42 protein-coding genes are annotated in these 57,671 nt (G+C 70.1%); 19 read left to right on the top strand and 23 right to left on the bottom strand.

The window, feature by feature from the left end:
- The first annotated feature begins 219 nt into the window (after positions 1-219).
- The 8 genes from WG209_RS23755 to WG209_RS23720 all read left to right on the top strand — a co-directional run bounded on the left by WG209_RS23755 (position 220) and on the right by WG209_RS23720 (position 11,383).
- On the top strand, positions 220-2,046 hold the full coding sequence (locus WG209_RS23755; protein WP_337177592.1) for a phospho-sugar mutase: 1,827 nt from the start codon (positions 220-222) through the stop codon (positions 2,044-2,046).
- 60 nt (positions 2,047-2,106) lie between these two features.
- Positions 2,107-3,435 carry an excinuclease ABC subunit UvrC gene (locus WG209_RS23750; RefSeq protein ID WP_337177591.1) on the top strand — a complete coding sequence of 443 codons (1,329 nt, stop codon included), beginning with the start codon at positions 2,107-2,109 and terminating at the stop codon, positions 3,433-3,435.
- A gap of 27 nt (positions 3,436-3,462) precedes the next feature.
- Positions 3,463-4,005: an RNA 2'-phosphotransferase gene (locus WG209_RS23745; RefSeq protein ID WP_337177590.1), complete on the top strand. Its 543-nt coding sequence runs from the start codon at positions 3,463-3,465 to the stop codon at positions 4,003-4,005.
- A 157-nt stretch (positions 4,006-4,162) separates the two neighbouring features.
- The gene (locus tag WG209_RS23740; protein ID WP_337177589.1) at positions 4,163-5,158 is read left to right on the top strand and encodes an NADPH:quinone reductase; all 996 of its coding nucleotides are present in this window, start codon (positions 4,163-4,165) and stop codon (positions 5,156-5,158) included.
- A 55-nt stretch (positions 5,159-5,213) separates the two neighbouring features.
- The gene (locus tag WG209_RS23735; RefSeq protein ID WP_337177588.1) at positions 5,214-6,164 is read left to right on the top strand and encodes a glucosamine-6-phosphate isomerase; all 951 of its coding nucleotides are present in this window, start codon (positions 5,214-5,216) and stop codon (positions 6,162-6,164) included.
- A 144-nt stretch (positions 6,165-6,308) separates the two neighbouring features.
- Complete coding sequence (gene xylA, locus WG209_RS23730; RefSeq protein WP_337177587.1) at positions 6,309-7,622, top strand: xylose isomerase; 1,314 nt, start codon at positions 6,309-6,311, stop codon at positions 7,620-7,622.
- A gap of 365 nt (positions 7,623-7,987) precedes the next feature.
- A complete protein-coding gene (locus tag WG209_RS23725) occupies positions 7,988-8,905 on the top strand; it encodes an outer membrane lipoprotein-sorting protein (protein WP_337177586.1) in 918 nt (305 codons plus the stop codon).
- Between the two features lie 240 nt (positions 8,906-9,145).
- Positions 9,146-11,383 carry an NfeD family protein gene (locus tag WG209_RS23720; RefSeq protein WP_337177585.1) on the top strand — a complete coding sequence of 746 codons (2,238 nt, stop codon included), beginning with the start codon at positions 9,146-9,148 and terminating at the stop codon, positions 11,381-11,383.
- Between the two features lie 10 nt (positions 11,384-11,393).
- Here WG209_RS23720 and WG209_RS23715 read toward each other — a convergent pair whose 3' ends face one another.
- The 3 genes from WG209_RS23715 to WG209_RS23705 form a co-directional block, all read right to left on the bottom strand.
- Positions 11,394-12,422, bottom strand: coding sequence for a hypothetical protein (locus WG209_RS23715; RefSeq protein ID WP_337177584.1), 1,029 nt, complete (start codon positions 12,420-12,422; stop codon positions 11,394-11,396).
- A 215-nt stretch (positions 12,423-12,637) separates the two neighbouring features.
- Positions 12,638-13,705: a formylglycine-generating enzyme family protein gene (locus tag WG209_RS23710; protein ID WP_337177583.1), complete on the bottom strand. Its 1,068-nt coding sequence runs from the start codon at positions 13,703-13,705 to the stop codon at positions 12,638-12,640.
- A gap of 916 nt (positions 13,706-14,621) precedes the next feature.
- Positions 14,622-16,448: a M2 family metallopeptidase gene (locus WG209_RS23705; RefSeq protein WP_337177582.1), complete on the bottom strand. Its 1,827-nt coding sequence runs from the start codon at positions 16,446-16,448 to the stop codon at positions 14,622-14,624.
- 465 nt (positions 16,449-16,913) lie between these two features.
- Here WG209_RS23705 and WG209_RS23700 point away from each other — a divergent pair, with 465 nt between their 5' ends.
- From WG209_RS23700 to WG209_RS23690, 3 genes are read left to right on the top strand one after another with little or no spacing between them, the layout of a single operon-like run.
- Positions 16,914-18,458, top strand: a complete 1,545-nt coding sequence (locus WG209_RS23700) for a GTP-binding protein (protein ID WP_337177581.1) — start codon at positions 16,914-16,916, stop codon at positions 18,456-18,458.
- A 16-nt stretch (positions 18,459-18,474) separates the two neighbouring features.
- On the top strand, positions 18,475-19,926 hold the full coding sequence (locus WG209_RS23695; protein WP_337177580.1) for a DUF697 domain-containing protein: 1,452 nt from the start codon (positions 18,475-18,477) through the stop codon (positions 19,924-19,926).
- Positions 19,923-20,360 carry a hypothetical protein gene (locus tag WG209_RS23690; RefSeq protein WP_337177579.1) on the top strand — a complete coding sequence of 146 codons (438 nt, stop codon included), beginning with the start codon at positions 19,923-19,925 and terminating at the stop codon, positions 20,358-20,360. The genes WG209_RS23695 and WG209_RS23690 overlap by 4 nt, the downstream gene beginning before the upstream one ends.
- 15 nt (positions 20,361-20,375) lie before the next feature.
- Here WG209_RS23690 and WG209_RS23685 read toward each other — a convergent pair whose 3' ends face one another.
- The 9 genes from WG209_RS23685 to WG209_RS23645 form a co-directional block, all read right to left on the bottom strand.
- A complete protein-coding gene (locus WG209_RS23685; RefSeq protein WP_337177578.1) occupies positions 20,376-20,768 on the bottom strand; it encodes a response regulator in 393 nt (130 codons plus the stop codon).
- A gap of 204 nt (positions 20,769-20,972) precedes the next feature.
- Positions 20,973-22,301 carry a DUF1571 domain-containing protein gene (locus WG209_RS23680; RefSeq protein ID WP_337177577.1) on the bottom strand — a complete coding sequence of 443 codons (1,329 nt, stop codon included), beginning with the start codon at positions 22,299-22,301 and terminating at the stop codon, positions 20,973-20,975.
- Positions 22,302-22,487: 186 nt separating this feature from the next.
- Positions 22,488-24,191: a GH3 auxin-responsive promoter family protein gene (locus WG209_RS23675; RefSeq protein ID WP_337177576.1), complete on the bottom strand. Its 1,704-nt coding sequence runs from the start codon at positions 24,189-24,191 to the stop codon at positions 22,488-22,490.
- A gap of 21 nt (positions 24,192-24,212) precedes the next feature.
- Complete coding sequence (locus WG209_RS23670; protein WP_337177575.1) at positions 24,213-25,298, bottom strand: alpha/beta fold hydrolase; 1,086 nt, start codon at positions 25,296-25,298, stop codon at positions 24,213-24,215.
- 97 nt (positions 25,299-25,395) lie between these two features.
- A complete protein-coding gene (fabF, locus tag WG209_RS23665) occupies positions 25,396-26,679 on the bottom strand; it encodes a beta-ketoacyl-ACP synthase II (protein ID WP_337177574.1) in 1,284 nt (427 codons plus the stop codon).
- 74 nt (positions 26,680-26,753) lie between these two features.
- Positions 26,754-28,076: a beta-ketoacyl-[acyl-carrier-protein] synthase family protein gene (locus WG209_RS23660; protein ID WP_337177573.1), complete on the bottom strand. Its 1,323-nt coding sequence runs from the start codon at positions 28,074-28,076 to the stop codon at positions 26,754-26,756.
- Positions 28,077-28,229: 153 nt separating this feature from the next.
- Entirely contained in the window at positions 28,230-28,781 is a 552-nt protein-coding gene (locus tag WG209_RS23655; RefSeq protein WP_337177572.1) for a 3-hydroxyacyl-ACP dehydratase FabZ family protein, read from the bottom strand.
- Between the two features lie 143 nt (positions 28,782-28,924).
- Positions 28,925-29,311: an acyl carrier protein gene (locus tag WG209_RS23650; RefSeq protein WP_337177571.1), complete on the bottom strand. Its 387-nt coding sequence runs from the start codon at positions 29,309-29,311 to the stop codon at positions 28,925-28,927.
- A 369-nt stretch (positions 29,312-29,680) separates the two neighbouring features.
- Entirely contained in the window at positions 29,681-30,208 is a 528-nt protein-coding gene (locus WG209_RS23645; RefSeq protein WP_337177570.1) for a 3-hydroxyacyl-ACP dehydratase FabZ family protein, read from the bottom strand.
- Positions 30,209-30,541: 333 nt separating this feature from the next.
- Here WG209_RS23645 and WG209_RS23640 point away from each other — a divergent pair, with 333 nt between their 5' ends.
- On the top strand, positions 30,542-32,629 hold the full coding sequence (locus tag WG209_RS23640; protein WP_337177569.1) for a hypothetical protein: 2,088 nt from the start codon (positions 30,542-30,544) through the stop codon (positions 32,627-32,629).
- 7 nt (positions 32,630-32,636) lie between these two features.
- On the opposite strand, the gene WG209_RS23635 is transcribed toward WG209_RS23640, so the two are convergent.
- Entirely contained in the window at positions 32,637-33,830 is a 1,194-nt protein-coding gene (locus WG209_RS23635; RefSeq protein ID WP_337177568.1) for a M20/M25/M40 family metallo-hydrolase, read from the bottom strand.
- 106 nt (positions 33,831-33,936) lie between these two features.
- Here WG209_RS23635 and WG209_RS23630 point away from each other — a divergent pair, with 106 nt between their 5' ends.
- Positions 33,937-34,269: a hypothetical protein gene (locus WG209_RS23630; protein ID WP_337177567.1), complete on the top strand. Its 333-nt coding sequence runs from the start codon at positions 33,937-33,939 to the stop codon at positions 34,267-34,269.
- 138 nt (positions 34,270-34,407) lie between these two features.
- Here WG209_RS23630 and WG209_RS23625 read toward each other — a convergent pair whose 3' ends face one another.
- From WG209_RS23625 to WG209_RS23615, 3 genes are all read right to left on the bottom strand, one after another.
- A complete protein-coding gene (locus tag WG209_RS23625; RefSeq protein ID WP_337177594.1) occupies positions 34,408-35,547 on the bottom strand; it encodes a M20 family metallopeptidase in 1,140 nt (379 codons plus the stop codon).
- A 118-nt stretch (positions 35,548-35,665) separates the two neighbouring features.
- A complete protein-coding gene (gene efp / locus WG209_RS23620; protein ID WP_337177566.1) occupies positions 35,666-36,229 on the bottom strand; it encodes an elongation factor P in 564 nt (187 codons plus the stop codon).
- 179 nt (positions 36,230-36,408) lie between these two features.
- Positions 36,409-37,071 (bottom strand): DUF1080 domain-containing protein, encoded by a 663-nt coding sequence (locus WG209_RS23615; protein ID WP_337177565.1) that lies wholly within the window; start codon positions 37,069-37,071, stop codon positions 36,409-36,411.
- A gap of 577 nt (positions 37,072-37,648) precedes the next feature.
- Here WG209_RS23615 and WG209_RS23610 point away from each other — a divergent pair.
- Entirely contained in the window at positions 37,649-38,800 is a 1,152-nt protein-coding gene (locus tag WG209_RS23610) for a right-handed parallel beta-helix repeat-containing protein (protein WP_337177564.1), read from the top strand.
- Positions 38,801-39,342: 542 nt separating this feature from the next.
- Here WG209_RS23610 and WG209_RS23605 read toward each other — a convergent pair.
- Positions 39,343-40,641, bottom strand: a complete 1,299-nt coding sequence (locus WG209_RS23605; protein ID WP_337177563.1) for a hypothetical protein — start codon at positions 40,639-40,641, stop codon at positions 39,343-39,345.
- A 90-nt stretch (positions 40,642-40,731) separates the two neighbouring features.
- Between WG209_RS23605 and WG209_RS23600 the strand changes: the two genes are divergently transcribed.
- Positions 40,732-42,330 carry a hypothetical protein gene (locus WG209_RS23600; RefSeq protein ID WP_337177562.1) on the top strand — a complete coding sequence of 533 codons (1,599 nt, stop codon included), beginning with the start codon at positions 40,732-40,734 and terminating at the stop codon, positions 42,328-42,330.
- A gap of 1 nt (position 42,331) precedes the next feature.
- Here the strand turns inward: WG209_RS23600 and WG209_RS23595 are convergent, their stop codons facing one another.
- The 4 genes from WG209_RS23595 to WG209_RS23580 form a co-directional block, all read right to left on the bottom strand.
- The gene (locus WG209_RS23595; RefSeq protein ID WP_337177561.1) at positions 42,332-43,606 is read right to left on the bottom strand and encodes a hypothetical protein; all 1,275 of its coding nucleotides are present in this window, start codon (positions 43,604-43,606) and stop codon (positions 42,332-42,334) included.
- Positions 43,607-43,696: 90 nt separating this feature from the next.
- Entirely contained in the window at positions 43,697-44,953 is a 1,257-nt protein-coding gene (locus tag WG209_RS23590) for a lactonase family protein (protein WP_337177560.1), read from the bottom strand.
- A 102-nt stretch (positions 44,954-45,055) separates the two neighbouring features.
- Positions 45,056-46,525, bottom strand: coding sequence for a hypothetical protein (locus WG209_RS23585; RefSeq protein ID WP_337177559.1), 1,470 nt, complete (start codon positions 46,523-46,525; stop codon positions 45,056-45,058).
- 128 nt (positions 46,526-46,653) lie between these two features.
- Positions 46,654-47,988, bottom strand: coding sequence for a glucuronate isomerase (locus WG209_RS23580; RefSeq protein WP_337177558.1), 1,335 nt, complete (start codon positions 47,986-47,988; stop codon positions 46,654-46,656).
- Positions 47,989-48,120: 132 nt separating this feature from the next.
- Here WG209_RS23580 and WG209_RS23575 point away from each other — a divergent pair, with 132 nt between their 5' ends.
- Together WG209_RS23575 and WG209_RS23570 are read left to right on the top strand one after the other, a co-directional pair.
- Positions 48,121-48,864, top strand: coding sequence for a phosphopantothenoylcysteine decarboxylase (locus WG209_RS23575; RefSeq protein WP_337177557.1), 744 nt, complete (start codon positions 48,121-48,123; stop codon positions 48,862-48,864).
- 115 nt (positions 48,865-48,979) lie between these two features.
- Positions 48,980-51,517 carry an EAL domain-containing protein gene (locus WG209_RS23570; RefSeq protein WP_337177556.1) on the top strand — a complete coding sequence of 846 codons (2,538 nt, stop codon included), beginning with the start codon at positions 48,980-48,982 and terminating at the stop codon, positions 51,515-51,517.
- A 12-nt stretch (positions 51,518-51,529) separates the two neighbouring features.
- Here WG209_RS23570 and WG209_RS23565 read toward each other — a convergent pair whose 3' ends face one another.
- Positions 51,530-54,160, bottom strand: a complete 2,631-nt coding sequence (locus WG209_RS23565) for an amino acid permease (protein ID WP_337177555.1) — start codon at positions 54,158-54,160, stop codon at positions 51,530-51,532.
- A 245-nt stretch (positions 54,161-54,405) separates the two neighbouring features.
- Here WG209_RS23565 and WG209_RS23560 point away from each other — a divergent pair, with 245 nt between their 5' ends.
- A complete protein-coding gene (locus tag WG209_RS23560) occupies positions 54,406-54,927 on the top strand; it encodes a heme-binding protein (protein ID WP_337177554.1) in 522 nt (173 codons plus the stop codon).
- 71 nt (positions 54,928-54,998) lie between these two features.
- Here the strand turns inward: WG209_RS23560 and WG209_RS23555 are convergent, their stop codons facing one another.
- Positions 54,999-56,396, bottom strand: coding sequence for a mercuric reductase (locus WG209_RS23555; RefSeq protein WP_337177553.1), 1,398 nt, complete (start codon positions 56,394-56,396; stop codon positions 54,999-55,001).
- Positions 56,397-56,479: 83 nt separating this feature from the next.
- Between WG209_RS23555 and WG209_RS23550 the strand changes: the two genes are divergently transcribed.
- Complete coding sequence (locus tag WG209_RS23550) at positions 56,480-57,457, top strand: HEAT repeat domain-containing protein (RefSeq protein WP_337177552.1); 978 nt, start codon at positions 56,480-56,482, stop codon at positions 57,455-57,457.
- Positions 57,458-57,671: the final 214 nt, after the last annotated feature.

Genomic DNA, 57,671 nt, shown 5'->3' with positions numbered 1-57,671 from the left:
GAGGAAATTACAAATCGGCCGTTCTTACAAGGCCCCGGGGAAACGCTTTCCGACCTAAATTCGGGCTCAAGTTGGGACTTGCGCCGACCGACGGGTTGCCCCGAGCCGGCCCCGGGCGCGCCGTTCGCTTGTCCGCGCTGGGGCTTGCGAGTTAGCCTTGGGGACGTCCCGCCGGGCGCGCTCGCGCCCCGGGGACCGCCCTTGCTGGAGTTCGCCGAGATGATGACCGTGGACGCCGCGCTTGCCGGGATCGAGAAGGCCGTGAAGGGGGGCGAGCTGTCGGAGCCGGCCGCGGCGGGGATCCGTCGCTGGCTGTCCGAGGGGCCGTTCGCCCGGTACCGCGAGACGCTCCTCGCCGAGATCGAGGCCGGCCGCTGGAAGTCGCTCGACGACGCCTTCTACGCCGTCCTGGAGTTCGGCACCGGCGGGCGTCGCGGCATCATGTACCCCGTGGGCACCAACGTCCTGAACGAGCGGACCATGGCCGAGAGCGCCCGCGGCCTGGCCGACTACGTCGCCGCGAAGAAGGGCCCCGGCGCCCCGCTCGCCTGCGTCATCGCCCGCGACACCCGCCACAACTCCCCCGAGTTCGCCGCCCTCTGCGCCCGCGTCCTGGCCGCGGCGGGGTTCAAGGTGTACCTGTTCCCCGAGGCCCGCTCCACCCCCCTGCTCTCCTTCGCCGTGCGCCACCTGGGATGCGACGCCGGGATCATGATCACGGCCTCGCACAACCCGCCGTCCGACAACGGCTTCAAGTGCTACAACAACGTCGGCGGCCAGGTGATCCCCCCGGACGACTCCGGGATCATCGCCCGCGTCACCGCCGCCTCCGACCGCGACATCCCGGAGAAGCCGCTGGAGGAAGGCCTGGCCGACGGCTCCATCGTCCACGTCGGCGAGGAGGTCGACCGGGCCTACATCGCGGCGGTCGTCGGCGAGTCGGTCAGCCACGCCCGGGGGATCTCCATCGTCTACACCCCCCTGCACGGCGTCGGCGAGACCTCGGTCGCCGCGGCGCTCGCCGCCGACGGCTTCGCGGACGTCAACATCCTGGCCTCCCAGCGGACCCAGGACGGCGACTTCCCCAACGTCCCCGGCCACGTCTCGAACCCCGAGAACCCCGCCACGTTGCAGGCCGCGATCGACGAGGCCCGCAAGACGGGGGCCGACCTGGTCCTCGCCAGCGACCCGGACGCCGATCGCATCGGCGTCGGCCTGCCGGCCACCGGCGACACCGCCGGCGAGTGGATCACGCTGGACGGCAACCAGATCGGCGTGCTGCTCTCCGCGTTCGTGATGAAGCAGTACGCGGACCTCGGCCGGCTCCGGCCCGACCACTACATCGTGACCACTCTGGTCTCCACGACCATGGGCAGGGCGTTGGCCCTGCGCGAGGGCATCCGCGCCGAGGACGACCTGCTCGTCGGCTTCAAGTGGATCGCCGAGCGCGTCGACCGCGAAGGGCCGGCCGGCTTCCTGTTCGGCTTCGAGGAGTCCTACGGCTACCTCAAGGGGACCTACGCCCGCGACAAGGACGCCGCCGTCGCCGCCATGCTCTTCGCCGAGCTGGCCGCCACCTGCAAGGACCGCAAGCAGACCGTCGTCGAGTACCTGGACGATCTCTACATCGACGTCGGACATCACGCCGAGCGCCTCATCAACAAGACCTACAAGGGGCGCGAGGGGCTGGAGAAGATGCGGTCCATCATGAAGGCGTTCCGCGAGACGCCGCCGATGACCGTCGCCGGGCTGGCCGTCACCCAGGTCCACGACTACCGGACCCACGAGATCCGCGACGTGAAGGGCGTCGAACGCCCCACCCTGCTCCCCGAGCCCTCCGGCGACCTGCTGATCTTCCACACCGAGCGCGAGGGGGTCCGCTTCGCCGCCCGGCCGTCGGGGACGGAGCCCAAGATCAAGTTCTATCTCTTCGCCCGCTCGACCGTGGACGGGCCCGACGCCCTCCCCGCCGCCAAGGCCCAGACGAAGGCGATGCTTGACCAAATGACCACCGACATCGAAAAATATCTCGACGACGTGGCCTGATCCGACCACCTCCCCGCGCGGGCGGGCGGTCCGGGTCGGGCTCACGGTCGCGGAGGCCCCATGTCCGACACCAAGACCCACCCCGACCGATCCCCCGCCGAGAAGGTCCGCGACTTCCCCAACACGCCCGGCGTGTACCTGATGAAGGACGCGCACGGGCGCGTGATCTACATCGGCAAGGCCAAGAATCTCCGCGCCCGCGCCGGTTCGTACTTCCACAAGGCCGCCGAGACCGACAAGCGCATCGTCAACTGGATCGGCGAGGTGGCGGACATCGACCACCTCCCGGCCGACAGCGAGGTCGACGCCCTCCTGATGGAGGCGCGGCTCATCAAGGACATCCAGCCCCGCCACAACCGCGACCTGAAGGACGACAAGTCCTTCCCGTATCTCCAGATCACGGTCGGCGACGACTTCCCCCGCGTCAACTTCACCCGGACGCCGCTGGATTCCGGCGTGAAGCTCTACGGCCCGTTCCCCCGGGCCAAGAGCCTGCGCGGGGCGATCCAGGTGCTGCAACGCATCTTCAAGTTCCGCACCTGCTCCCTGGAGATCGAGGAGGACGACCCCCGCTGGCGCTGGTTCCGCCCCTGCCTGCTGGCGTCGATCGGCCAGTGCACCGCCCCGTGCAACCTGCGGATCGACCGCGAGACCTACCGCCGCGACATCCATCGACTGCGGCTGTTCCTCGACGGAAAGAAGGACGTGCTCCTCAAGGAGATGGCCGAGGAGATGCGCGAGGCGTCCCGCGAACTCCAGTTCGAGAAGGCCGCGCGGATCCGCGACGAGATCAAGGCCCTGGAGAACCTGAACCTCCGCGGCGACCTGGCCAAGCACGCCCAGCCCGAGGTCTTCTACATCGACCCGCGCCGGGGCCTGAAGGGCCTGAAGAAGGTGCTCCAGCTCGATTCGATCCCCCGGACGATCGACGGCGTGGACATCGCGCACCTGGGCGGGACGGAGACGGTCGGCTCGCTGGTGACGTTCGTGGACGGCCTGCCCTTCAAGCCGGGCTACCGCCGGTATCGCATCAAGAGCGTGGCCGGCGTGGACGACTTCGCGTCGATCCGCGAGGTCGTCTCCCGGCGCATCGACGGCCTTCGCGAGCGCGACGAGCCGTTCCCCGACATCTTCCTGATCGACGGCGGCAAGGGGCAGCTCAACGCCGCGCTCGAAGCCTTCGAGGCGAAGGGGGTCCAGCCGCCGACGCTCATCTCGCTCGCCAAGCGCGAGGAGGAAATCTACGTCCCCGGCCGATCCGACCCGATCGTCCTCCGCCGCCGCGCCTTCTCCCTGCGCCTCCTCCAGTACGTCCGCGACGAGGCCCACCGCTTCGCCCAGCACTACCACCACATGCTCCGCAAGAAGCGCGTCCTCGGCGACGAGTGACATCGTGAAAACTTACGAAACATCATCATGTCCAAGCGCCTGATCACCGTCAGCAAGTACCTGGCGAAGCACCTTCGGCACGCCCCGCAAGACCTCGGGTTGACGCTTCAGCCCGGCGGCTGGGTCGCGGTCGACGACCTGCTCGCCGCGACCCGCCAGCACGGGTTCCCGATCACCTTCGACGAGTTAATCGAGTGCGTCGAGACCAACGACAAGCGGCGGTTCGCCTTCGACGTCTCGGGCGAGCTGATCCGCGCCAACCAGGGGCACAGCGTCGAGGTGGACCTCCAGCTTGAGGCTTGCGAGCCCCCCCCTACCCTCTACCACGGCACGGTGGAGCGGTTCATGCCGTCGATCCTGGAATCCGGCCTGACGCGCGGCAAGCGTCACCACGTCCACCTCTCGGGCGACGTGGAGACCGCCCGCAAGGTCGGCGCGCGACGCGGACAGCCGGTCATCCTCGCCATCGAAGCCGGCCGAATGGGCCGCGACGGCCGCGAATTCCTCCGCTCGGCCAACGGCGTCTGGCTGACCGACGCCGTGCCGCCCGAGTACCTGTCACGGATCTGACGCGCGGCTCCGTGACGACTTCGCGACATCCCGCCATGGCTGTCGCCCGGCCCGGAGCCGGGCCGGGGCGGCGAGGGATTCAGTCGGGCCGGCGCGCCGGCTATGATGGGGCCTCCGTGGCGGATTCGGTCGGCGAAACGGTTCGAGGGCAAGGCGGATGCGCGCGGCATATATCGAGAAAACCGGCCCCCCCGACGTGATCCGGGTGGGCGACCTCCCCGTCCCCGAGCCCGGTCCCGGGCAGGCGTTGGTGCGGGTCAAGGCGGTGGCCCTCAACCCGTTCGACCTCTACCTGCGGGCGGGCATCGTGAAGATGCCGATGACCTTCCCCTACATCCTGGGGAGCGACTTCGCCGGGGTGGTCGAGAAGGTCGGCCCCGAGGTGGGGATGTTCAGCCCGGGCGATCGCGTCTGGGGGTCGAACCAGGGGCTCAAGGGCCGCCAGGGGGTCGCGGCCGAGTTCGCCGCCATCGACGAGGGGTGGCTCAACCCCATCCCCGAGGGGCTCGCCGACGTCGACGCCGCCGCGATGGCGATGGTCGGCATCACCGCGCACCTGGGCCTCTTCCACCGCGCCGGGCTCAAGGAGGGCGAGGCCGTCTACGTCCCCGGCGGCGCGGGGGGCGTCGGCTCGATGGTCGTCCAGATGGCCAAGGCCGCCGGCGCCCGCGTCGCGACCTCCGCCGGCTCCCCCGACCGCATCGACCTCTGCAAGCAACTCGGCGCCGACCTCGCCTTCAACTACAAGACGGCGGACCTCGCCGCCACGATCCGCGAGTTCGGCCCCGAAGGCATCGACGTCTGGTACGAGACCCAGCGCGAGCCCGATTTGCCCACCACCGTCCCACTTCTCAACACCCGCGGGCGGATGGTCCTGATGGCCGGCCGCGACGCGACCCCCGCCCTCCCCCTCGGATCGTTCTACCCGCGCGACTGCTCCCTGCTGGGATTCGCCATGTTCAACGCCTCGGCCGAGGAGCAACAGGCCTGCGCGTCGGACATGATCCGTTGGGTCCGCGAGGGGAAGCTCAGGCCGCTCGTCGGCCGGACCTTCCCGCTCGCCGAGGCCGCCGAGGCCGAGCGCTTCCTGGAGTCCAACACGATCGGCAAGGCGGGCCAGCTCGCCGGCAAGGTCGTGATCCTCGTCGACTGACGAACCATCGAGACCCTCTTATCCCCGTCCGCCAACCGTAGAGGCCCGTTCGCCGATGAACCTGCTCACGACATTCGCCGGCTCCATGATGGAGGGGTTCCTCCCCGCCGGCTGGGACCTCGCCAAGATCGACGAGTGCTGCTCCCAGCCCCCCGAGTCGATCGGCGACCGCCAGCCCTGGTGGAATCCCGGCTTCGAGCTGATCCCCTGCCGCGACGTCGCGGACTTCGACGTGATGATGGGCCACGAGATCGCCTCCACGATCCGGAGCGCCCGCGACCGCGGCAAGCCGGCCGCCTTCATCCTCCCCGTCGGGCCGATGGGCATGTATCGCTGGGCCGTCTACTTCCTCAAGGAGTGGGACGTCTCGTGTGATCACGTCCACGGATTCAACATGGACGAATGGAGCGACAAGGAGGGGAACACCCTCCCCTCCAACGACCCCGGCGCGTTCCAGAACGCGATGGAGCAGGCATTCTACGGCCCGCTCGGCAAGCTGACCGCCCCAGAGGCCCAGCGCCATTTCGCCACGACCGACAGCCTCCCCCACTACGCCGACCGGATCGGCGAGCTGAAGTCCAAGGGGGCCGAGCTGTACGTCGTCTTCGGCATCGGCCGGGTCTGCCACATCGCCTTCTGGGAGCCCCACTTCGCCGCCGAGTATCCCACCGTCGACGACTGGAAGAAGGCCACCCATCGCATCGGTGCCCGGCTCCACCCGCTGACCATCGAGCAGAACGCGCTCACCAGCTTCAAGAGCCGCACCACGCTCGTCCCGGCCTTCGCCAACACGATCGGCCCCGGCCTGTTCCTCCAGGCCGACAAGATCATCGGCGGCGCCGAGGGGGTCTTCGGTCGCGGCATGCAGTGGCAGGGGACCAGCCTCTGGATGACCCTCCGCTACGGTGCCGACCCCTGGGTCCCCAGCACCTTCATGCCCACCCTCCCCGGCCGCCTCTTCTACCACGAGGAACTGGCCGGCCCCCTGGTCCCAGGCATGAATTGACCCCCCCGGCCCGACGCGGGGACGGCATCCGAAGGCCGTCCCCGCCGGGCGTCGCGCGGGCCTTGTGGCCGGTCGGCGGGGGGCTTAGATTGGGGTCTCCTCGACCCCCTCCCACTGTCCGAAAGCCGCCCGGCGAGGCCCCCGATGACCGCTTTCTTCCCCGACATCCCCAAGATCCAGTACGGCGGCCCGAAGTCGCGGAACCCGCTGGAGTTCAAGCACTACAACGCCGACGAGGTCGTCGGCGACAGGACGATGCGGGACCACCTGCGGTTCTCCGTTGTCTACTGGCACACCTTCACGAACCCCCTCTCCGACCCCTTCGGCGCGGGGACCGCCCTCCGCCCCTGGGACGACGGCTCGAACTCGGTCGCCAACGCCCAGACCCGCGCCCGCGCGGCGTTCGAGTTCATCGAGAAGCTCGGCGCGCCGTTCTACGCCTTCCACGACCGCGACGTCGCCCCCGAGGGCGCCACCCTCAAGGAGAGCCACGCCAACCTCGACGCCGTGGCGAAGGTGCTGAAGGAGGAGCAGGAGCGCACCGGGATCAAGCTCCTCTGGGGGACCGCCAACCTCTTCTCCAACCCCCGCTACATGCACGGGGCCGCCACCAGCCCCAATCTGGAGGTCTTCGCCTTCGCCGCCGCCCAGGTGAAGAAGGCCATGGAGGTGACGCTCGAACTCGGCGGCGAGGGCTACACCTTCTGGGGGGGCCGCGAAGGCTACATGACCCTCCTGAACACCGACATGAAGCGCGAGCTGGACCACCTCGGCCGGTTCCTGCGGATGGCGGTCGATTACAAGGAGAAGATCGGCTTCAAGGGCGCCTTCTACATCGAGCCCAAGCCCAAGGAGCCGACCAAGCACCAGTACGACTCCGACGCCGCCGCCTGCCTCAACTTCCTGCGGACCTACGACCTCCTGCCCCACTTCAAGCTCAACCTGGAGACGAACCACGCCACGCTCGCCGGGCACGAGATGATGCACGAGATGGAGGTGGCCATCGGCGCGGGGGCGCTGGGGTCGATCGACGCCAACACCGGCGACTATCTCCTGGGGTGGGACACCGACCAGTTCCCGACCAACATCTACCTGACGACCCAGTGCATGCAGGGCGTGCTGGCGATGGGGGGCTTCACCACCGGCGGCGTGAACTTCGACGCCAAGGTGAGGCGCGAGAGCTTCGAGCCGGTCGACCTGTTCCATGCCCACATCGGCGGCATGGACGCCTTCGCGCGCGGCCTCAAAATCGCGCACGCCATCCGCGAGGATGGCCGCTTCGCCGAGTTCGTCAAGGCCCGATACGCGAGCTGGGACAGTGACCTGGGACGCGAGGTCGAGGCCGGGAGGTCGAGCTTCGCCGACCTGGAAGCCTACATCCTCCCGAAGGGGGAGGCCGCGCGCAACCCGAGCGGCCGGCAGGAGATGCTCGAAAACCTGCTCAACGACTACATCTGAGCCGGGCCGCCGGCGAGCCGGCCTGGCGCGGGCCCTTGGGCTCGGCGCCGATGATCGGGAGGGGCCAGGCGGGTGGGGCCATGTCGCGGATCGGACCTGGTCGCATCTCGGGCTCCTTCGGGGTTGGTTGCCTAGGGTGAGACGCCCTCCCCATGAGCATGGTTCGCGCCGGGGCCGCCGGAACGGGGCGGTCCCGCCGCGTTTTCGGGTCCGGTGGCGCCGGCGGGATGGGCTGGCCGGATTCCCGGGGCTTTGGTAAGAAGTCGCTCAAGCGTCGGGGCACGCGCGCCGAGAGGCCGCGAGCCGACGGCGGGGTCGGGACGGGTCCGCCCGAGGACGACACGCTTCGGAAGATGGAGGGAACCATGCGAAGATGGGGAGCGATGATCGGCCTGGGCGGCTTGCTCGGGGCGTTGACCTTCGGGGGCGCCCCGGCGTCCGGGCAGGCCCAGGCCCCCGCCGCGGCCCAGCCCCCCGCGCGGGCGCAGGCCGCCGCCGACATCGACGTCGAGACCCTGCTGAAGCGCTGGGAGGGGCAGAGCACCAAGCTCAAGACCCTGGACGTGACGATCTTCCGCACCGACCGCGTCCCCTCGTTCGACGAGATCGAGTACTTCGAGGGGCGCGCCCTGTTCAAGAACCCCAACCTGGCGTTCATCGACTTCAGGAAGATCAAGCAGGACCCCCAGGGGAAGCCGCTGAAGAAGGACGACGGGTCGTGGGACAGCATCCACGACGAGCGCATCCAGTGCACCGGCTCCGAGGTCTGGCAGTACCGCAGCGACACGCGGCAGATCTTCATCTTCCCGCTGGAGAAGGACCAGGCCGAGAAGGCCATCGAGGAGGGCCCCCTCCCCTTCCTGTTCAACATGAAGGCGGAAGAGGCCAAGGACCGCTACGAGATGAAGATGCTCGCCCCGCCGGACGCCTCGTCGTACGCCGTGGCGATCACGCCCAAGCTCGACGTCGACCGCGAGAGCTTCAGCCGCGCGTCGGTCCAGCTCGACCGCTCGTTCATGCTCCCCGTCCGGATCCTGCTCGTCTCGCCCGACGGCAAGAGCACCAAGGACTTCAAGATGGAGTCCGTGAAGCCGAACGTCGCGGTGGACGGCAAGAACTTCGTCGGCCAAGAGTTCGAGAAGTGGAAGGTCGTCCGCAACCCGACCGGCGAGACGCCCGGCGCGCGGCAGCCCCCGGCCCAGGCGCAGCCCGCCGGCGAGGCCCGGCGCCCCGCCCCGGCCAACGCCCCGCGATCGGCCGCCGCCCCCGCCGCCCGGCGCTGAGCCGCCCCGGCCCGTAATGCCCGCCGAGCCCTCCCCCGGGAGGGCTCGCGTGCGCGCCGGCCTGGATCGTCGGGCGTTTGACGGTGATTTTCGCCGCCCCTATAATCAGCGCGGTTGAACAGCGAGGGAGGCGTTCGTGGTAACCCCGGGCGCCGCGGTCGCCGCGGTTCGCGAGTCCCGAAGCCGGACCCCTCGCACGGTCACGCCGCGACGTCGGTACGCGGAGGGAGTCCCACTCTGATGAAGCGCGCCGTTGTCGCCCGCCACGCCCTCGCCTCGGTGATCGCGCTGATGCTCACGACGGCCGCGGCGATGGCCCAGGCCCTCGACGCCGCCGCGCCCGCGGGAGAGGCGACGCCCGGCCAGTTCTTCACCGTGACCGAGCCGATCACCCACGAGCAGATCGCCCAGGTCCGAGCCCGGACCCGCCACCTCGTCGACCAGGCGTCGCGCCGCGAGGGGGCCAAAAGCCCGATCCTCGTCTTCCAGTTCCTCCCCGGCGAGTCCGCGCCGGGGAGCAGCGACTTCGGCGCGGCCTACGACCTGGCGAACTACATCGCCCGCGACCTCGGCGGCGCCCGTCTGACGGTGGCCTACGTGCCGAAGCCGCTGACCGGCTTCGCGGTCCTGCCGGCCCTCGCCTGCACCGAGATCGTGATGGGCTCCCAGGCCAGCCTCGGGCCGATCACGCCCGAGACCCAGTCGTTCGACCCCGCCCTCCGCGAGCCCGTCCGGTTCCTGGCCGTGCGGAAGGCCCGCGACGCCGACCTGATCCTTGGCATGCTCGACCGCGACGCCGACCTCCGCCTGGTCCGCACGGCCGACCGGGGCGCCCACTACGTCATGGCCGAGAACCTGGACGAGTTCCGAAGCTCCCGCCAGGTCGTCGACGACAAGCCCGCCTGGGAGGGGGGCCGCCGGGGCGTCCTGACCGCCGAGCGGGCTCGCGACGAGGGCTTCGCCAAGCGCCTGGCCGAGACCCCCGCGGAGGTCGCCGCCTTCTACCGCATCGCCGGCCAGTCCACCCTCGACGACCCCACGCTGGGGCAGTTGCCGCGCCCGGTCTGGATCAAGATCGAGGGCCCCATCGAGCCGGCGATGGTCTCCTACCTCGGGCGCAGGATCGGCCAGGCCAGGCGAGAGGCCGCCAACCTCGTCTTCTTCGAGATCGACAGCCCCGGCGGCCTGATCGAGCCGGCCGACGCGATCGCCGACCTGATCGCCGGCGTCCAGGACATGAAGACGGTCGCCTACGTCAACGAGCGAGCCCTGGGGGTCGCCGCGCTGCTCCCGCTGGCCTGCCGCGACATCGTCTTCGCCGAGGGGGGCCGGCTCGGCGACGTCGACCAGCTCGTCACCGGGCGGGGGGCCCTCCAGCCGCTCTCGGAGGCCCAGATCGACGCCCTGGCCGAGAAGGCCGCGTTCCTCGCCTCGCGCAAGGGGCACTCGCCCGACGTCGCGCGGGCGCTCGTCGACCCGGCCGTCGAGCTGGTCGACGCCCTCGACTCGGAGACCGGGGCGACCCGTCCCGTGGCCCGCGACGCGGCCGAGGCCGATCGCGACAGGTTCAAGAACATCGTGGCGCGGAACGTCGGCGCGGAGGGGCCGCTGCTGATCACGGCCGCGGACGCCGAATCCTTCGGCATGGGCCAGGTGGTCCGCGACCTGGAGGAGTTGAAGGCGCTTCACGGCCTCCAGGGGGTGCCGATCCGCGTCGAGGGCCCCACCTGGGTCGACGAGCTGGTCACGACCCTGACCGATCCCTACGTGAGCTGGCTGCTGCTGTTCGTCGGCCTGTTCATGATGGTGCTGGAGCTGAAGCTGCCGGGCATCGGCCTGCCGGCGATCACCTCCGCCCTGGCGTTCATGCTCTTCTTCTGGAGCCACTACCTCGGCGGCACGGCCGACCAGCTGGAGATCATCCTGTTCCTGCTCGGCCTGCTCGCGCTGGCGATCGAGCTGTTCGTCCTGCCGGGCTTCGGCGTCTTCGGCATGGCGGGGATCGCGCTGATGCTCGTCAGCATCGTCATGGCGAGCCACACCTTCGTCTGGCCGACCCAGGAGTACGAATACCGCGAGATGGGCATCACGCTCATCCAGCTCACCGGCGCGCTGCTGGGCGTGACCGCGGGCGCCGTGGTCCTGGCCCACTACCTCCCGGGCATCCCGATCTTCAACCGGCTGATCCTCAAGCCCGAGCCCTGGGACGAGCCCGCGACCGACCCGACCGCGAAGCCCTCGATGGAAGGCTACGAGTCGCTGGCCTTCCTGATCGGGGAGACCGGGCGGACCACGTCCCCCCTGCGCCCGACGGGCAAGGCTCGTTTCGGCAACCTGCTGATCGACGTGACCGCCGACAACTTCTACATCGAGCCCGACAGCCTCGTCGAGGTCGTCGACGTCCACGGCACCCGCGTCATCGTCAAGCCGTGGTCGGGGGAGGCCCCCGCCGACCTGTCCGACCTGGACACCGCCTGAGCCGGCCGACTCAGCGTTCGAAGATGATCCGGAATCCCAGCTCGCCGTGGCGGCCCTCCACGTCGTCCCGCATGCCCATGCCGAACTGGCCGCTCATCCGCTCCGAGAGCCGGTAGTGGACCTGGGGCATGAACAGGAACTCCGACGGCCCGCGAAGCTGCCTGGAGAAGTTGGTCTCCACCCCGAGCACGAGACGCTCGGTGACGTCGGCGAAGATCGAGAGGTTGACGATGAGGTCCGTGCCAGTCGTCGGCGGCTCGTCGCTGAACGGGAAGATCTGCGGGCCGACGCTGCCGCCGAACATGCCGAAGAGGCTCCACGTCTCGTCCAGCCTCACGCCCGCGAGGTAGAGGAGCGTCGGGATGAACTCGCGCTCGCGGGTATCGAAGTAGGCGATGCCCTGCACGCCGTGGATGAAGGCGTCGTCGAAGGCCGTCCCGAAGGTGTACTGCGCCGCGAACTTCTGGGCGACGATCTGGGTGTCGAAGATCGGCAACTCGTATTCGATCGCGAAACCGTCGGCGATCGCCCACTCGATCTCGGGGGCCCACTCATACTTCGGGCCACCGCGTCGGAACGGCGCGAGGCTGAGCACGTTGACCTCGAACTCGCCGCGACGAGCCCCGAGCCCGCGGACGAGGTCGAAGACCATCGGCTCGGGGATGTGTGGGCCTGCTCCGTGTCGGTTCGGGTCCGGCCTCGCCCTGGAGACCGGCGGGCCGAAGATGGACGACGCCAGTCGTCCGACGTGACGGAGTCGACCCGGCCGTCCGGCGCGGACCTCGCGAGGGGGGGCGGCCTCCAGGTACCCCGGTCGGGCGACCTGGTCGTGGATCGCCCGGCGGGCATGGACGTCCACGCGGGGCGAGAGGCCCGGGGCTTCCTCGTCGGTTCGAAAGAAGAACGGCTGGTAAAATGGCGGAACCGCCGAAGCGTCGGGGGGAGGTTCCGTGCCGCTCTCGTGGAACTGGCCCGCGATCACCGAGGACGCCGCCAGCATCCAGATCAAGCCGGTCGCCGCGTGACCAAGCTCTCTCATGGACATGGCGCGTTCCGCTCCATACGCCGCCGAATCGGGCCGGCGGAGGGGCCGACCGTCGCGAAATCCCGCTCCCCGCCGCGTCCGGCCCTCGATCGCCGCGGCGGCCTCGCGGCCATGTTACTTAAGTTCTGGTTAAGGTAAAGGTCGATGGCGGACCGTCGCCGCCGCCTCGGCTCCTGCGAGGCGACGGGCGACGGATCGAGGGGCCCGCTTCACTTCGCCGGCGAGGCGTCCTTCACGCAGCGGAAGCCCAGGTGCGACATGCCGGAATCCGTGGCGGTGCCGCGGCGGGCGCTGGGACGGTAGTTGGTGCAGTAGTTGGAGCTGCAAAGGAACGAGCCGCCGCGGGTGACACGCTTCGGCTGATAGGGCTCCTCGGGGTCGTAGCTCTTCGCGGGCCCCCGGGGGTTGTCCCTCACGGCGACGTCGCCGTCGAGGCGGTAGGTGTCCGGGCGATACCAGTCGGAGCACCACTCCCAGACGTTGCCGATGGTGTCGTACAGCCCGTAGGCGTTGGGTGCGAACGACTTCACCGGCGCGATCAGCGGGTGGCCGTCGGCGTCCTCCGCCATCTCCGGGAACCGCCCCTGCCAGGTATTGGCCAGACGCTTCCCGCCGGGGGCGAAGACATCCCCCCAGCCGTACTTCCAGTTCTCGTTTCCGCCACGCGCCGCGCGCTCCCATTCGGCCTCGGTCGGCAAGCGCTTGCCGGCCCACCTGGCGTAGGCCGCGGCGTCCTCGTACGAGACCTGGACGACGGGATGATCGTCCTTCCCCTCGATGGAGCTATCGGGGCCTTCGGGATGCCGCCAGTCGGCGCCGACGACCCACTTCCACCAGTTGGAGATGTCCTCCAGCCCCCCCGGCGGGAGTTTGCCGACCGGGGGCGTGAAGACCAGCGAACCCGGGCGCAGCACGTCGTCGGGGGGCTTCGGGGTGCCGGGGGGTACCTGCTTCTTCAACACCTCCCAGTCGATGGGGCGCTCGGCCGTGGTCTTGTAGCCGGTGGCCTCGACGAATTCGCGGAACTGGGCGTTCGTCACCTCGGTCGCGTCGATCCAGAAGCCGTCGACCCGCGCCTTGTGGGCGGGCCGCTCGGAGTCATGGGCGTCGCGGTCGTTGGTGCCCATCGTGAAGACCCCGCCGGGGACCCAGACCATCCCCTCGGGCTCCGGCCCGGCCGGTTTCCCATCCTGGGCCGTGGCGACCCCCCCGCGGCAGGCCAACACGGTGCCCGCGATCAGCCACGAATACCACTCCCGCCGAGTCGTTCTCGCCATGATTCACCGCAGCCTGAAAAAAATGCGGGAGCCGGGGGAAACCTCGGTCTCCCTAAATCGTTGAAGCGAGATTGCTTGCGATGATGGAACTTGACTTGGCTCGAATTAAATCGCCGCCGCGAAGTTTCGAACCGCCGTTTGTATAGCACTACGAGGAGTGAAGGTCTGGAGTCGGGTTCTTTGGCAATTCGATATCGGCGAACAGGCGGGGGGAAGGTACGCGCCCAGGGCGAACGAAATCCCAGCCCTTATGCAAGCCGGCCCCGGGTCACCGGTCGCCCCTGATCGTGCCGGGAGCGGGGACGGAGGCTTGGATACGCGACGGCTGGTCGAGCCACGCCACGCCCACGCCCATCCTCCCTCGGCCGGTGCCGAGGATGAAAATCTCTTCGAAATTGACGAACGAAGCCAGGCTATATGATTCGTAAGGCAATGATGAATCAGGCATTTACGCTAATCGAGCCGGAAGTCCAAAGCGCGAACGAAGCCAACACGCCGGTCGAAGGCCGACGCGGTAAGGAACGTGTCCCGTGTCCATCCCTCCCGTAGGCTGGGTCGAGACCCAGCTCCGGGATACGCTTCGGCTTCCGCGGGCTGGGTCACGACCCAGCCTACGAGAGGAGCCAACATCCCTGACATTGCCGTGGTTAACCATTAAACGACGCATATCCCAGGCTGGGCCTCGACCCGGCCCTGAGATTCAGGTGATCGCGGTCTTCGCCCGGGCCTCGAGTTCCAAACGCCACTCGACTGAGGAGTAAGAAACCTCTTCGAAAACGACGAACGAAGCCAAGCTCGTTTCGCCCTAAACGACTTGCCAAATAGGTGGTTGCGATCGAATCGAGGTCGGGCCGCCGGCGCGAACGAAGCCAACTCTCCGGGGCGTCGGCCGGCCGGTGGCGAGGGTGATTCCGGGTTACGAGGGCCAGCCGGCGGGCTTTCCCCGGTTCTCGGTTTCGAGCCATGCCTTCAGGGGTTCAAAGTACGCCACGAGGGGCCGGGCGGTCAAACCTTCCCCGGTGGCCTCGCGGAGGACGGCGTTCCAGTCGCGGGTGGCTCCCAGCTTGAGGATGTCGCGGAGGAAGGCGCCGACCTTCTCGTTGCCGTAATAGTTGCACTCGCGCGGGTCCTGCTTGAGGATCTCGCGGGCGATGTGGTCGTGGAGCTGAAACTTGATGACGGTGCCTATGGCGTAGTCGTAGTACTGCGCCGGGTCGTCGTTGATGTGGGTCTTGGTGGCGGCGTCGCAGAGGGTCTCGGGCCGCTCGGCCGGCGGGGCGATTCCCTGGTACTCTCCGACGCGTTTCCACCAGGCGGCGTTGAGGGCGTCGTCGGCGACGGCGCCGGAGTAGAAGTCGTGCTCGAAGCGGGTCATCACGCCGGCCGCCCACGGGAGGAAGACGATCGACGCCCCCTCCAGGGCCGACGAGAGGAGGAAGGTCGTCGCCGGCGCGGCCTCGGCCTCGGGGGCGAGCAGGCCGACCTCCTTGAGGTACGGGCGCTGTCCGGCGGCCAGGCCGATGAGGTCGCCGACCCCTTCGTGGAACGCGCGGTTGGCGCCCGCGCGGAGGAGGTGGGGCACCTCGGGCGTCGAGTAGGCGAGGTAGTAGTAGATATGCCCCAGCTCGTGGTGCGAGGTGTCGAACCACCGGCTGTCGGCCTCGACCGACATGAGACTGCGGACGTCCTGTTCCAGGTCGATGTGCCAGGCGCTGGCGTGGCTGTTCTTCTTGCGGCCGGTGACGGGGTCGGCCGGGTATAGGTCCGACTTCGTCCAGAAGCTTTGCGGGAGCTTGGGGAAGCCCATCGACGTGTAGAACCGCTCGGCCTGCTCGACGACGTACTCCGGGGTCTTCCCCCGGAACGGGGCGTCCATGTCGACCCCCTCGACGAGCCCCGGCCAGTTCTGGCCCCACCGGTTCGACAGCCAGTGCGCCGGGATCATCCCCTCCGGGGCCTCGGCGCCGTAGCGGGCCGCGAGCTGGTGCTTGGCCCATGTATGGAGCTGGCCGTAAAGGGGCCTGACCTCGGCGACGAACCCGTCGCAGAGGGCCAGCATCTCGTCGACGGTCATGCCGTAATCGGCGACCTGGAGCGCGAAGAAGTCCGAGAAGCCCATGCCGCGCGCCAGCTGATTCCGCAGGTCGCGGAGCCTGAGGATCCCATCGCGGAGCGGCGCGCCGATCTCCTTGGACGCGTTCCAGTAGGCCAGCCGCTCGTCCAGATCGCGGGAGGTCAGCAGCACCTGGTCGATCCGGTTGGCCGACGGGTTCTCGACCGAGCCGTCGGCCTTCCTGACGGTGTATTCGAAGGAGTCCTGGGCCGCCCCCTGCCTGGCCTCGGCCTCGACGCGGGCCTTGACGACCTCGGGGAGCGTGCCGGGGGCCTCGGCGGCGCGGAGGCGGATCTTCTCGAGCTGACGGACCTGGATCTCGTCGAGTTCGTCCCTCGCGGCGAGGAACCGCGTCACCTTCTCGATGACCTCGGGGGAGCCGACGACCTCGAAGACGGCCTGGCCCGCTTCCACCTGCGCCGCGGTGTGGGCCTCGGAGACGTCGGTGGAGGCGGCCCACGACGCCTCGCTCGCGGCGGTGTCCAGCGGCAGCCAACGGGCGACGTAATCCTGGAGGAAGGCGTCGACCTCGTCCCGGATCGCGGGAGCCATGCCGGCCCCCGCCGATCGCGGCAACGCCCCCACCCCGGCCGCGACCGCGGCGGCCATCAGGAAATCGCGACGGTCCATGCCATGCGTCTCGTCCCGCATCACGTCCCCCCGGTGGAAATCGGCCGCGCTCGTCCCCGCGTCGATTACGAGGATAACCGTGCCCGGGCGGCGGCGGAATCCCGCCGTCCCCCTGGCGAGGCGGTGCTTGAATGCGGTCCCCCTTATAATGAGCGAGCCGCCCATGGCGGGTGGAACGGACCAAGGGATTGAGGATCATTGGATGGATCATCATTGCTGCGACGACATGCACCGGGAAGTCCGACGGATCTGCGAGCAACACGCGAATCGGTTCGACTGCCCGGATTGTCTCGTTCACTACTCGCCTAGCCTCCACGAATATGGGCTAATCGTCCACGATGGAGGATCGGCCGTGCGATCGATCCAATTCTGCCCCTGGTGCGGAACCGAGCTTCCGGCTTCACAACGCCAGGCGGGTTCGAGAACCTGACGGATCTCAATTTCCCCTTCGAGAGCCTTGATCGCATGCCCTCTTCGCGCCCCCTGCCCCGTCGCCTGGTCCCGTTCGTCGTCGCGACGGTCGCCGTGGCGCTGTTCGCGACGGTCGCGATGGCCGGCGATCGGCTCGGCCCCTGGCTGCCGGCGCTCTTGATCCCGCTGGGGCTGGCGACGGCCTCCTCATTCGCGTGGGTGGCGTGGGTCGCCTTCCCGACTCGCCGCGACGGCCGCCCCGCGGAAGCTCCCCCCGCGCTCGACCCCGCGGCGCTCGCCGAGGCCGCTCGTCGAGAGTCGGCTCGGGCCCGGGAGCACATCGAGAAGATCCGCGACACGCGCCGTCGCGAGGAGCTGCGCGGGGAACTCGCGAAGCTGGACGAGGGCCAAGATGCGGAGCCCGGACGGGCCGAGATGGACATCGTCGTCTTCGGGACGGTCTCGGCGGGGAAAACCTCGCTCGTCAACGCCCTGATCGGCCGCGAGGTCGGCGAGGTCGGCGCCGTGATGGGGACCACTCGCCGGGGGGACAGCCACGTCCACGCGCTCGAAGGCGTCGAGGGGATCCTGCGGATCGTCGACACGCCGGGGCTGGCCGAGGCCGGGCTCGAAGGGGGCGAGCGCGAGGCGGAGGCCCGGCGGCTCGCCCGGGGCGCCGACCTGCTGCTGTTCGTCGTCGACCACGACCTCGTTCGGGGCGAATACTCGGCCGTCCTGGAGCTGGCCCGTCTCGGCAAGCGGTCGATCGTCGTCTTCAACAAGAAGGACCGCTTCCCGGACGCCGACCGCGAGGCCATCCTCGCCAAGCTCCGCGAACGCCTCGCGGGCGTCGTCCCCCCCGAGGACGTAGTGGCCGTCGCCGCGTCCCCTCGGCCGATCCCCGTCCGCGTGATCCGGGAAGACGGCTCGCAGGAGACCGTGATCGAGGTCCAGGAGCCCGACGTCCACGACCTTCGCGGGCGGATGGCGAAGGTCCTGGCGAACGAGGGCAAGCTGCTCCGCGTGGCCAATCTCCTGCTCAAGACGAGGTCGCTGGAGCAGGAGGCCCACTCCATCCTGGACGCCGAGCGTCGCCGAAGGTCCGCGGAACTCATCGAGCATTACCAGTGGGTCACGGCGACGACCGTCTTCGTCAATCCCGTCCCCGCGCTGAACCTGGTGCAAGGGGCCGTCGTCCAGCTCGACCTGATGGCCGACCTCGCCCGGGTGCACGACCTCGACCCGTCCCCCGCGCGGCTCCGGGCGACGGCCGGCAACCTGGCCCAGGCCATGCTCAAGGCGGGCCTGCCGGAAGCGGCCGCGTCGGTGATCGCCGGGATCTTCAAGCGGAGCCCGGCGACGTTCCTGGCGGGAGGGGCCGTCCAGGCGGTGACGGCGGCCTACCTCGCGCGGATCGCCGGGGAGGCGCTCGCCGATTATTATCGTGACGGCGAGCGCTGGGGCGAAGGCGGGATCGAGGCCGCCCTGCTCCGCCGCTTCGAGGACGTCAGCCGGGCCGACTTCCTCCAGGCGTTCGCCCGACAGGCGTTCGACCGCTTCCTCAGCAAGACGGGGCTGAAGCCCGCGACGCCGGAGTGACGGCAAGGACGAGACGATGGAGACGACCGACGCCGAGGCCGACGAGACGCCGACACCCGCGCCCCCCGGGGCCGAGGCCGTCGGCCCGCTGCTGGACGACCTGGAACGCGCCGCGGAGGTCGCCGGCGCTGAGGGAGGGGCCGACGCCGTGGAGCGCGCCCGCGAGAGCCTGAAGGGCACGCTCGACGCGCTCCGGCTCACGCCGGAGGAAGAGCGGGCGATGGCCCCCCAGCTCGACCGGCTCCGCGACCTGGCCCGCAAGCTGGACGAGGCGACCGTGGAGATCGTCGCCTTCGGCATGGTCAGCCGGGGCAAGTCGTCGGTCCTCAACGCTCTCCTGGGCCGCGAGACCTTCGAGGTCGGCGCGACCCACGGCACGACGGTCCGCCGGGGCGCGCAGGATTGGGTCGAGGCCGAGCCCGGCGGCTTCCCGGACGCCCGCCTGATCCTGGTCGACACCCCCGGGATCGACGAGATCGGCGGTGAGATCCGCGAGGCCCAGGCCCGCGAGGCCGCCCGCCGGGCCGACCTCATCCTGTTCGTCATCTCCGGCGACATGCAGCGCCTGGAAGTCGACGCCCTGGCCGAGCTTCGCCGCCATCGCAAGCCGATCATCCTGGTCTTCAACCAGGTCGATCGCTACCCGGACGCCGACCGCGACGCCATCATCGCCAAGCTGGAAGAAGAGCGCGTCAACGGGCTCGTCCGACCCGAGGACGTTATCCTCTGCGCAGCCCGCCCGGACCCGACCCCGGTCAAGGTCCGCATGCCCGACGGTTCCACGCGGACCGAATGGGAGCGCCCCGCCCCGCTGATCGAGCCCCTGCGGGCTCGAATCCTGGACGTCCTCGGCGGCGAGGGGAAGGCGCTAGTGGCCCTCAACACGCTGCTCGCCGCCGGGGACCTGCACGCCGACATCCTGGCGGGAAAGGTCCGGGCCCGCGAGGAGGAGGCCGACCGGCTGATCTGGCGATACGCGCTGGCGAAGGGGGCGGCCGTGGCCGTGAACCCGGTCCCCGTGGCGGACCTGGCCGGGGGCGTCGCGGTCGACGTGGCGATGCTCCTGGCGCTCAGCAAGGTCTACGGCATCCCGCTGACCAGGCCGGCGGCCGTCCGGCTGGTCCGCGACATGACGCTCGCCCTGGGGGCGACGGGCCTGATCCACATGGCGACTCGGCTGATCGGCAGCGGCGTGAAGGCGTCCATGGCCGGCCTAACGGTCATGTCGGGCGGGCTCGCCGCCCCGCTGACGGCGCTCGGCTACGGCGCGATCGGGTTGACGCAGGCCGTGGCCGGCGCGACGGCCTCCTACGTCATCGGCCACGCGGCCGGCACCTACCTGCGGCAGGGAGGACAGTGGGGACCGCGCGGGCTCAAGACCGTCGTCCAGGACCTGCTAACCCAGGCGCGGGCGGATTCGATCGTTGATCGGCTCCGCGACGACCTGAAAGCCCGTGTGAAGCCGTGACCACGACCACACGGAACGTCCTGATCGCCGGGGCGGCCGTCGTGGCTCTCGCGGGCCTGCTGGCCTACGAGATCGTCGCCACGCGCCCCGTCAGGGAAGCGGTCCGGGCGTACTCGGATTTGATCGCCGTGGCGAACCACCCCGGCATGACGGACGCCGATCGGGCCGCGGCGGCCCGCCCCTACTTCTCCTCTCGACGGCTGGCCTCGGGGTCAATTCGTTTCGCGACCGAGGGGGGCGTCGAGGGCCTGCCGAGGTCGATCGGCCGGAACTTCCGCGCCTGGCGCGAAGGCGGGGAGGTCTGGCTCTGCCCGACCGGCCGGACGGGCGTCGTCCATCGGCTCGTCGAGGAGGACGGCCGGTGGAAGCTCGACGGCCTGGTCGGCTACCTCCGCGGCACCGGGGAACTGATCCCGGCGACCGATGGAGACTGACCGGCGAGGATCGGCTCAGTTGTTGTAGAACTTCTGGAGGGCCTTGTGGACCACGTGGACGACCATGTGGCGGCTGACGGGCTTCGCCAGGACGCAGAAGGCGTGCTCCGAGAGGGCCCGACGCATCAGGTTGTCGTCCCAGTCGCCCGACATCAGGATGGCCGGCAGGGCCGCCCGCATCTGGCGGACGAGCGCAAGCGTTTCCAGTCCGGAGAGGCGTGGCAGGTGCATGTCCAGGACCGCGACGTGAACCGGATGGACGCGCACGATGTCGAGGGCCTCCTCGCCGCTCTCGGCCAGGAAGGTCCGATAGCCGTGAGGGACGAAGATGTCGCGCAGGGACTCCCGCACCCCCGGATCATCGTCCGTGATGAGGATCGAGTAATCCTGTTCCGCTGTTGACGTCATAGTCCCGACCCACGAGATCCGCGTCGATACCGTCGACGGCCAGGATCCTAAGCAAGCCTCGGGCCAATCGTCCGAACCACGTCCCTTACATCAGACTCGACGGCTCCAACCCATTTCAAGCCCGTACCTTGGGATTTCATGAATTCCATCGTGGGGAGGCCGGGCGAGCCTGGCCGCGCGCCCGGCTGCCGGCCGATTTGGCAGTCAACGAGTCGTGGTGGGCGCGGGCGTGTCGGCGGCCCCCGAGGCGGCGCGGGCGATCCGGGAGAAGAGCCCCTTGGCCTCGCCCCATCGCTTGTCGGGGTCGAACGCCTCGGCGGCGGCGAGGTCGGTCGGGTTGGGCTTCAGGTTGTCGTAGCGATACGACTCCAGGAGACCGCCATCGGGCTGATGGGCGGTGACGACGACGGGCATCAGGCTGTCGGGATCGAGGAACACCCGCCAGATTTCCTTGCTGGGGGTGATCCGCTGGACGAGGTGGCATGGCCGGTCCATCCCCTCGACCGCCTGGAGGCCCTTGTAGGTCAGCCGCCCCTCGGTGCCGGTCGGGCGGCCGTTGGCGTCGAGCTGGCCCGAGAGGTTGTCGAAGATCGTGTCGAACCCGGCCTCGGTGATGGAGTGCCGGCTGTTCCGCATGGCGAGCACGCTGTCGACGGGGATCGTCATGCGAGGGATGGGGATCGCCGAGTTGGCGACGTTGACGTGCATCACCCTGTCGTTGACCGCCGCCGAGTAGATGACCTCGCGGCCCTGGTTCGGCCCGTCGGGCCACTCCAGGCGCACGGCCTTGGGGTTGCGCTGGATGCTCAGGAGGGCCTTCTCTTCCGGCAGAACCTGGCCGTTGACCCGCTCGGTGCGGGTGATGGCGACCTGGTAGGTCCGCATCGTTTCGAGCCTCTCGCGGGCCTCCTCGAGCAGCTCCTTGAGCGTCGTCTCGGGCGCCTTCGCCGGCTCGGCCGCGGCGAGCTGAGGGGCCTCGACGGGGGGAGGCTCGACGGCGGGCGCGGCCGGTCGCTCGGGTCGCGCCGCGGGCGCGTCGAGGGCCGGGGACGCGGCCTCGGGCGCGCGGGCTGGCGTGTTCGCGGCCAGCAGCGGACCCGGGGCGCCGTCGTGCTCTCGCAGGACGGGGACGCTCTCCGGCCGTCCCAGGGTGACGCGCAGGCTCGGGTCGGGTCGCCGAGTGTCCGCGCCGGGCGGGAGGGCCTCGGGCGTCGCGGACGGCTTGCGGTCGCCGTCTTCCAGCCTGGGCGAGGTGTCGGCGGCGGCCGCGGGCCGGGGCTGGGCGGGGTCGACCCCACGCGCGGCGAGCACGGCCTTGGAGTTGGCCATCTGCTCGGCGTAGGCGTCGTACCCGCCGGGGTCGGCGGTCGCGCGGGACCAGAGCAAGCCGGACATCGCGCTCGTGCCGGCGTGCCAGACGTGGCCGCCCGAGGCGCACCCGGAGGCGCAGGCCAGGCCGGCCGCGACGGCGGCCGACAGGACGATGCGCCGGCCGGTTCGATACTTAGCGACGGCGTGGTTCGCCGGATTCATGTACGTCACTCCCCCTCGGATGGGGAATTCCGCCCGACGGAGGGTCGTGCGGCGGCCCGGAGCCGTGGCCCTGATTGGACAAGCGTTCGCACGCTTACCATATAACGGCCCGCGCGTCCAGGCCGACCGCCGCGCGCGGGCCTTCGCTTCCATGCCGAGGCTCCGCCCCGCCCTGCCCTACTCCGCTTACCCCGGGCCGGCGTCGATGGCCGCGAGCGTCGGGAACGCGCGGACGGCATCGACGTCGGGGATCAGGTGCGGCTGCTTGTATTGTTCGACGGTCCCGCCGCTTCGGGCGAGCCGTTGCTTCTGGAATTCGGCCCAGGCGCCGTCCTTGATGCGGGTCGTGCGGACGGGGCCGAGGCGGAGGCTGTCGCGCTTGGCGGCGTACTCCACGTTCAACGCCCGGAGCTGCTCCTCCACCGCCGCGTCCAGCCGCGCGGCCGTCGCTTCGTCCGGGATGTCGGACGCCTCCACGAGCAGCCCATACGACGGCGGGTCGCCCCAGACCGGCAGCAGGAGGTAGGACCGCAGCCGGACCCCGGCGGCCCGCTGGGCCGCCTCGACGGCCGAAATCACCTGGTGCTCGGACAGCTTCTCCCCGGTCAGGCTGGAGAAGTGCGCCCCCTTGTTCAGGAACTCGACGACCGGGGCCTCGCCATGGAAGCCGACGCAGCGCACCAGGTCGAAGATGTTGTAGCGGTACAGGCCGCCGGCGGTGGACAGGAGGATGAAGTAGTTCCTGCCCTCGATCAGGTCGGCCGCCTCGACGACCTGGGGGTCGGCCTTGTCGGCCTCCTCCTCGGGGATGAACTCGAAATAGTGGTGGCGGACGTCCAGCACGCCGGCGGGGGTGCCGTCCTCGATGGGGATGGTCATCCGCCCCTCGGAGGCGATCAGGCCGACGTCGCGGACCGGCTTTTCGCCGAAGAACTCGGGGTACCCGCGGAGGTAGGCCCGCATCGTCCCCCCCATCCAGTTGGAGAGGAACTCCAGGTTCGGCCAGTAATCCCTGGGCAGGAGCCGCCCGTTCTCGGCGACGATCTTCTCCAGCCGTCGCGCGGCGTCCTTGCGACGGATGCTCATGCGGAAACGCATCTCCTTCCGCACGTCGTCGGGGATGGCCCACTTGGAGGACAGGGCGCCGTCATAAAGGTCACGGATCAGGGTCTCGCGCTCGCGGTCGCCCAGCCGGACCATGTTGAGGATCGTGCTGGGGTTGGCCGCGATGATCGTCCCCAGGTCCTTGTGGACGGACGACCGCAGCGCGACGTAATACTTGGACTCGACATCCTTGATCCGCGAGCCGGACGGCGGCATGCAGTACGTCGTCCGGACCATTCGCGACTGCATCGACGCGGTCAGGCCGGTGATGGCGCCGCAAGGGATGCCGGCCGAGGTGTGGCTCTCGCGCCAGTCGCTGGCGATCTGGAGGATGGGGCGAAGCCCGTTCTCGATGATGTCGGGATGGGCGTCGAACGCGGTGATGCCCCAGATGAGCCAGCCTTCGCGGTAGTTCTCGAGCGACTCGCGCGTGACGGGGATGGTCTTGGGGCGGTTGGTCGTCCCGGACGTCATCGCGAACATCAGGACTTCTGTGCCGCGACCGAACAGGGCCGAGAGGTCGCCGTCGCGGACCCGATCGATGTAGGGCTCGTGGCTGGTGTAGTCGCCGATCGGTACGCGGCGGCGGTAGTCTTCCGGGGAGCGGATCTCGCCGAAGTGATGGTCGCGGCCGAAGTCGGAGTCGGCGTGCCGGGCGATCCGAGAGAGCAGCAGCTCGCGCTGGACCCTCCGCGCGTCCGCCGCCTGGCGGTGGAAGTCGGCGGCGAGCCGGCGGGCGCGGTTCGCGATCGGGCGGCCGACCAGCCGCTTGATGAACTTGATCATGGGCGTCCCGAGGTTGGGAGGTCAGCCGGTGACGGGGGAGGCGACGTTGGCGACCAGCCCCGGCGCGACGACGCGGCCCGGGCTCGCCGCGCCGGCGAAGGATGAGACCTCGGATTCGTCCGCGACCTCGGCCAGCGGCCGACGCGGGGCGTGGCGGTCGACGAAGTCCTCCAGGCGGTGTGCGTAATCGTCGGGCTCGGTCTCGCGGCAGCGGTTGTGCTTCGCGCCGGCCACCATCCATTGCTCCTTCGGCTCGCGGGCGCACGCGAAGAACTCGCGGGCGATGTCCGGGCCGATGTACACGTCGCGCGTGCCGTGGATCTGGAGCCAGGGCCGCGGCGAGAGCCGCTCGACGGCCCGCTCCAAGCTCGGATAGTGGCAATTCCGGTTGCGCTCGGTCCCCGCCCGCGAGACGTCGCCGAGGGTCGAGAAGATGAACCGGGGGACGAGTCGGAGGAACCACTTGGCCCGGACGAAGATCTCCGCCCAGCGGATGATGTAGGCCGTCATCGTGCCGCGCGTCGGGAACGCGCCGTCGGTCACGACGCCCCAGACGTCGGGCTCGTCGGCCGCCGCCAGGATCGCCGTCCCACCGCCCCGGCTGACGCCGAACAGGCCGAAGCCGGCGAGGTCCCGATCCGGGCGCGAGCGCAGGTAGGCCAGCGCGGCCCGGAGGTCGTCGACCTCGTGGTTCGAGGCGTACTGGAGCGGCTCGTACTTCGGGTCGACGTCGCTGCGCCCGTGGCTGCGGAAGTCGAAACTGAAGATGTCGAAGCCGCGATCCCGCAGGTGGTCGAGGTACGGGGCGTAGCTCCAGCGGTCGCTGAGGAACTCGTGGCAGAAGACCAGGACGCCGACCCGCGAGTCGGTCCGGGCCTTGAAGTAGCTCCCTCGCAGGGTCAGGCCCTGGGGCGAGGGGAACTCGGCCGGCTCGCCCACGTCTTCCGGGGTCAGCTTCAGCGGCAGGAACATCGGCCGCTCCTCGAAGATCCGCCGGATCACCGAGGCGTACGCCCAGATGCAATACAGCAGGAAGCCGCCCATGACGACGACCGGCGCGAGAATGACGAGCGACAGGATGAGGATCAGCGAGGAGAGGCCGGCCACGGATGCGCCCTCGATGTTGGTATTGGCCCGCCGTCGCGCCCGGCCGCCGCCCCGGATGGCCCTGGGGGGCGGCCCGACGATCGGCGACGCGCTGCGGTCAGTCGGTGTAGCGCTTGAGGATCAGGGTGATGTTCTGCCCGCCGAAGCCGAAGCTGTTGGAGAGCGCGACGTCGACGTGCTTCTTCCTCGCCTCGAGCGGGATATAGTCGAGGTCGCACTCCGGGTCGGGGTTGTCGAGGTTGATCGTCGGCGGGAGGACGCCGTCGCGGATCGTCAGGAGGCAGACGATGGCCTCGACGCTCCCCGCCGCGGCGATCAGGTGGCCCATCATGCTCTTGGTGCTGGAGATGGGGACCTTGTAGGCCGTCTCCCCGAACGTGCGCTTGATCGCCAGGGTCTCGATCGAGTCGTTGACCGACGTGCTGGTGCCGTGGGCGTTGATGTAGTCGATGTCTTCCGGCGTTACGCCCGCCCCGTCGAGGGCCTCGCGGAGGCAGGCGATGGCGCCGCGGCCCTCGTCGTGGCTGTCGGTGATGCGGAAGGCGTCGGCCGTGGAGCCGTAGCCGACGATCTCGCCGTGGATCCTGGCCCCGCGCGCCTTGGCGTGCTCGAGTTCCTCAAGGATGAGCATGCCGGCGCCCTCGCCGATGATGAAGCCGTCGCGGTCGCGGTCGAACGGGCGGCTGGCCTTCGTCGGCTCGTCGTTGCGGGTCGAGAGGGCCGTCAGCAGGATGAACCCGGTCACGCCGAACGGGTGGATCATGCTGTGCGTGCCGCCGGAGAGCATCACCTCGGCGCAGCCGTGGCGGATCATCTCGTAGGCCTCGCCGATCGCCTGCGAGCTGGCCGCGCAGGCGGTGAGGCAGTTCGAGTTCGCCCCCCGGGCGCCGAACCGGGCCGCCAGGTGCGCCGCGGGGGTCCCGGGCTCCTGCTCGGACTCGTGGATCACGTGCAGGTCGTGGACGCCATGCTTCGTGAATTCCTCGGTGGAGACCTTCCCCGCCTTGCCCGTCTTGTAGATGAGCTTCACGAAACGGACGAAGTCCTGCTGGCCTTCCCCCGCGCCGAGGTAGACGCCGAACCGGGTCCGGTCGAGCGCCTCGTGCTCGGCCAGGCCGGAGTCGTCCATGGCCATCTTGGCGGCGGCCAGGGCGAATCGGGTGTTGCGCGAGTGCTCGGCCCAACGCCCGGCGTCGTCGATGTACTCGGCCAGGTCGAAGCCCTTGACCTCGGCGGCGATCCGGGTGGGGAACGTGTGGGCGTCGAAAAGCGTGATCGGCCCGACGCCGCTCCGGCCGGCGAGGAGCGCCGACCAGGTCGACTCGACGTCCCTCCCCAGTGGGGTGACCATTCCCATTCCTGTGACGACGACCCGACGCATGGGGCGACTCGCCGGGCCGAGGCCCGACCTCCTGGAGGACCGAGATCGATCGTTCGAACTCGCGGGGCCCGCGCTCAACCCGCGTCGGCGACCGGGCCGCCCCGGACGACGACGGCGGCGGCCTGGCCGTTGATGGTGACGTTGGTGTTCACGAAGATCGGCGAGCCCGCCGGCCGCGGCTCGCCCGTCACGACGTCGATCTCGCACGCCGGGTCGAGGTCGTCGCAGTTGATGGTCGGCGGGACGAGCCCGCGGTTGACGCCGACGAGGCTGGCGATCAGCTCGACCGCCCCCGCCCCGGAGGCGATGTTGCCCAGGTGGCCCTTCAGCCCGGTCACCGGCACCTTGCCCGGCCCGAAGACGCGCCCGAAGGCCCTCGCCTCGGCCAGGTCGCCGACCGGGAAGCCCGCGGCGTGGGCGTTGACGTGGCCGACGTCCGCCGGCCCGATCCCCGCCTCGCGGAGGGCCGAGCGGATGGCGACCTCGGTCCCGCCGCCGTCCGGATCCTGGCCCCCGGCGGGCATGGCGTCGCAGCCCGACCCCGCGCCGAGGATCTCGCCGTGGATCGTGGCCCCGCGACGCAGGGCGTGTCCCAGCTCCTCCAGGATGAGGATACCGGCGCCCTCCCCCGCCAACGTGCCGTCGCGGCGGGCGTCGAACGGGCGGAGGCCCGCGGAGGGCTCGCCGTCCCAGCGGGACATCGTCCCGTACAGGCCCATCCGGGCCAGGCTGAGCGGGTGGATCTTGGAGTCCGCCCCGCCGGTCACCATGACGTCGGCCTTGCCGCGGGCGATGATCCGGGCGGCCTCGGCGACGGCCAGGTTGGAGGAGGCGTCGGCCTCGGTGATCGAGTTGCTGGGGCCCTGGCAGTCCATCAGGATGGAGATGTGGCAGGCCAGCATGTTCGGCAGGTACTTGAGCAGCCAGATCGGCTCGACGACGCCGATCGCCTCCCGTCCCCAGGTCGAGAAGTCGAATTGCCCGGTGGCCGAGGAGGCCATCGCGATGGCCGGCGCCAACTCGTCGAGGTCGGTCGAGATCAGGCCGGCACCGAGGTCGATCCCGATGCGGGTCGGGTCGACGCCCCCGTCGACGAGCCCGGCGTCGCTCACGGCGCGCTGGGCGGCGGCGACGGCGAGCTGGATGTCCCGCGCCATGTACTTCCGACTCTTGCCCAGCGCCTTGCGGAACTTCGGCAGGGCGTAGCCCTTCAGGAAGTCGAAGTCGCGGATCTCGGCGACGATGTCGCAGGGGAGGCCGGCGACCGGGAACGACTCGATCCGCTGGAGCGCACCCCGCCCGGAAGCGAGGCGCTCCCAGATGCGATCGGGGGTGTCGCCCAGGGGGGTGACGAAACCCAGCCCGGTGATGACGACGCGGCGTTCGGAACCAAGCATGAATGACCCGTCGATTTTCCGTGGAGCGCCCGGTCGATCTCTCGCGGGGCTTCGCCCGGCCCGAGGCCGGACGCGGGGCCCCCGCGCAACGTCACCGACCCCCGTGTGCCTACATTCTACCCGAGATTCGCCGTCGTGGCGACAACCGCCGCCTCAACTCGCCGGCGAGGAGGCGGGAGGCCCGCCCTCGGCCTGGCCGTCGGCCGCCGCGGCCCCGGCGTCCTGCTCCTTGGCCCGCTGCTGGGCCTTGGCCAGGTCGAGCACGCCGAGGAGCTGCTGCGTGAAGACGAAGTTCTTGGGGCCGAAGATCTGGTTGGCCCGCGTGTTGTCCAGGTGGGCGAAGACGATCTCGGCGTCGCAGAGCAGCTCGCCGGCCAGGAACGCCTTCGCGTCGACGACGGCCCCCTCGGCCCGCAGGTCGGTCAGCGTCACCTCGTAGGTGAGCTGGTCGCCGGCGCAGGCCACGCCGAGGAACTCGGCCCGGGGAATCTTGGCGAGCACGACCTTCTCCGTGAAGTTGCTCGCCTCGCCGACCAGGATCCCCCCCGTCTGGGCCAGCCCCTCGATGATGAGGGAGGCGGGCATCACGGGGTAGCCCGGGAAGTGGTCGTGCAGGTGCTCCTCGGCGAGCGTCAGGTTCTTGATCGCTCGCGCGAACTGACCGCTCCGGAACTCGGTGAACTTGTCGATCCAGATCCATCGCATGGTCGGGCGCGCCGCGGGGCCGGAGGGGGAAGAGAAGGAGGCGGGCCGGGCTGCCGGCCCGACGAGGACGACGCGGGGGCGTTGGCCCCCCGCCGTCGGCTCGCGGGTCGTTCGGCTCGGCCCGATCGAGGCGGGGGCCCGCCTCAGGCCGCCAGCTTGCTCTGGACGTACTGGACCAGCATGTCGACCGTGTAGAGGTCGCCCATCTTCTCGACGTCCGGGTCGGACTCGAACTTCGAGAGGTCGGCGAACGGCAGCCGGGCCTTCAGCTCCGACACGCCCTTGGACGTCAGCCTGCCGTCGGCGATCCACTCGGGATCGGCGACCAGGTTCTCCGGGAACAGCTCGCCGCGCGGGATCTTGATCCCGAAGTTCCGCTCCAGGCGGAAGACGATGTCCAGGAAGTCGATCGACTCGGCGCCGAGGTCCCCCTGGAGCGTCGACTCGCGGGTGACGTCGTCCTCATCCACGCCGAGGGCGTCGACCAGGGTGGACTGGACCTTCTCGAAGATCTCGTCGTATGCGGGCATGTCATCCTCGGGATAGAAGGGGTACAGGGCTCGCACTCGATCCCCGGTCGAATCGGGACGCGGACGTGCCTGCGATCAAGTCGGCTCACTTAATCGTCGGCGGGATCGGGGTGCGAACTTCAAGGGGGCGGGTCTCAAGGCGTGGGCCCGATTCGCTGGCGGGGAAGATTCCGGTTCCTTCGGCCTGGTCCCGGAAGCTCGCCCGGCATTGTCCCGCAAATCGGGATTCCTTGCAACACCACTAACTCTGGGCAATCATACGGCCCGACCCGGCGGGACGCGGCGACTTTCCGGCCCCCGTCGGGGCCGGTCGCGACGCCCGCGCCGGTCGCGACGGTGGCGCGGCCGACGTGGGGACGGAGGGCGGCGTCAGTTCAGCTTGACCCCGGCCGGCTCGGGGGTCCGCGCGATGGCCCTGGCGCCCACCGACCCCTTGCGGAGCGTGGAATACAGGTCGCGCAGGCCCGCGACGATCGTGGCGTCGGTCGCGTGGAGGGTCGGGTTCTTGTCGCGGAGGTTGTATCGGGTCAGGATGATGCGCCCCTTGACCATCTCCTGCCCGTCGATGAGCCCGACGCCCTTGAAGGTCGCCAGGGGGGCCTCGTTGGAGATCATCTCCACCTTCAGCTCGAGCTGGCGACCGGGCTCCACGAAGCTGCCGTACTTAATCGTCCTGGCCTGCTTCAGCAGGATGATGCTGTGGGCGAAGTCCTCGGTCTCGCGGATCAGCCACGCCCCGGCCTGGGTGAGCGCCTCCAGCATGAGCACGCCGGGCATGACGGGGAAGCCCGGGAAGTGGTCGGCGAGGTATTCCTCGGCCAGCGACAGGTTCTTGACGGCGTGGAGCGAGCGGCCCGGCTGGACGTCCAGGATCCGGTCGATGAGGACGAAACGCATGGAAGCTCCCGAGATCAAGAGGGCGAGACTCAAGGGGCTCGACTCGCGAGCCGTCCGGTATCCGACACGTCGCGGGGATCCGTCGCGGGCGACCCCGCATCATATCGCCGGCCGACGCCCTCTCACAAGGGGACGGGCGTCGACGGGGAGCGGGCGGCGGGGCCTCCAGCCCCTTTCGATGTGAGGATACAACCTGGGCGTCGGCGGTCAAATGGGGGAGGCCCGCGCGCGCCGTTTCAACCTAGGATCTCGGCCGTCTCGGCCCTATACTTGAAATCATGTCGGTCCCGAGGCGCGGGATTCGGCCTCGTCCACACCCGACGGAGAGTCCCGATGATGGCGTCGAGCCTCCTCGGCGTTGCATGCCTGCTGACCGCCGCGTCGGCAACCTCTCACCCCACGGGCCCGGTCGACTGGTCCCGCGACGGCCGCTGGATCGCCTGGACGGCCGTCGAGGCGGCCGACGCGCCCGCCCTGCCCCGCGGCTGGCTGCTACGGACCGAGGCGCCGCCTCCGCCCCCCGCCGGCGCGCCCGGCCGCCGGATCCATCGCGTATGGGCCGCGCGGTTCCCGTCGCTGGAGAGCGTGCTCATCCAGGAAACGGCCGATCCGGTGTCTTCCCCCTGCTGGTCGGCCGACGGCCGCGCGATGGCCTACGCCCGGTTCGTGCCGTCGGACCCCGACGGGGGGGGGGACCGCCGAGGTCGATTCGAGGTCGTGGTCCGTTCCGGGCTCGACGAGGAGCGAGTCGAGGTCATCCATCCCGACCTGACGCTGGACGCCGCCGGTCGCGAGGCGATCGCCTCCATCAGGCCGGCGCTCGGTCCCGACGGCCGCCGGGTGGCGGTGCCGCGACCGGGGTCGCCGGCCGGCTTCTGGCTGGTGTCGCCGGGGGGAGCCGGGGGCGGGGCCGTCGAGACCTTCGAGGACGGCCTCTCCCCCACCTGGTCGCCCGACGGTCGGCGGCTGGCCTACCTGACCGTGGAGCCGGGCCCCGGCGGCGCGCCCCTGGTCGCGCTGCGGGTCAACCCGTCGCGGCTTGGGGACGAGCGCCCGTTGTGGGTCGACTCGTCGTTGACCACCGACTTCCTGGGCTGGGCGTCGGACGGCCAATCCTTGCTGGCGATCACGAACCCCCTCCGCGGGCCGCTGCGGAACGCTCAGCGGGATCTCGTCCAGATCGACCTGGACGGCCGCATGCTGGGCCGCCCCTCGACCCTGGAGGCCATCCCGCCGGCCGACAATCAGCGCCGGCTCCGCGGGCCGGGCCTGATCGGCCCCCGCGAGAGGCCCGCCTCGATCCGCGTGGATCTGTCGATGGACGAGACCCAGGAGGAGGGGATCTGTCTCATCGAGACGGGGGACGAGGAGCAGGTGCTCCGCTGGGGGAACGTGCGGACGCAGAACACCTTCAAGCGTTTCCACCCGCTCGACGCCGGCATGCGGATCGGCTCCCCCGCCCTCGCGCCGGACGGCCGGACGGCGGCCTTTCGCGTGGACGACGGGACGGGCGCCGGCCTCCTGGCCCTGATCGACCTCGACACGGAGGAGCTGACGCTCCTGGCGCCGGACGAGACGACTCGTCGTCGCTGGCTCGACCGGCTGGCCGATTGCGCCCTGGCCCATCTCCGCGAGTGGCTTCCGAGCGGGGACGAGACCCCGTCGCGCCCCACGGCCCTGCCGATCCTCGCCGAGTTGGGCGGCGTCCACCCCCGGCGGTACACGCTCGGCCGGCTCGCCCGCTTCGCCGCGCCGCTGCTGAAGGAACCGGCCGAGGGGGAGACGGACGGGCTCGACGAGTTCCGGCTATTCTTCTCGTACTTGAACCAGGATTACGACTCCGCCTCGCGCTGGCTCGATGCCGTCGAGGCCGCGACCGAGGACCCCGACGCTCGACTACGCTTGCTGGGGCTCCGCGCCCAGATCCTCCTGGGGGCCGGCAAGGTCGACGCCGCCCGCGGGATCATCGACTACCTCGGGCGGGAGGCCCGATCGACGGCCATGTCGATCGAGGAGGCGGCGGGCGGGTACGTCCTCGCGGACGAGGCGTCCCCCCAGGCCGGCTGGGTGGCCCACCTGCGCGAGAAGTCGTCGGACGCGGCGCTTCGGCGGATGGGGGTGGGCCTCGATGGCCGCCCGCTCAGCACGGAGCCGGCCGACCCCTTCGCCGCCTTCGAGGAGGGGGACGACCAGGATCGGATGCCGAACGCGCCGTTCGCGCCCGCCCCGGACGGCGATCCGGGGATCGTCCCGATCGTCCCGGACGAGTTCAATCCCCCCGGCCTCCGTCCCGACAACTTCATCCCGCCCCCCGCCCCGGGCCCCCGCCCGCCGGGGCTCCTCCCTCGCTTTGCCCCCTTCCCCCCCGCGCCTCGCCCTGGCGTCGGCGCGGGGCCGATCCGGCTCGAAGTGGTGGATTAGCCAGGCGTCAGAAGGCCGTCATCAGCACGATCCGGGCGGCCTGGATGACGCTCGCGCGCTCGGCCGGCGTGACGGCCCCCCGCTCTGCGACGCCGTCCAGGGTCCGCAGCGCGTTGGCGATCACGAGGCCCTGCACCGCGTTGAGGCCCAGGGTATCGCCGTGGGCTCGGAGCGCCCGGAGGACGTCCCTCAGCGCGAGGGCTTCCTCCAGCGGATGATCGGGCCGGTCGTCCCACCGGGGGAGCGAGTCGGCGTCCCCGGCGCGGGCGACGATCCGGTGGATGACCCGGCTGATCTCCGCGAGCTTCGGGTAGTCGAGCGTCTCCGGCGTGTCGGTCGGCGCGTGGTAGTCGGGGTTCTCGCCGGTGCTGAAGAACAGGAACGGGACCTTGCGGGTCCGGAACGGCCCGTAGTCGCTGCGGTTCAGGACCAGCAGGTCGGCTCCCAGCACCCCCATGCGGACGGGACGGCCCGCGACGGCCTCGTGGAGCCAGGGGCGGAGCGACGGGATGTGCTCGGTCCCCATCACGAAGAAGAGGTCCTCGCAGACGCCGCCGAACGACCTACCGATCATGTCGGCGGTGATGAACAGGTCGATGGACTCGATCGGGAACGGCGGCCTGGACGTGAAGTACCGCGAGCCATAGAGCCCGACTTCCTCCTGATCGAACGCGACGAAGACGAGCGACCGCCGGGGCTTCTCCGCCCGCTCGACGAGGCACCGGGCCGATTCGAGCATCATGGCGACGCCCGACGCGTTGTCGTCGGCGCCGGGGTAGAGGACTCCGCGACGGACGCCCAGGTGGTCGTAGTGGGCCGAGAGGATCACGTGGCGCGCGGCCAGGGTGGCGTCGCTCCCGCGGAGGATGGCGCCCACGTTCCGTCCCGCCGTCTGGACCGGCGGCGCGGCGGGGATCTCCTGGAAGTAGTCGCCGTCGAACAGCGGCTCCAGGCCGAGGCGGCGGAATTCGTCGGCGATCAGCCCGGCGGCCCTTCGCCCCCCTTCCCCGCTCCGGCCCTCCATCTCGGGAGACGCGAGCGTCTTGACCCAACGTTCGAGGTTCGGCCGCTCGGGTTCATCGCCTTGCGCGGCACACACGCCCGAGCCGAGCGTGACGACGAGCGTCGCGACCGCGAGGAACCATCGGATCGAGGCGACCGGCGCCGCCGTCGCGGGCGGGCGACTCTTCGCGGGAGTCATAACCATTCCTCGGGGGTGGAAATTCTCGCGGAGCATCGCCGCGCGGCCCGGGATCGTGTGGCAAGTTGATCCTGGATCGGGTTGAAACCCTACACGGAGGTGGATCGTGTCGCGAGGTTCATGGATCACGGCGTTCGCTCTGGCCCTGGCGTTCTCGCTGGGCGGTTCGGCGAAGGCCCAGGACTGGAACGACTACCTGCACTGGCCGTACGTGCCCCCGCAGGTCCCCGGCAACGGGTTCGAGTACCAGGGCCTGTACGACGGCTGGTACAAGTACCCCCGGGAGCAGCGGATCGTGCCCCAGATCCAGGGCCCGTACTACCGCAACTTCTACGGCGGCTACCGAGTGCTGGGCAAGTTCCGGCACCCCCACGGCTGGCACGACTGGAACAAGAAGAAGTTCTACCAGGGCAACCACTTCACGATGGACGTCTTCTGAGCCGACCCGGTCGGGTCGCTCCGGGGCGACGACATCGGAGGCCTGGGGCCTCGCATCTCGTCGGGACGCTCCCGATGGAAGCCGCCCCGCCCCCCTCTCCCAAGGGGGGCGGGAGCGGCTTCCTGCTTTTCGGGCCGGTCAGGCCAGGGCCAGGGCGATGCGGTAGTAGGCCTCGGAGGCCAGGGCCACCTGCTCCAGCTCGATCCACTCGTCCTTGGTGTGGGCCTGGGCGATGTCGCCGGGGCCGAAGACGATCGCCGGGATCCCGGCCTCCCCCAGTGGGCCGGCGTCGGTGCCATACGGGACGCCCACCAACTCCGGCCGACGGCCGACGGCCGCGGCGACGGCTTCCGCCAGCGGATCCATCCACGGGCCTATCGCCGTCTCGAGCGCCGGCATGCGCGTCCACGCGGGGAGGAACGTCACGCCCTCCAGGCCGCAGCGCTGGGCGACAAACCGGCGCACGCGCTCGACGGCCGCGTCGGGGGTCTCGCCGGGGATCAGGCGGCGGTCGATCTCGATCTCGCACTCGTCCGGCACGATGTTGACGCTCTGCCCCCCCTGGATCCGGCCGACCGACATCGTCGGCGAGCCCAGCTTGGGGTGGGGCGTCGCGTGGGCCAGGTCGTCGGCGTGCTCGGCCATGGCCCCCACCACCTCCGCCATCCGGTAGATGGCGTTGGAGCCCAGGTGGGGCGTGGAACTGTGGCAGGCCACCCCGCCGGTCTTCACCTTCCAGCGCACCGAGCCCTTGTGCCAGGGGACGACGTCCAGCTTCGTCGGCTCGGCGACGATCGCCAGGGTCACGTCCTTCTCGGTCTGGGCCAGGAGGCTCGAGCCGATGTGCGTGTATTCCTCGTCGACGGTGCAGGCGAGGACCACCGACGCCGACCGCTCGGGCCGCTCCACCCAGAGGCGGCGGAAGGCCATGAGCATGGCCGCCATCCCCCCCTTCACGTCGCAGGCGCCGCGGCCGTACAGCCGCCCCCCCTCGACGCGGGGCTCGAACGGCGGGATCGTCATGCCGTCGACGGGCACGGTGTCCTGGTGGGCGTCGAACAGCAAGGTCGGGGCGGCGGGGTCCGGCGCGGTGTAGCGCGCCAGGAGGTTCGACCGCCCGGGGGCGGCCTGCTGGCGGACGACCGGGATGCCGGCCTCCAGGAACCACGCTTCCAGGAAGGTGCTGACGCGACCTTCATAATACTCCGGGCCGCTCACCGCCCTCCCCATCGGGTTCACGCTGGGGATGGCGACGAGGTCGGCGAGGAGGCTTGTCATCTCATCCACGGTCCGCGGCCTCCGTCGGCGGCTGGCTGGGCGAGCGGCTCCGGCCGGGCGGGATGGCTCGAAGTCGCCCCCGCCCCGCGTCGGCCGCGTCGAGGCGACGCCTCGCGGCTCACTTCACCCGTTCTAGGTATTCGGACGTGCGCGTGTCGATCCGGATCTTCTCGCCCGGCTTGATGAACGGCGGCACCTGGACCTTCAGGCCGGTCTCCAGCACCGCCTCCTTGTACTGGTTCGTCGCCGTGGCGCCCTGCAGCGCCGGCGGCGTGTCTGCCACCGCCAGCTCGACGGAGTCCGGGATCTCGATCGAGACCGCCTTGTCGTTGATGTACTTGACCATCACCTTCGAGTTCGGCAGCAGGAAGCTCATCGACGTGCCGATGATCTCGGGCGAGAAGTGGAGCTGGTCGTAGGTCTCGGTGTCCATGAAGACGTGCTCGTCGCCGGCGGAGTAGAGATACTCGTACTCCTTCGTCTCGACGAACGGGACCTCGATCTGGTCGACGGAACGCAGGCGCTTGTCGATCAGGGTCCCGGAGTTCATGTTCCGGAGCTTGGTCTGGACCATCGCCCGGAGGTTGCCCGGGGTGTGATGGGCGAAGTCCACGACGACGTAGTTCACGCCTTCCATCGTGATCACCATGCCGCGGCGGATGTCGTTCGCTTTGATCATCATGGAGGTAGCGTCTCTCAACTTGCGACGGACGGCCGCGGCCGATCCCTCTCGCCGCGCCGTCCTCGGATGGATGGTCGACGACGCCGCGGCGCCGCGCGAGGAAATCGGCCGATCGAATTTACTGGCCCCACGCCGATTTGCCTAGTGCGGCCTTCACTTCCGGCGTCGGGGCGGCCCCGTCAGTCGGCGGCCTGGCCGGGGGCCAACTCGCGGATCGTCACGTCCTTCCAGCGGACCTCGTAGGGGCCGGTCCCCCTGGCGATGCCGTGGACCTGGAGCCCGATGAACCCTTCGGAATCGCGGCCGTCGCGGAAATCCGCGGTCGGCACGCCGTTGACCCAGGAGCGGTAGCGGTCGCCCTGGACGACGATCCGGTAGCGATTCCAGCCCTGGTCGTCGAACGCCTTCTCGGCCTCGGGGGACTTCGGCCCCTCGCCGTCGATCCACTTGCCGTCTCGGGCCTCGTCGTAGAACTTGCCGGCGGTGCCGTTGTTGGCGATCTCGCACTGGGGGCCATAAAGCCGACGCAGGCCCTGGTCGTCGGGGTCGCGGAGGTGGCTGCGGACCTGGACGCCCGAGTTCAGCTCGGGATCGCACTTCACGTCGAACTCCAGCACGAAGTCCTTGAACGGACCCTTGCAGAGGAACGTGTTGCCCGACCCCTCCACCGTCTTCCCGACGATGGCGCCTCCCTCGACGCGATACTCGGCCGTGCCGCTCTCGACCTTCCAACCGTCGATCGACTTGCCGTCGAAAAGGGGCTTCGCCCCCTCGTCCTCGGCCGAAACGATCGACGAGGCGAGCACGGCGGCCAATCCCACGGCGAAACGGAAACGCGACATCTCGGACCCCGGGGCTAGAGGAAGATTCCCTGTTACGTTCGATCCGTCGATCATACGACGACGGACGGCCCGACACGAGGCACCGCCGCCCCCTGGCTCCGTTTGGCTTCGTTCGCGCGCCATCCTTGAAGACTATAGGAGTCGCAAGTCGTTGCTTTGCAAGCTGTGTAGGCGAAAAATTCGGTCGTGAAATTTGGCTTCGTTCGTCGAAATCGAATCGCTTTTTCAACGCTCGGGCGCGGTGACAGCCGTCACGCCGGACAGGCCCATGGTCGGCCGAGGCGGACCGGCCCATGGGACCTCTCATCACGTGGCTACCACTCCCAGGCCTAGCCTCCGCGGCCACGGAGGACGTTCCCTCCCCCACGGCTGGGCTCGACGTTCGCTCGCTGCTGACGAATTGCCAAGGATCATCCGACTCTCGATACACTCCGCGGCCCGCGCCATTTAGTTTCATGTTTCCGGGAATCCTGGCGGAATCCGCGGGCGGACCGTCCATCGCCCGGACCATTGACCACGACCGGCGACACGCGCACGCTAGCATCCGGGCTCTGCCCTGCCCCGAGGAGGCGTGACGATGGCGATGATGCTGACGCTTGTGGCGTGTCTCGCGATGGACGTCGAGGCGACGGACGACGCGGGGCTGCGTCGGGCCCTGGCCGAGGCTCGGCCGGGGACGACGATTCGAGTGGCGTCCGGCGACTACGCCGGGGGCGTCTTCGCGCGCGACCTGCGCGGCGAGCCCGGTCGGCCGATCGTGATCCGCGCGGCCGACCCCGATCGACCCCCCGTCTTCCGGGGGGGAAACTCGGCCTTCCACCTGTCGCGGGTGTCGCACGTCGAGCTGCGCGACCTCGTGGCGGAGGGGGCGACGGCCAACGGGATCAACATCGATGACGGAGGCGACCTGGCGAATCCCTCCCACCACGTCGTCCTGGCCGGGCTGACGGTCCGCGACGTCGGGCCGGACGGCAACCGCGACGGGATCAAGCTATCCGGCCTGGCCGATTTCCGCGTGGAAGGCTGCGCGATCGAGCGATGGGGCCGCGGCGGATCGGGGATCGACATGGTCGGGTGCCGAGACGGCGAGATCGTCGATTGCACGTTCCGCCACGGCGACGAGGTGGGGGCCAACGGCGTCCAGATGAAGGGGGGGACGCGCGACGTGGCGGTGCGTCGGTGTCGGTTCGAGCACGCGGGCGGTCGCGCCGTGAATCTCGGCGGCAGCACCGGGATGGCGTACTTCCGGCCCCGGCCCGAGGGCTTCGAGGGGAAGGACCTCATCGTCGAGGACTGCACGTTCCTCGGCTCGGGCGCGGCGGTGGCCTTCGTGGGGGTCGACGGCGCCACGGTTCGCCGGAACATCATCTACCGGCCGAGGTCGTGGGCGTTCCGCATCCTCCAGGAGACCCGCGACGAGGGCTTCGTCCCCTCGCGCGGGGGCAGGATCGAGCGGAACCTCATCGTCTTCCGGGCCGACGAGTGGAAGGGGGCGGTGAATGTCGGCTCGGGCACCGCGCCCGAGACGTTCACCTTCGCCGGCAACGCCTGGCACGCGCTCGACGACCCGAGTCGAAGCAATCCGACGCTCCCCGTCGCCGAGTCGGGGGGCGTTCACGGCGTTGAGCCCCACTTTATCGATGCCCCGTCCGGCGACCTTCGCCTGGATCCCCGGCATCCCGATCCTCGGACGGAATCCGGGACTATTTATTCCGGCCGCCGGCCTTGATAGGCCGAGCGAATTCACCCGGGGAGAATGTGGTCGTGGCACTGACGCGCTGCCTGGAATGTGGTTGTCTGGTGAGCGAGCGGGCAGACGCGTGCCCAAAATGTGGCAATCCGAGTCGTTTCTTCACGGCGACGTCCCCTCCGGAACCCCTGGTCGCCATGGATGGCGGCCCGGTGGCCGCTTCCAACACCAGGGAACTGACCGGCCCCTGCCCCTCGTGCCACGCCACGGCGAGATTCGTTACTCCGAGCCTCACGGAACAGGCGAGTGTCGTCGCGTCCGAGATCGACGGCGATACACGCGATAATATTATCAAGCGCGTTATCATCTCATCGATTCGCGATCTGGCGAACACCTTTCGAGGTGGGAAGGTGGCTCCGTTATACAAGTGCGGACGTTGTGATTCTTGCTGGTATATATGCGGCCATTGCGCGCGGCCCAATCATCCCAGGGTCAATCGCCAAGGCAGGTGCGATTACTGCCAGAAGCCGATGATCACCTGAGCAGACCAGGGAAATCGTTTCGGATACCATGAGGCTCCCTCAGCGCGCCGCCGTGGGGGGGGCCAGGCGGACGAGCTTCCCGCCGCCGCCCGGCAGGTGAAGCTCGACGCGGGAAGCCTGGGCGGGGGTCCATTGGCCGGTGATGGCGTCGTAGACCTCCAGCGGGGCCGGGGCGACCAGGGTGGTCGTCCGATCGGCCTTGTAGTCCAGGTTCACGACCATCGCGTGGGAAGCGCCCTCGCCGGCCGGGCCGAAGAGGCCGATCAGGATGCCGCGGGCGCGGTCCCCCGGCTTGAACTCCTCGGGGGCGATGGGCGGGTCGAGGCGGAACGGTTCTTCCGCGGGGAGCGGGACGGCACCCGGGGGCGTCATCCCCGCGTGATAGACCGCGAGGGAACGGAGCGGCTGGAGTTCGCGGGCGATCGCGACGAACTCGCGATTGAGGGTCTCCACCGCCCGATAGCGCGGCGAGGGCTGGCCGTCGGGGTCGATCATCCCGCCGTCATGCTTCGGGTACTGGTAGACGTAGTACGAGATGCCCTGGGCCCCGTACGCGAGCGTGGTGTAGACGAGGAACCGCATCTCCTCGGGGCCCGGGACGCGAGGGCTGCTGGGGGACGCGGCGGTGCCAGGCACCCAGGAGCTGGCCTGGACGATGTTCAGGAACGGCAGGTCGGATTCCAGGGCCTGCTTCCGCACCAGCGCCAGGTTGAGGAAGTAGTCCGGGGCGTCGTCGCCGCGGCGGAACTGGTAGTGGTCGTAACTCAGCATGGCCGGGCGGACGACCTCGACGAAACGCCGCAGGTGCTCCTCGTACGCCTGGACGATCGGCCCCTCGACGCCGAGCTGCTCGTTGTCCGCGTAGGTCGGCAGGAGGTTGATGTACGCGAGATGGGCCGGGTCGCGCTCTCGCAGGAAGGCCACCAGTTTCCCAAGTGCCGGGAACGCCCCGGCGCTCGGCTCGTCGACGAGGTGGTAGGCGTACATCGCCGGGTGCTCCCGCACGCGCTCGATGAGCGCGGCCAGGGCCTCGCGACGACCGTCATCCTCGAGCGAGGCGGGGACGATCACGGGATCGGAGAGGAGCCCTCGCAACCCGTGCCGATGGGCGACGTCCAGCTCCTCGACGCTGGAGCACCAGGCCAGGTTCCACCCCCCGGCCGCGATCCGGTCCGCCGCGGCGTCGTCCAGCGGCCCGCCCCCCGGGAATCCAGGCCCGGCCCAGTAGGCGACGATCGGCTCGCCCACCTTCCAGGGTTCCTCGGCGCGAGCGGCGGCGAGCGAGGCGGCGACTGTCATCATCAATACGAGCGACGCGAGCCGGAATCGGCGTCTCATGTCCACTTCTCCTCTCGGGCGGGCCCATGCTCGCCCCCCGTGAGCGTAGCAGCCCGCGCGGGGCATCGCAACTTTTCAAGGAGTGCTCGCATGAACTTGTTCTCGCGAAGTTGCTGGGCGTCCGGCTGCCTCTCCTGGGCGTTCGCCATCGCGGCGACGACGGCCGCCGCCGATGAGCCGCCCGCGGTGATGTTCACCGTGACGGTCGATCGCGGGGCGGATGTGGGCCAGGGCTTCGGGTCGCTGTTCGAGGCGGCCAGCGAGGACGGGGCGCTCGTGGTCGGCGCGGGCTTCCAGGATGGCTACAACACGCAACTGCGGGGCGATCGGCACGCCTTGCGGTTCTTCGTCAGGCCGACCGACGGAACTCGGTCCTTCCGGGTGGAGGAACTGCCCCGGCCGAACGACCTGACCGGCACCTATCTCTCGGGCCTCGACGAGGTCGTCCGCTCGACGCATGGCGGGCTCAAGGCCTGGGACCCGGCGGCGGGGGCGTGGCGGATGGAGCCGGACGTCGGCGGCACTCAGGAGGTCATGAGGCTGGGCGACGGGCTGCTCGAATTCGGCGACGGCCAGGTCAGGTTCGACGGGCGGACGATCCTGCCGCCGGCGGAGCGCGGGAAGTATCAACTGTTCTATTACGCGAACGGCTACCTCTGCTTCTACCACGTCGAGCGCGGCGGCCGAGGCTACCGGCCGTTCGAGGACGACGCCGACGGCTTCAGCAAGCTTTACGCCTGCCCGTGGACGCCGTGGGAGCCGCGCGTCGACCTCGCCCGCGCGAGCGTCCTCACGCTTCCGGTCGTCGGCGAGATGACGTTCGCCTGGGGGCGGATCGGCGATCAGGTCGTCACCGGCTCGAACATCGGCGGCTTCTACGTCCTGGAGGAAGGCCGCTGGCGGATGCTGCTCGAACCGAACCTGACGGTCAGCTACCAGCTCTATTCGACGTTGCCGTTCCACGGCCGACTGCTCATGGGACAGTATCCGACCGGCCGCTTGTTCGAGTACGACGGCCGATCGATCGTCGACCTGGCCGGCTGGCCGCCGGTGCCGCCGGGCGTCTCCCCGAGCGCCCGCGAGGCGCAGACGACGGCGGTCTACGGGGGCGAGCTGCTGGTCGGCGTCTGGCCGTGGGGAGAGCTATGGCGGCAGGGCCCCGACTCGGGACGCTGGGAGATGATCCGGCGCATGTTTGACCACCCCCCGGCCTCCGACGCGACCGTGCACCCCTACGAGGCCGAGAGCCGCGACCTGCCGGTGGCGAATCTGTGGGGCCAGCGGATCACGAGCCTGGTGACCAGCGGCGATTCGCTGTACGTGTCGACCTCGGCCAAGAGCCCGTCCGAGTGGGAGCCGGAGCGATACCCGTTCCTCGCGCCGGATCGGTGGAAATCCTACGGCGCGGTGTATCGCGTCACGACGCCCGGCCACCTCGGCGCGGCGACGGCCTGGACCGACGGCCCGACGACGTTCGAGCTGTCGATCCAGGGCCGCCGGATGACGATCGCGCAGGACGGCGAGCGGCTCGCGACGGCGGACATTACCGGCCCGCTCGGGGACAAGCTCCCCGGCCTCGCCAGGCTCAAGCCGGTCCGCTGGGGCGACGGCCTGTACGGCCCATTCGGCGGCGCGACGCTGGAAGGGGCCGTGGCGGCCGATGCTCGCGCCTCGGCCGCGACGCCGTGACTCAGGCCTTGGGCTTGAGGAACAGGACCTCGCCGCGCTCGATCCAGCCCTTGCGGAGGTCCATGCGGAACCAGCCCTCGCCGTTCTTCTCCTGGAAGCGGAGCGGCGAGCGGGGGCCGAACTCGGCCAGGTCGTACTCCACCCAGGTCTGGCCCATGTCCGGCGAGTAGGCGATGCCGGTGGCGAGCGTCGAGGCCGGGGCGCAGTGCCCGGCGAACATCACGCCATCCTGGATGAGCAGGTTGGCCATCTCGAACGGCGCGTCGAACAGGCGGGTGTGCTTCGAGGGGTCGGCGAGGTCGGTCGGGGCGCAGCGGAAGATGCCGCGGTCGTAGGGCTGGTCTTCCGGCTTGGGGCCGTTGGCGTCGGCCGCCCAGTAGAGCTGGTTGTCGACGAAGTTGATCCCGCCCGACTTGTAGCGCGAGTTCGAGTTCACCGAGACCAGGACGACCCACTTCCACGCATCAGCCCGCGCGTCGTACTCGCCGCGCAGCCAGTGGCATTCGTGGCCCTCGCCGCGGTCGATGTCGCCGGTGCAGGCGTAGAAGGCCCGCTCGGCCGGGTTGAAGGCCACGCTGTGGATGTGGCGGCAGATGACGGGATTCGAGGGGTCGCCGAGGAATGATCCCGGCTCCGCGCCCGGCTCCTGGAAGTGGGGGTTGCGGCCGAAGGAATAGGCGAGCTTCACCGTCCGGCCGTCGTCGGTGGAGTAGAAGATGTTGACCGGGACCGCGCCTCCCATCACGTTGCAGTAGTTCCCCCAGACGAGCATCTCGCGGCCGTCGACGTCCCAGGTGTGCACCCCGTCGAGCGGGTGGAAGTACCAGCCGGGCTGGTCCGGATCCTTGGGCTTGTGCGGGAGGTAGTCGCGGCCCTCGCGATCCTTGACGATGATCTCGTTATATGACTTGAGACCATCGGTGCTCAGGTACAGCTTCTCGCGAGTGGCGAACAGGATCTCGCCGCCCTTCTGGAAGCAGCTGAAGGTGATGTTCTCGGCGTCGGGGAACGGCGTCTCGCGGGACCAGGTCTTGGCGTTGTCCTCGGAGAGGAAGATCCGATCCCCCTTGAAGCCGAATGCCCGATCCCCGCGCTGGGAGTCGATGTAAGGCCCCTCGGGGGCGAGGCGATACCAGAAGTGCGGGGTCTCGCCGATCTCGCCGGGGGCCGTCGCCCGGAGGCTCGCCCGCGCGGGTCGCATCAGGCCGCCGGCCGCCGTCGCCGCGACGGCCGCGCCCAGGAACATCCGCCGAGTTTGATTCTGGTTCGAGGGCATCGTCGGGCGTCTCCGTGAACCGGGTCGGTGGAAGGTCGAGATCCGACCCATCGGACCACGGAGGGGGCGACGGTTCAAGGATTCGGCGGGCTAGCTTCCCGCCGCCAGGTCCAGGAACGCGACGTGCGACGGGTTGCCGACCGGGGCATAGTGGCCGGTGAACGCGAGGCCGCCGGAGCGTCCGTCGACGCGGAAGACGGCGACGTGATCCGCCCGCTGGTTGCAGCAATAGAGGAAGCGGCCGGTGGGGTCGAGGGTGAAGCTGCGCGGGTAATTGCCGCGGGTCCATTCCTCGCCGACGTACGTCAGCGCGCCGTCCGGGCCGACGGCGAAGATGCCGATGGAGTCGTGCAGCCGGTTCCCCGCGTAGACGAAGCGACCGTCCGGCGAGACTAGGATCTCCGACGTGAAGTTGCTCCCCGCGTAGCCCGGCGGCAGAGACGAGATCGTCTGGCGGCGCGTAAGACGGCCGGCGTCGTGGTCGAACAGGACGATCGTCGAGCCCTCCTCCTGGATCGAGTAGAGCCAGCGACCATTGGGATGGAAGTGGAAGTGCCGGGGGCCGTCTCCCGGGGGCAGGGTCGCGAACGGCGGGTCGTTGGGGGTCAGCATGCCGGCCTGGTCGTCGAACTTCCACGAATAGATGCGATCCAGCCCGAGGTCGACGTGGAGGGCGAACTTGCCCGACGGGTCGGCCTGGATCATGTGGGCGTGGGTCCGGTCGTGGCCGCTGAAGGCGAAGCTCCCCCGGGGCGCGTTCGTCGCGCGTCGAGGGCCGACCTCCCCCTCGTCGACCTGGACGTCGGTCGCCTCGCCGAGCCGGCCGTCGGCGTGGATGGGGAGCACCGCGACGGAGCCGCCGAAGTAGTTGGCGACCAGCAGGAACCGCCCCGACGGGTGGATATCCGCGTGGGTCGGCCCCGCCCCGCCCGACTTGACGGAATTCAGGAGGGTCAACGCGCCGGTGGCGCGGTCGATGGCGAAGGCCGCGACGCTGCCCTGGCGGTCGTCGCCGACGCGGTCGGTCTCGTTGGTGGAGTAGAGGACCGTCCCCGCCGCGTTGACGACGAGCCGGCTCGGGCTGGTCCCCATCTCGTGCACGCCCGCCGGCTCCATCGACCCGGTCGCGCGATCGACGCGGAATATGTGGATGCCCCTCCCGTTCCCCGGCGGCAGATCCACCTGGGTCGGCAAGACGTCGCGGAGAGGGGAGCTGAACGTCCCGACGTAGGCGATCAAGGGCGCGTCGCCCGCCGCGCGCGAGGCGCCGCCCAGCAGCGGGGCCGAGCCGACCAGGGCGGCGGAGGTCTTGAGGAACCTGCGGCGTGAGCGTGTCGGCGGGGTCATGGGCGGGCCCTTGCGGGTGGGGACGGGGATGGGACTGCCAATCGATTCGAAAAGCCGAGGCCCCCGCGGGGATGGTCCCGACGGGGGCCTGGGGGCCGGGCGTCAGTCGACGAGGGGGCCGGAGGAGAATTCGCGGCCCTGGAACTCGCGGGCGCGAGCCTCGGAGATGGCGCGGAGCAGGCCGTTGTTGAGGCGGCGATAGAGGGTCGAGCGATACTCGGCCGGGACGTCGCGGTCGATCCACTCGCGGGCCTCGTCGGGCATCCGGCGGACGCCCAGCGACTCGGCGATGGCGCCCATGGCGACGAACCGCTCGGCCTCGGACGGGTAGAGCACCAGGCAGGCGCGGGAATCCTCGAACCGGCCGGTGGAGATCAGGCTGTCGACCAGGATGCCCACCAGGACGCCCCGGAGGCCGCGCTGCTGCACCGAGGCGACGGCCTGGGCGGCGAGCGAGTAGCTGCGGGTGGCGTCCTCGTCGCGGCCCTTGCGGGCCTGGAACTCGCCGACCAGGACCAGGGCGCGGGCGCGGGCCTCGGCGTTCCTGATGAGGTTGGCCAGCTCGGTGGCCCGCCCGTACTGCCCGGACTCGCCGGCGGAGACCGCCAAACGCTCCTTGGCGCGGTTGCGCCAGACCGGCCGCTCGATCTGGTCGGAAAGCGAGGCTCCCTCCACCAGGATGTCGTCGGCCTGCTCGGCGTAGGCGGCGCGGTCTTCCTCGCTGACCTCCGGGCCCCGGGGATCGGACGAGGGGGCGGCGTAGTCCGAGGCGATCACGGCGCTGCCGACGGCCATGTTCTGGACGGCCCGCTCCATGTACTCGCTGCGGTAGGTCGGGTTGCGGATCTGGCCGGCCATGTGCGCGGCGCGACGCCACTGCAGGCGTGCCGTCCGGATGGCGAGCCGGCCGTCGAGTCGGGACATGGCCCTGGACTCGGCCTCGTCGGGGAAGAGGCGCACCTGGGGCTTGCCCTCGCGGAGCAGCGCGTCGGAGAGCAGGCCGGAGACGGTGACGATGGAGATGATGAGCTGATCGTGGATCAGGTCGTTCGTCTCCTGGGTCGCGGCGGTGGACGCCTCCTGCACGGCGCGGTGGGCCAGGACGAACTGATTGTTGAGGATCGACCCCCGGGCGATCTGGAGCATGATCCGCCCGCGCTCGCCGGGCTCGGAGATGAGGCCGGCGGTGTCGATCATCTCGGGAGTGATCCGCAAGCCGCCGGGGAGCGGCGAGGGGCGGCCGGACTCGTTCAGCATGAGGAACGGGGCGATGCCGGGGTCGTCCGGGAAGCGGACGTTGATCCCGGGGCCCGGCGTGGCCGGCGTCCCCTCGACGGGCTCGGCGGGCGGTCCGGAAGGGTCGGCCTGGCCGCGGCCGTCGGGCGAGCCGAGCGGGACGCTGGGGCGGTAGTCCTGCACCGAGGACGCGCCCGTCCCGGTCCCCGCCCCGCTCCCCGTCGAGAGGCCGGCGGCGTCCTGGGCGAGCGCCCCGGAGGGCGATAGCGCCCCCGACGTCGCCGCGAGGGCGATCAGGGGCGCCAGGTATCGGATCATCGGGTGTGCGGGCCGCATGGGTGTGTATCCTCAAGTCCGATCGGCGGGGGGGCCGACGAGAAGGGTCGTCACTTCCGCCCGGCGGAGCTTCGACGCCGCCGGCGCGCGGCCGACGTCCTCAAGGATGCACCGCGTTCCCCCTCCGGTCAAATCGCGGCGGGCCCACCTTGAGCCCGTTTCGGGAAGATCCGTCTCGGGTTGTCGACGAGGACGAGTTTAGCGACCTCGAGCGCGCGCTCGGCCGTCCAGCCCCGCATGCTCATGCCCTCCTCGGCGAGCGTCTCGGCGAGGACGCGGCGGTACATCTCGAACTTGGGCAGGATGAATTCCAGCTTGTAGGCGTCGGAATAGTATCCCAGGAGCTTGACCTTGGGGACGGCCTGGAGCCGCGCCTTCAGGTCGGCCGCGATGAACGCCGGGATGTTCGAGTACCACCAGTGCCCCATCGGCAGGACGTTGGGGAAGATCCAGGAGTACGCCACCAGCTCGGCCCCGGCGTCCGGGGATAGGGTGGAGACGGGGAACGTCACCCCCGCGAAGTGGTTGAACAGTTCGCGATACTCATAAAGGCTGACGCGGCGGTCGAACAGGTCGCGGCCCCCGGCGACCCCGGCGGGGTAGACGTTCCGGACCGGGCCGATCATCAGGTCGAAGGGGAGCCCGAAGTCGGCGCAGCATTCGGCCAGGGTCCAGAAGACGGTGGCGCGGATCTCGTCGTGCTCGTCGGGCCGGAGGTCCAGGCCGCGGATCGCCCGCCGCAGCGGCGTGACCGCGCGCTTGGGGGCGGCGCGTCGCGGGGCGAAGTCGGGGGGGAGGCTGATGGCGCAGGCGCGCGCCCCACGGGCGACGAACCGCTCGAACAGCTTGACGATCGCCTCGCGCAGGCCCTCGCCGTCGCCGACGTCCACGCCGGTCGCGGCCTTGAGGCGCTCGATCGTCCGGGGCTCGTGCAGCTTCAGGACCAGGTCGTCGGTGCGCAGGCAGGGGATGTAGCGGTCGACGTCCCATCCCTCGAGCGGGTCGTCGAACTCGTTGGTGAGGAAGACGGCCTCCAGGTTGGAGGTCTTCCAGACGGACTCGTCCCAGGCGGCGGCGTCGGAATCGCGGTCGCGCAGGGCGCGGTCGTACAGGTCGCCGATCTCCTCCGGGCCGATTCGGTCGCCCTGGAAGCCGTGGAACGTCCGGGCGATCTCGATCAGCCAGGAGTACTGGACGGTGTTGTCCAGGGTGGAGAGCCGTCGGGCGAGGTTCTCGGCGCGGGCGCGGGGCGGGAGATCCGGGGCGACGTCGTCGGCGGGCATGCCGGCGGAATGGGCCAGCTCCGTGTAATAATGGTATCCTAGGACTTCGTCGAGGTCGCGCGCCGCCGGCCGATGGGGGTCGATGTGCGAGTGCGGGTCGAAGATCGGCCAGCGACGCATCTCCTCCAGCAGTTCGCGGCCGGGTTGGGAGACGCGGGCGGAGGGGCTGTCGGGGCTCATGGCGGCCTTGCTCGGGATGTTTCGGGCGGGGGCGGACGGGCGCCGGCCCGCCTCGGGATCGTTAACGGCGAGCGTAGCCGGGGCCGGGCCGGTCGTAAAGGGTCGGGGCGTCGCGCGGGGGGCCGGTTCGTCATGAAGGTGGTCGTGACCGGCGGCGGGACCTCCGCCCCCATCGACGACGTGCGCGTCATCACCAACGTCTCGACCGGGCGGACGGCCGCGGCGATCGCCGAGGCCTGCCTGGACCGAGGCGACGAGGTCTGGCACGTCCACGCCCCCCATGCCGAGCCCCCCCTGCTCCGCCACGCCCGCGTCGACCTCGACGCCGACCCGGACGCCGAGCGCGCGCGGATCGACGCCCTGCGCCGGCTCTGGCTGGAACGCCGCGAGCGGCTCCACCTCCGCCCCCTGAAGGTCGGCACGGTGGCCGAGTACTCCGAGGCGCTTCGGCTGGCCCTGGCCGAGTCCGCGGCCGATCTCGTCTTCCTGCCGATGGCCGTCTCCGACTACGAGCCCGAGCCCCGCGCGGGCAAGATCAGCTCCCGCCTGGACGACTTGACCATCCCGCTGCGCCGGACGCCGAAAGTGATCCGGTCGGTCCGGGATTGGGCGCCCTCGGCCTATCTGGTCGGCTTCAAGCTCCTCTCCGGCGCGCCGACGGCCGAGCTGATCCGCGCGGCGCGGGAGGCCTGCCTCGCCAACCGGGCCGACCTGACCGTCGCGAACGACCTGGAGGACGTCCGGGCCGGCCGCCACGCGCTCCACCTGACGCGCCCCGACCGCGAGGTGGAGACGCTCCCCGCCGGCCCCGACCTGGCCGAGCGGCTGGTCGATCGGGCCCGATTCTGGGCCGGTGAGCGGCGCCATCCCGTTTAGCCGCCGATCATTTGACGTCTTTCCCGCCCGACCTAGGATTGAATCGATGCACCCGCCGAGCGCCGATTGCTCCGGCGGCGTCCGACGTCGCGGTCCCACGGGATGACAAGACGCCATGCCGATTATTCACCAGGTCGCCGCCCGGGCCAGCCTGCCCGACCTGCGCAGAGCGCCCCACTTCGCCATGGAACGAGCCCCGCCGGGGGATTCGCCGACCGACTATCTCCCGGACGTCGCGCGGACGATCCTGGAGAACTCCGCGGCGATCATCTACCTGAAGGATCTCGAAGGAAGGTATCTGTTCGTCAACCATCGTTTCGAGCAGATGCTCCGCGTCACGTCGAGCCAGATCATGGGGGGGACGGACTTCGACGTCCACGCCCCGGAGGTCGCCGAGCGGATCCGGGCCAACGACGCCCTGGTCATCCGCGGGGGGAAGGCCCAGGAGATCGAGGAGACGGTGTTCGTAGGCGGCTCCGACGAGCCCAGCTACTACATCTCGGTGAAGGAGCCGCTCTTCGACGCCGAGGGCCGGCCGATCGCCGTCTGCGGCATCTCCACGGACATGACCCCGTGGAAACGCGCCCAGGAGGCCGCCCGCCTGGGCGAGGAGAGGTATCGATCGCTGGTGGAGGCCACCGCGGCGATCGTCTGGGCCACGCCCCCCGACGGCTCGTCGACGCCGGAGGGGACGGCCCGCTGGCGGGAGTTCACCGGCCAGGGCGAGGAGGAGGCCGAAGGCCTGGGATGGCTGCGGGCGGTCCACCCCGACGATCGGCCGCGCACCGAGCAACAGTGGGTCGCGGCCGTGGCGTGCGGGGGCTCCTTCGAGGTGGAGCACCGCGTCCGTGGTCGCGACGGGGCTTACCGGATCATGAGGGCCCGCGCCGTCCCGGTCCGGGACGTGGACGGCTCGGTCCGCGAGTGGGTCGGGGCGCACGTCGACGTGACGGACCGGGAGGTCGCCGAGCGGGCCTTGCGCGAGAGCCGGCAGCGGCACGAGGCCGCCATGATCGCGTCCGGGACCGGCACCTACCGCTGGGACCTGGCGACCTCGGCGATCGAGTGGGACGACCAGATGCGCGTCCTCTTCGGCGTGGGACCCGACCACGTCCCGTCCTTCGACGACGTGCTCTCGCGGCTTCACCCGGAGGACCGCGAGCGGATGGAAGCGGCGTTGACGCTGGTGGCCAGGGGGGAGGCGTCGGCGGACGGCCAGATGGAGTTCCGCGTCGTGCAGCCCGACGGGTCGATGCGATGGCTCACCGGCAAGGGGAGGATGTATCACGACGCCGAGGGCCGCCCCACCCATATCGTCGGTGGTTGCCACGACGTGACGCCGCTGAAGGAGGCCGAGGCGCGGCTGGCGCACCGCGCCAACCACGACACGCTGACCGGCATGCCCAATCGGGCGCTGCTCCAGGCGACGATGGAGCAGCGAGTGGCCGCCGGCTCGCGCTTCGCGTTCTTGCTCCTCGACCTCGACCGCTTCAAGGAGATCAACGACACCTTCGGCCACGGCCACGGCGACGCCGTGCTGCGCGAGTTGCGTCCCCGCCTGGGGGCGGCCGTCCGCGGCCCGCGGCTGATCGCCCGGCTGGGGGGGGACGAGTTCGGGATACTCCTGGAGGGCGCGGGGCTGCGGGAGGCCGTGGAGGCCGCCAGGTCCATCCTCGCCGACCTGGTGAGCCCGATCCACGTCCGCGGCCACGACCTGGAGGTCGGGGCGAGCGTCGGCGTCGCGCTCTTCCCCGACCAGGGCCGCGACGTCGCCTCGATCATCCGCATGGCGGACGTCGCCATGTACGCCGCGAAGCGTTCCCGATCGGGCTGGGCCATCTATCAGCCCGGGCAGGACCGCGCCTGCGCCCGCAACCTGACCATGGTCGGCGAGCTGCGCCAAGCGATCGAGTCGGACCAGCTCCGGATCAATTACCAGCCGAAGGTGGATCTGAGATCCATGATCGACGCCGGCGTGGAGGCCCTGGTCCGGTGGCAGCACCCCAGGGAGGGGCTGCTGGCGCCCGACGAATTCATCCCGGTCGCCGAGGAGACCGGCCTGGTCCATCCGCTGAGCCTGTGGGTCCTCGACAGGGCGCTTCGCGACCGTCGCGCCTGGGCCGCGCGGGGCGTCGACTCCTCCGTCTCCGTCAACCTCGCCGCCGACAGCCTCCAGGATCCGAGCCTGGACGCGATCATCGCCGACCTGCTCGCCCGCCACGACGCCCCGGCGCGACGGCTGACGATCGAGGTGACGGAGACGGGCATGATGAGGAACCCGACGCGGGCGCGGACGCTGCTGACGCGCCTGCACGACATGGGGGTCCGGATCAGCATCGACGACTTCGGGACCGGGTATTCCTCGCTCGCCTACCTGAAGGAGCTGCCGGTCGACGAGGTGAAGGTGGACCGCTCGTTCGTCAAGGACGCCGCGACCAGCCAGCGCGACGCCTGCATCGTCCGCTCGGTGATCGACCTGGGCCATAACCTCGGCCTGCGAGTCGTGGCCGAGGGGGTGGAGGACGAGGCGACGTTGGAGCTGCTCAGGAGCTGGGGCTGCGACCTGGCCCAGGGGTGGCTCCTGGGCAGGCCGTCCACGGCGGATTCGTACCTCCGGGGCCGGAGGCCGCTCGTACCGGCCCACCGGCCGTGAGCCGCCTCCCGATCAGTGGCCGGTCGGCGCCGGGGCCGGCGGCGGGATCGACTTGGGGGCGAAGCCCAGGATGACGCGGCAGGGGGCGTGCTCGAGGACGTAGCGGGTGTTGGAAGCGAACGCCGAGGTGTCGCCGCGACGATAGACGCCGCGGAGGCTCATGAAGATCGCGTCGAACTTCCCCTCCACCGCCTCGCGGACGATCTCCTCGCCGGCGTCGCCGAAGGACATCTTGAACGTCACCCGACGCCCCAGCTCGCGGGCCCGGTCGGCTCCTCGCTCGATGATCCGACGCCCCTCCGCCTCGGCCCGCACCTCTTCCTCCTCGGCCTCGGAGACGTAGAGGAGCGTCACCTCGACGGCGGGGTCGAGGAAGCTCATGACGGTGTCCAGGAAGTCGGCGCTCAGCGGGCTGCCGTCGTAGGCGAGCAGCAGTCGCTCCACACCGTGCCAGCCGCGCCTCAGGTCGGCCAGGAGCTGGGCCGCCTCGGCCGCCATCGCCCCCGGGCGCGGGATGTGGCCGCCGCCGGCGATGTCGAGCCGGGCGTCGCGGTCCTGGCCGAGCACGCGGATCGTCAGCGGCTCGGGCTTCGACCCGCAGATGTTCAGCCAGTAGAGGGCGACCTGGTCGAGCTGGTCCTCCGGGTTGAACTTGTTCGACATGCCCATGATCAGCTCCTGCGCGCCGATGGTCTTGGCCGTCTGGGCCAGCGCGAACAGGGGCTCGTTGGTCGGGACGATCAGCGGCTTGACCGGCTTGCCGGCGTGCTCCGCCAGGTTGACGACCGCCGTGAGGAGCTGGCGGTCATAGTCGGTGATGGTCGGGTGGTAGTCGCCGCTCCCCTTCGGGAGGACGTTGGCCGTCATGACCACGACGTCGGTGGTCTCCGGGTCGGTCTCGTCGAGGCACTTCTGGAGCATCCCCAGGTTGTACGGCGACCGGATGGCGACCAGCTTGCGGAACGGGTGCGAGAGGGCCAACGCGGACGGCGACAGCCCCTCCGACTCCTCCTCGTTGAACTGCTCAAGGTGCTCGTGGCTGGCGGAGCCCAGGCGCTTCTTGCGCAGGTATTCGCTGACCTGGAAGACGGCGAAGAAGGCCCCGGTGAACAGGATGCCGGAGACGGTGGCGATCTCCTTGGTCAGCAGGTTCGACACCGCGGCGGCCGCCAGGATCAGGAAGATCAGCGTCATCCCGATCGGCACGCGGTAGTCCCGGACCTGGACGTTCAGGGGCACCTCGAACTCGCGCCGGCCCGGCCGCTTGAAGCGGAGGATCAGCATCGAGCCCGACATGAACACGAAGCTCCAGATCACGCCGAAGGCGTAGGCCTCGCCCAGGGTCAAGACGTCGCCCTGGCTCAGGACGATCGTGACGACCTGGAGGATCACCACCAGGTTCAGCAGCCGCGAGGTCGTCCCGTACTTCGGGTGCGGCCTCAGGAACCAATCGGGCAGCACGCCGTCCTCGGAGACCCGATTCAGGATGCCGTTCGACCCCAGGATCGCCGTGTTCACCGCCCCGGAGAGGAGCAGGAAGCCCACCACCACCACCAGCGCGTTGAGGGCCAGCCGGGCCCACTGCGGGCCCGCGACGTGCATCGCCAGGCCGCCGATGAGATTCCCGGAATATTGCGACATCCGCACGTCGTCCGGGATGATCATCACGGCGAGGAAGCTGATGACCGTGGTGAGGGTCAGGCTATACAGGAAGACGACGAGCGCGGCCTTCTTGAAGTTCTTGAGCTTGGGGCTCTCCACCTCGCGGTAGACCTGCGCCAACGTCTCCTCGCCGCTCATCGCCAGGACCGAGTGGCCGAACGCCACCAGCAGCCCGAAGACTCCGATCAGCCCCCACCAGTTCCCCTCGATCGCGTCGGGCCGGAGCTGGGCGGCGACCTCCGTATGGCCGAGGAAGCCCAGGGGGTCGACCTGGCGGCCGAACGGGTCGAGGACGGGCTCGCCCTGAAAGTCGACCTTCCGCGAGAGATCGGGCGCGGTCGGCGGCAACTCCCGCTTGGAGGGATCGAGCGCGATCGTCACGGCGCACCACGTGATGAGGATCACGGCCATGACGGTGGTCGCCCCGAGGATCTTCAGCGCCTGGTCGCTGGACTCGTGGATACCCCTGGTGTTGACCCGCCAGAAGTAGAGCGTCACGCCGATGGCGAGGAGCGAGGAAAGCGCGTTCTGGTGGGCGACGAGAGGACTTTCCGGACCCAGATCCATCAGGTCGGAAAGGAGCCCCATGAGGTAGTGCCCCGCCGTCACGCTGCTGATCGGCCCGACGAGGACGAAGTCGAACAGAAGGGCCGAGACGGCCAGCCCGGCCATTTGCCGGCCCATGGCCTCCTTGACGATCTTGTAGACGCCGCCGCGCACGAACATGGCGCAGCTCTCGACGTATACCGTGGAGACGGCGCCGCTGAGGATCATCACGCCCATGATGAACCAGGGCCCGGCCTTGCCGATCTGCGACTCGACGATGCCGCCGATGTAGTAAGCGGTCCCGGCGAGGTCGCAGAGCACGATCGCGGCGGTGCGCCAGTATGAGATGAACGTGAACATCACGCTCGTGACGACCAGCACCTGGCTCGCGCTCGGCCGGGACGACGGCTTCGCGGAGTGATCTCCGACGGGCATGGGCATGCTTCTCTGTTGTGGGCGGACCTCGGGCCGGGGGGGACGCCCCCCGTGGCGGCCGACGGGCCGCGTCGTCGCGAAATGTCTTGCATCGCGCGCGAGGTCATTGATTACATGCCTCGCCGGTCGGGCCGTCAAGGGGTCGGAAGCCGCGGCGCGCCGCGCTGGCGTCCGCGTCGGCTCGCCGGGTATCGTGGGGGGCGTCGCCGAGGTCCCGAAACACCCCCTCCCATCGAAGGGCCCACATGCTCCGCCGAGTCTTCCTACTGTTCGCGACGGCCCTCGTCGCGGCCCCCGCCCCGGCCCAGGACGCCGGGCCGCCGCTGGTCGAGCGTCAGCGGATCCGCCTCAACCTCGCCGGCGCCGAAACCGTCCTGGACGCGGCGAAGGCCGAGGCCGGGGCGCTCGGGCTGAAGTGCAACATCGCCGTCGTCGACGACGGCGGCCACCTGCTGGCGTTCGCCCGCATGGACGGCGCGCGGCCCGCCAGCGCCTCCACCGCGATGTCCAAGGCCGTCTCGGCGGCGACGTTCCGCCAGGAGTCGGGCCCGCTCCCCGCCGGCGGCGAGCCCGACGTGCTGCTCAGCCTCGGCGTCGAGAACGCCGCCGGCGGCAAGATCACGACCCTGCGGGGGGGCGTCCCCATCGTCGTCGACGGCCAGGTCATCGGCGCCGTCGGCACGGGCGGCGCCACGGGCGAGCAGGACGCGTTGATCGGCAAGGCCGGCGTCCGGGCCCTCCTCGACGCCCTGGAGAAAGGGCGGTGAAACCGGCTCGCGTCCTCCCCACTCGCTGCCGGGGGGGGCGATCGTGAACGCCGATGGCCCGGCGTCGCGTCCTACTCGTCCTCGAAGATCGCGAGCAGGGCGTTCAGCCCCCGGGCGAGGGTCGGGTGGGCGAGCATGTCGTCTCGGAGGCGCTGGAACGGCAGGCCACCCATCATCGCGATCTGCATCATCGACATGATCTCGCCCCCCTCGACGGCCAGCGTCGAGCATCCGAGGATTTGATCCGTCTCGGCGTCGACGATCGCCTTGAGGAGGCCGCGAGCCTCGCCCATCTCGACGGCCCGCGCAACGTCGGTCATCGGCATCCTGGCGACCCGGACGGGTCGGCCCTGGTCGCGCGCCTCCTTCTCGGTCATCCCGACCCGGGCGTACTGCGGGTCGGTGAAGACGGTGAATGGGACCATCCGGCCGGTGGTCGTTCGGCCGGCGTCGCGCAGCAGGTTCTCGCGGAGGATGCGGTTGTCGTTGTGGGCGACGTGCGTGAACTCCGGGCCGCCGTTCACGTCGCCGGCCGCGAACACGCCGGGGACGCTGGTCTCCAGCCGCTCGTTGACCTCGACATATCCGCGTTCGTCGGTCCGAACCCCGGCCGCCCCCAGGTTCAGGCCATCCGTGTTCGGCCGCCTGCCGACCGCGGCGAGCAGGTGAGAGCCCGTCACTTGTCGTTCCCGATCGCCCGAGCGGATCGTCAGGCGGACGCCATCCCCCGAGTCGGCGACGCGCGTGGCCTCGGCGTCCAGGATGATGTCGACGCCCTCCTCGCGGAGAATGTCGGCCAGGGCCTCGGTCATGTCGTCGTCCTCGCTCGACAGCAACTCGCCTCCCCTTTCGATGATCGTCACCCGCGCCCCGAAGCGGCGGAACATCTGGGCGAACTCGACTCCGATGTACCCGCCGCCGAGGACCAGCAAGTGTTCCGGCACCTCCCCGAGCGTTAGCATCCCCGTCGAATCCAGCCAGGGCACGTCGTCCAGGCCGGGGATGTCCGGGATCGCCGGGAGGCCGCCGGTGTCGATCACGACGACATCGCCGCGGAGGAGCCGCGAGCCGCCGTCGTTCAGCGCGACCCGGACCTCGCGAGGGCCGACGAACGATCCCGCGCCGCGGATCAGCTCCAATCCGTCGGCCTCCTCGATCTTCCTGGCGCTACCCGCCCGGAAGGCCTCGACGATCGCCGTGGCGCGGGCGCGGACCTCGTCGAGCCGGACCTCGACCGTCCCGGCATGGACCCCGAACACCCGCGCGCGGCGCGCCTGGTGGGCGACGCGGGCGCTGGCGATCATCGCCTTGGTCGGCGTGCAGCCGACGTTGACGCACGTCCCGCCCATCTCCCCCTTCTCGATCAGGGCCACGCGCCAGCCCGCGCCGGCCAGCGTGCGCGCCAGGGGGTTGTTCGCCTGCCCGGCGCCGAGGAGGATCGCGTCGAACGTTTCCGGCTCGATGGCCATCTCATCTCACTCCCGCGAATGGACTTATCTCCGTAAGATCACGGGAGCGATTATGATGCCGCCGAGTCGGGAGGCCCTCCATCATGGCGAAGCGCGCGACATTCGAGGAGAAGCTGGCGGCGATGCGTCGGCTTCGCGAGCGAGACGAACCGGAACCAGGCGACGTCTCGGCCGTCCGCAAGGCGATCGGCGATCGCTCCAATTTCGTCGTCGCCGCGGCGGCCGAGGTCGCTGGCGCGTGGCGGCTCGGCGAGGCCGCGCCCGACCTGGAGGCCGCATTCCGCCGCTTCATGGTCGACCCCGCGAAGGACGACAAGCTCTGCCGCGCCAAACTGGCCGTCGTCCAGGCGCTGGAGAAGTTGGAGCATCCGGGCGCGGGGATTTTCGAGGCGGCCGCGCGGCACGTCCAGCTCGAAGCCGCCTGGGGCGAACCGGTCGACACCGCGCCGCCGCTCCGCGCCGCGGGGCTGATCGGCCTGACCCGCGTCAACCCGCCGGGGCTCGCGGAGATGCTCGTCGACGCCATGCTCGACCCGGAGCAGGAAGTCCGCTGCACCGCCGCGAGCTGCCTGGGCGCGGTGGGCTCGGACGCCGCGGCGCTGGCGTTGCGGCTCAAGTGCCGCGTCGGCGACGGCAAGCCGGAGGTCGTCTCCGAAGCCCTCCGCGCCCTGCTGACGATCTCGGCCGACGCTCACATGGCGTTCGTCCGCGAGCACCTGGATTCGAGCGACGAATCGACGGCGGAGGCCGCCGCGCTCGCGATGGGGAACGCGCGGCTGCCCCAGGCGCTCGGCCCGCTGCTGGAACGATTCGCCTCGGCCCGGACGTCGACGCTCCGGGATATGATCCTGCTGTCGGTCGCCATGCTGAGGGCGTCGGCCGCGATCGACGCCCTGCTGGACCTCGCGGCGTCCGATTCCGACGCCGACGCCCTGGCCGCGCTCCGGGCGCTGAAGATCCACAAACACGACCCGAGGCTGGTCGAGCGGCTCGCGGAGGCCGTCGCACGCTCCGGGGGCCCAGCGGTCCGAGATCGGCTAGCGCGGGACTTTTCGGGCTGATCGGGGGGCTCCCACGATCTATGATCCCTCGCCCCAAAAGCCGCCCCCGCGTCACGCGGCGAGGCGGTCGGGTTAGGCTCTGTCTGATGGGAAGGCTGCCCGCTATGCTATGCCCTCGCAACAACTTGCGAGGAGATACATGGCGAGACGACACGAACTTACAGACCCGCGGTGGGATCTCATCGCCGACCTCTTCCCGACCTACAGCCGAGGT

Origin of the sequence: Paludisphaera sp., assembly GCF_037189885.1 — a bacterium.
Taxonomy (GTDB): Bacteria; Planctomycetota; Planctomycetia; order Isosphaerales; family Isosphaeraceae; genus Paludisphaera.
The sequence above is the reverse complement of the archived record's forward strand: the minus strand, read 5'-3'. Positions and strand labels throughout refer to the sequence as shown.

Excerpts from the sequence above, each read along its gene's own strand:
- WG209_RS23755 (WP_337177592.1), top strand. The coding sequence starts at position 220 with ATGATGACCGTGGACGCCGCGCTTGCCGGGATCGAGAAGGCCGTGAAG.
- WG209_RS23750 (WP_337177591.1), top strand. The coding sequence starts at position 2,107 with ATGTCCGACACCAAGACCCACCCCGACCGATCCCCCGCCGAGAAGGTC.
- WG209_RS23745 (WP_337177590.1), top strand. The coding sequence starts at position 3,463 with ATGTCCAAGCGCCTGATCACCGTCAGCAAGTACCTGGCGAAGCACCTT.
- WG209_RS23740 (WP_337177589.1), top strand. The coding sequence starts at position 4,163 with ATGCGCGCGGCATATATCGAGAAAACCGGCCCCCCCGACGTGATCCGG.
- WG209_RS23735 (WP_337177588.1), top strand. The coding sequence starts at position 5,214 with ATGAACCTGCTCACGACATTCGCCGGCTCCATGATGGAGGGGTTCCTC.
- xylA (WP_337177587.1), top strand. The coding sequence starts at position 6,309 with ATGACCGCTTTCTTCCCCGACATCCCCAAGATCCAGTACGGCGGCCCG.
- WG209_RS23725 (WP_337177586.1), top strand. The coding sequence starts at position 7,988 with ATGCGAAGATGGGGAGCGATGATCGGCCTGGGCGGCTTGCTCGGGGCG.
- WG209_RS23720 (WP_337177585.1), top strand. The coding sequence starts at position 9,146 with ATGAAGCGCGCCGTTGTCGCCCGCCACGCCCTCGCCTCGGTGATCGCG.
- WG209_RS23715 (WP_337177584.1), bottom strand. The coding sequence starts at position 12,422 with ATGAGAGAGCTTGGTCACGCGGCGACCGGCTTGATCTGGATGCTGGCG.
- WG209_RS23710 (WP_337177583.1), bottom strand. The coding sequence starts at position 13,705 with ATGGCGAGAACGACTCGGCGGGAGTGGTATTCGTGGCTGATCGCGGGC.
- WG209_RS23705 (WP_337177582.1), bottom strand. The coding sequence starts at position 16,448 with ATGGACCGTCGCGATTTCCTGATGGCCGCCGCGGTCGCGGCCGGGGTG.
- WG209_RS23700 (WP_337177581.1), top strand. The coding sequence starts at position 16,914 with ATGCCCTCTTCGCGCCCCCTGCCCCGTCGCCTGGTCCCGTTCGTCGTC.
- WG209_RS23695 (WP_337177580.1), top strand. The coding sequence starts at position 18,475 with ATGGAGACGACCGACGCCGAGGCCGACGAGACGCCGACACCCGCGCCC.
- WG209_RS23685 (WP_337177578.1), bottom strand. The coding sequence starts at position 20,768 with ATGACGTCAACAGCGGAACAGGATTACTCGATCCTCATCACGGACGAT.
- WG209_RS23680 (WP_337177577.1), bottom strand. The coding sequence starts at position 22,301 with ATGAATCCGGCGAACCACGCCGTCGCTAAGTATCGAACCGGCCGGCGC.
- WG209_RS23675 (WP_337177576.1), bottom strand. The coding sequence starts at position 24,191 with ATGATCAAGTTCATCAAGCGGCTGGTCGGCCGCCCGATCGCGAACCGC.
- fabF (WP_337177574.1), bottom strand. The coding sequence starts at position 26,679 with ATGCGTCGGGTCGTCGTCACAGGAATGGGAATGGTCACCCCACTGGGG.
- WG209_RS23660 (WP_337177573.1), bottom strand. The coding sequence starts at position 28,076 with ATGCTTGGTTCCGAACGCCGCGTCGTCATCACCGGGCTGGGTTTCGTC.
- WG209_RS23655 (WP_337177572.1), bottom strand. The coding sequence starts at position 28,781 with ATGCGATGGATCTGGATCGACAAGTTCACCGAGTTCCGGAGCGGTCAG.
- WG209_RS23650 (WP_337177571.1), bottom strand. The coding sequence starts at position 29,311 with ATGCCCGCATACGACGAGATCTTCGAGAAGGTCCAGTCCACCCTGGTC.
- WG209_RS23645 (WP_337177570.1), bottom strand. The coding sequence starts at position 30,208 with ATGCGTTTCGTCCTCATCGACCGGATCCTGGACGTCCAGCCGGGCCGC.
- WG209_RS23640 (WP_337177569.1), top strand. The coding sequence starts at position 30,542 with ATGATGGCGTCGAGCCTCCTCGGCGTTGCATGCCTGCTGACCGCCGCG.
- WG209_RS23635 (WP_337177568.1), bottom strand. The coding sequence starts at position 33,830 with ATGACTCCCGCGAAGAGTCGCCCGCCCGCGACGGCGGCGCCGGTCGCC.
- WG209_RS23625 (WP_337177594.1), bottom strand. The coding sequence starts at position 35,547 with ATGACAAGCCTCCTCGCCGACCTCGTCGCCATCCCCAGCGTGAACCCG.
- efp (WP_337177566.1), bottom strand. The coding sequence starts at position 36,229 with ATGATGATCAAAGCGAACGACATCCGCCGCGGCATGGTGATCACGATG.
- WG209_RS23615 (WP_337177565.1), bottom strand. The coding sequence starts at position 37,071 with ATGTCGCGTTTCCGTTTCGCCGTGGGATTGGCCGCCGTGCTCGCCTCG.
- WG209_RS23610 (WP_337177564.1), top strand. The coding sequence starts at position 37,649 with ATGGCGATGATGCTGACGCTTGTGGCGTGTCTCGCGATGGACGTCGAG.
- WG209_RS23605 (WP_337177563.1), bottom strand. The coding sequence starts at position 40,641 with ATGAGACGCCGATTCCGGCTCGCGTCGCTCGTATTGATGATGACAGTC.
- WG209_RS23600 (WP_337177562.1), top strand. The coding sequence starts at position 40,732 with ATGAACTTGTTCTCGCGAAGTTGCTGGGCGTCCGGCTGCCTCTCCTGG.
- WG209_RS23595 (WP_337177561.1), bottom strand. The coding sequence starts at position 43,606 with ATGCCCTCGAACCAGAATCAAACTCGGCGGATGTTCCTGGGCGCGGCC.
- WG209_RS23590 (WP_337177560.1), bottom strand. The coding sequence starts at position 44,953 with ATGACCCCGCCGACACGCTCACGCCGCAGGTTCCTCAAGACCTCCGCC.
- WG209_RS23585 (WP_337177559.1), bottom strand. The coding sequence starts at position 46,525 with ATGCGGCCCGCACACCCGATGATCCGATACCTGGCGCCCCTGATCGCC.
- WG209_RS23580 (WP_337177558.1), bottom strand. The coding sequence starts at position 47,988 with ATGAGCCCCGACAGCCCCTCCGCCCGCGTCTCCCAACCCGGCCGCGAA.
- WG209_RS23575 (WP_337177557.1), top strand. The coding sequence starts at position 48,121 with ATGAAGGTGGTCGTGACCGGCGGCGGGACCTCCGCCCCCATCGACGAC.
- WG209_RS23570 (WP_337177556.1), top strand. The coding sequence starts at position 48,980 with ATGCCGATTATTCACCAGGTCGCCGCCCGGGCCAGCCTGCCCGACCTG.
- WG209_RS23565 (WP_337177555.1), bottom strand. The coding sequence starts at position 54,160 with ATGCCCGTCGGAGATCACTCCGCGAAGCCGTCGTCCCGGCCGAGCGCG.
- WG209_RS23560 (WP_337177554.1), top strand. The coding sequence starts at position 54,406 with ATGCTCCGCCGAGTCTTCCTACTGTTCGCGACGGCCCTCGTCGCGGCC.
- WG209_RS23555 (WP_337177553.1), bottom strand. The coding sequence starts at position 56,396 with ATGGCCATCGAGCCGGAAACGTTCGACGCGATCCTCCTCGGCGCCGGG.
- WG209_RS23550 (WP_337177552.1), top strand. The coding sequence starts at position 56,480 with ATGGCGAAGCGCGCGACATTCGAGGAGAAGCTGGCGGCGATGCGTCGG.